Consider the following 57,671-nt stretch of genomic DNA (forward strand, 5'->3'; position numbering starts at 1 on the left):
TGGGTCACAATCAAGCGAGGAGTGGGATCGTCAGGTAACTCGACGATTCTGGTATACAACAGCACCGGAACTTTTTCCGTATTTTTAACATTAATGCTGCCCCCCTTCTGTGCCTCGTCAATAATGACCGCCGAAGATTCAGGTAATACGCCAGATGCGTGCGACTGAGTAGCGAAAATGGATAACGCGACCAGTAATAAACTGCACAACACCCAATCTGATTTTAAATTTTCACTCCCATAATAAGACCGGGCAATCACTAATAACTTATTGGAGATTATTCGCCTAACGGAAGTAAAATAAGCGAGCAGTTGACAGCGCATGACAAACACACCTTATAGAAAACAGTATTGATAAAATAACAGCGGGTAAACATTGTCTGGCAGGCAACTGCCAGACAAAACCACGAGGGTTTACAGGTACTGTAGGCTTAGGGTTGTGCTGCTGTTAAAGTTAAGGACTTCTTTCATGTCATCGATAAAACGAGCATCAATGGCAGCAGAGATATTGATAACACCAGAAATATTGGTTGCTTCCTGTGGGGTATTGTCTTTCCCCCAACTATAAAATGCAGAGCCATCCTGATACATCACATGCTCATCTGCACCAGAGACCGCTTGCCAATCATTGCCGTTATCTTGGGAAAAAATCAGCTCGGAGTTTTTGTCATCCAAATTTGCACTTACCAGCGCCGTGGTAAAATAACCAATGTCATGCCCCTCAATCACGCCCAGATTGCCCAAGTGTTCGGTTTTGGTATGGGACGTTTTTTCAGTCTCATTAACGTAGCTCACAACACCCATAGTGCTCGAGCCCGAGGGTGGAATATCCGCCTGTGTAGATAACGCCACTTTTGCTGCTGAGTTGCATTGAATATCAAAATTAACGGGCTTATAGCCTAGCTGGTAAGCATTAAGCACTTTGCTTTTCTCTTTCAGTTCATTTTCGGTCAAATTGCCGAAGTCTGCCGAGCCAGCAACAGAGATCGAACATGCGGTAGGAACGATGGACCCTTTCACCATAATTTGGGCCGTTTCCGCTGCCATCACAGGAAGGGAAACGGCAGAAGTAGCCAGAATAAGGGGCAACGTTGTCATTTTAAACAATTTCATTTAAATACCATTCTTAAGATCAACCAACCTTGACCATCCCTATCTCGGATACTTCCTCCATGAAAAACCAACAAACAGAAATCTAATTCCAATTTTTTTGAATTATTTGAAATAAAAAGCTGCAATAAAAATGAGGGGCAGAATGGTAAATCACCAACGCTGGCTTTTGGAAGACATAAATCCAAGTAAATTTCTGTCGTTTGATAGGCAATAACTATAAATAATAAAAAGTTAATAAAAAAACGTAAATAATTAACTTATAATTTTTAATTAATATTGATAATCAATAAGATAACTATATATTTACCAAAAAAAACACGCACAATAATAAAACAAAAAAGCAACAATTCATCGGGGATATATCAGCGCTATCAACCAGTTTCTCTCTGGTAATAGCGACTATTCCCCGCTAGCCGTTGCTCGGCGATAGGGGCGCCAGTGAAGATTTGCAGAAATGGAAGGGATCGCACATGTTCGACCGTAGGGGACCGCCCGCTTTACTGCATGAGGCCCCTTACGTTTTGAACCTGCTGAGGAATGTTTCTACTCGATAATTTCCACAATTTCCAGCCAGCCGTTTTTGCCGCAAACCTGGCCGCCATTCAGCCAACGGCGCAGCATATCCAGCGCCAGCATCGCGACCGACTCCTGACGTAAACGCAGACCATGACGTGATGCACGATAGCTCACCGTCTGGCCAATACCGCCTTTTGGCGTATGCAGGGCAACGCTGACACGATCCCCTGCCATGGCGCTAACCGCCAACGCCAACTGCGCACCGGTGAGCTGCGCCAAAGACTGGGCACGCGCCAGCACCGTTGCCAATGTCTCGGAGCAATGTGCCGGTAACAGTTCGCCACCGGCCAGCGGGGCCCCTTCGCTCTGCAACTGCAGGTTGATTAGCCCGGCGGTAAATTGCTCGCTCAGCGCCAACGTCAAGTTTTGCTGCAGTAAGCGTTGCGTCAGCTCTGCCGGTAGCCCAGCCGTACCTTCAAAAATCGTATTGTCACCCGCAACCTGTCGCACTCGCTGCCAGGCTTGTTCCATCGCGGCGCGCTGAGCCTGTGGACCGGTCAACTTCAATTCAATAATCGGGCTGGAAGAGCGATAGCCCAGTACGACACCCGGCGGCAAAGGCATGCCGTCCAGTTCAGCAGCCAAGTCGCTTTCCGAAGTCCCGAAGGTGGTAAGGCGAAGACACAATGGCGGCTCAGGCAGAGTAAAATCCTGGCGCAGGCGTGGCAGGATCTGCTCTTCTACCATCACTTTAAATTCGGAAGGCACACCCGGCGTAAAGAACATCCGGCACTTATTCAGCGTTAAGGCGAAGCCGCAGGCGGTACCAACGCGGTTATCCAGCATTTCCGCATTAGCCGGGATCTGCGCCTGTTTACGGTTTGAAGCCGCCATTGGGCGGCCGCGTTCCGCAAAGTAGGCTTCCATACGGGCGATCCATTCGGGATGTTCGACCAGCTCGGTATCGCAAGCCTTTGCTGCCGCTAACGCGCTGAGATCGTCGCTGGTTGGCCCCAGACCGCCGTTGACGATCAGCACGTCGGCAATATGGCTACGCTCCTGCAGGATTTCGATCAGCGAAGAAAGGCTATCCCCCACCGTTTCGCGCCCGCTCATCGGCAAGCCTTGCTGGAACAGGTAATCTGCCAGCCAGGCAGCGTTGGTATCAATAATTTGCCCATGCAGCACCTCATCACCAGTGCTGAGCATCTCCACCCTTAACATTGACCTCTCCCTTTATGTTCAGATCCCACCACTATAGAAGCCTGTAACCAACTTTTCACCAAATAGCTGCGGCTAATAGTGCTACAGGCAGGGGGAGCAGTATGAACAGGGAGTTTCGTTAACTTATGATTTGGTCAACAATCCTCGCAGCAATAGCTCCAGCGCGCCAACACTTCCCGCCAGCCGCGTATTGCCGTCATCACCGTCCGCGATCCAGAACGCAGCCTCAGCCAAGCTACCGTAGATCAGCGATGCTAGCGCCTGGGGATCGACCTTAGCGACGATACCTTGTTGGATAAGGTTGTCTATCAGCCGCCGCATCGACTCAACACAATGGCGTTGCGAGTCCGGCGAAGCTCCGCCCAGCACCGCCCTGGCGTCGCGAAGCACGATGCGCTGGAATTCCGGCTCCAGCGCCATATCCAGATAGGCACGACAACGGCTGAGGAAACCTTCCCACGCATCTTCGGCGGTGTCGGAGATGAGTTGTAGGCGCGCATCCATCTCGGCATCGATTTGTTCCACCACTGCCGTCAGCAACCCTTTCTTGTCACCAAAGTGATGATAAAGCGCGCCACGGGTCAAGCCCGCCTGCGCGGTGAGTTCATCCATCGAGGTCTCGGCGTAGCCGTGTTCTCTGAAGACCTTACGGGCAGTTGCCAACAATGTGGCACGGGTTTCTTCCATTTCTGCGCGGGTGCGGCGAGCCATTGATGTTCCCCTTTAGATACGTTACGTATGTTTATTTACATACACTCCGTATGAATATACACTCCTATTCATACGTGCCGTATGTATTATCACCGCGCTATGCCACTAAGGCAAGCGATGCCCCCTGGAGACTGAGATGGCTAACCCTTATAGAGAACTGTTCACCGCTCCCGGCACCAAGAGCTTAGCTCTGGCCGGACTGCTGGCACGGCTCCCGCTGTCGATGACTGGCATCGGCATCATCACCATGTTGTCACAGCTGCGTGGCAGCTTCGCTCTGGCCGGAGCCGTATCCGCCACCTTCGTGCTGGCCTACGCTCTGCTATCGCCACAGATATCTCGCTTGATGGATCGCCACGGACAGAGCCGAGTACTGCCAGCTGCGACGGCCATCAGCGTCATCGGGATACTGCTTCTACTCGCCAGTTCCTGGTGGCTGGCACCCGACTGGACTTTGTTCGCAGGTGCCTTACTGGCCGGTTTTATGCCCAGCATGTCGGCGGTAGCGCGGGCACGCTGGACAGCTATCTACCAGGGCCAACCGCGCTTGCAGACGGCCTATTCGCTTGAGACAGTGCTCGATGAAGTCACCTTCATCACCGGGCCGCCGCTGTCAGTTGGCCTGTCCGTAGCGCTATTTCCACAAGCTGGCCCATTAGCGGCGGCGATACTTCTCCCCATAGGAGTGCTGGCCCTGATCGCACAGCGCAGCACCGAACCGTTGGTCAAAACACATGACGCTACTTCGGGCCTGCCAGGATCTGTCATCAAATTGACGAGCGTGCGATTGCTGGCACTGCTGATGATGGCGATGGGTATCATCGTCGGCACTGTTGATATCGTCAGCGTGGCCTTCGCCGAGCAACTGGGGCAACCCGCGGCGGCCAGTCTGGTTCTATCTGCCTATGCCGTAGGATCATGCCTGTCAGGTCTGCTGTTTGGCGCACTCAAGTTACCTATCCCATTATCCCGCCTGCTGTTGCTGGGTGGGCTGGCGACAGCTGTGACAACGCTGCCCCTGCTGCTGGCAGGCAACATTGCCACATTAGCCACTGTGGTGTTCGTAGCAGGTCTGTTTTTCGCGCCAACGATGATCGTGGCAATGTCGCTTATCGAACGCCAGGTACCGAAGCGCCAATTGACGGAAGGCATGACCTGGCTGCTGGCCGCTCTAAATGTCGGGGTTGCGCTGGGAGCAGCCGTATCCGGCCAGGTTGTTAATGAAAGCGGTGCGCGTGCTGGATTTGTTATAGCCCTGTGCGCGGGCGCTTTGGTGCTGTTGGTCGCTCTTTGGGGGAGTCAGCGCCTGCGTGACTCATCCGTACCAAATGCCGCGTGATATGGGCACTACCTGTTTTCCCTACTCACAAGGAGCTTAACTATGGATAAATCTTCAAGTACTGCGCCTCAAACGTCTACCCGACACCAATGGTTGGCCGTCACCGCCATAGGTCTTGCCACCTTTTCGGTGGTCACGACGGAAATGCTACCGGTCGGCCTGCTGACACCGATTGCCGACACTCTGGAGACATCCACTGGCACTGCAGGCCAGATGATCTCGCTGCCAGCAGTGCTGGCGGCCTTGTTCGCGCCGCTGGTGGTGATTGCATCTGGTGGTATGGATCGGCGCAGGATCCTGTGCGGATTACTGGGCCTACTGGCTATAGCCAACATTGTATCGGCATTGGCACCGAACATGGCTTGGATGCTGGCTGCTCGTGTTCTCGTCGGCTTTTGTATGGGGGGAGTCTGGGCTATCGCAGGTGGCTTGGCTTCCCGGCTTGTTCCTGATAACTCCATCGGATTGGCAACCTCCATTATCTTTGGTGGTGTAGCGGCCGCTTCTGTATTTGGGGTTCCACTCGGAGCGCTGGTCGGTGACTTTGTGGGGTGGCGCTGGGCTTTTGGCAGTATGGCGTTGCTTAGCGTGTCGGTGTTGGTTTTGCATCTTGCCGTCGTTCCTGCACTCCCCGTTGCCAGTTCGGCTACCCTACGCCAGTTCGGCAAACAACTCGGTAATCGGAAGCTGCAAGTCGGGTTATTTCTGACGTTACTGCTGGTAGCCAGCCACTTCATGGTCTTTACCTTCGTGCGCCCGTTACTGCTGTCAGTACCGAGATTCGATACGCAATGGATTAGCGCACTGCTTTTCGCCTACGGCTTTGCAGGCATTGTTGGCAACTTCTTGGCAGGTATCATCGCGGCGCGGTGCACGTCCCTGATCTTGATAGCGGTCTCGATGGGCCTACTGCTCACTCCGGTGCTATTCCTGACCATTGGTGACTCCTACATCAGCGGTGGAGTGGTACTGCTAGTTTGGGGGCTGGCCTATGGCGGTGTATCAGTCGGTCTAATGACATGGACAATGAAAGTCGCACCGCGAGCCGTAGAGATTGCTACCGCACTGTATGTGGGCGTATTCAATATCGGCATTGCATTGGGGGCATGGGCAGGTGGCCAAGTTGTGGATGAACTTGGCATGACCGCCAACCTCTGGCTGGCCGGAGGCATCGCCGCCATCGCCTTACTGCTGTCTTTCGGTATCAGTCTGGCGGAACACAGAAGCGAAGCGACAAAGCAGCGGGCTGGCTCGCTAATGAACTGACTGGACAGAGAGCCCCCTTCTGATACCGCCGCGGCCTCACTCACAATCGTAAACTTAAATGTACATCAGACGTAACGTCGGTTTGACACAAAATCGGCAATCAACTATTCTGCCGCACTAAAAATAGGGTCCCGAAAACGCCCCTAAATTATCCAATAGCAGAGAAAAACGTGAAGAATCGCACGCTGGGCAGTGTTTTTATCGTGGCAGGCACCACCATTGGTGCAGGGATGCTGGCTATGCCCCTGGCGGCGGCTGGCGTGGGTTTTGGCGTAACGCTGGCACTGCTGGTCGGGCTGTGGTTATTGATGTGCTATACCGCGCTGTTGCTGGTCGAAGTTTATCAGCATGAGCAGGCGGACACCGGTCTGGGAACGCTGGCCAAACGTTATCTGGGCGGCGGTGGTCAGTGGCTTACCAGTTTCAGCATGATGTTCTTGATGTATGCGCTGACCGCGGCCTATATCAGCGGCGCTGGCGAACTGCTGGCTGTCAGCATCAGCCAGTGGACGTCTCAGGACTTCCCGACTTACCTCGGCGTGCTGCTGTTCACCCTGGTCGCAGGGGGGATCGTCTGCATCGGCACCCATTCGGTGGATCTGTTCAACCGTATTCTGTTTACCGCCAAGTCGATTTTCCTGATCGTCATGCTTGGCCTGATGATGCCGCACATCCAGCAAACCAACCTGCTGACGCTCCCGCTGGAACAAGGGCTGGCACTCTCGGCCATCCCGGTGATCTTCACTTCGTTTGGTTTCCACGGCAGCGTCCCCAGCATCGTCAACTATATGGGCGGTAACATCCGCAAGCTGCGTTGGATCTTTATCATCGGCAGTGCCATCCCGTTAGTGGCCTATATCTTCTGGCAGTTGGCGACGCTGGGCAGCATCAGTTCAACCACCTTTGTCGGCATTCTGGCACAACAGGCCGGGCTGAACGGTTTACTGCAAGCGGTGCGTGACGTGGTTGCGTCGCCTCATGTCGAGCTGGCGGTGCACCTGTTTGCCGATTTGGCGCTGGCAACCTCGTTCCTGGGGGTTTCACTCGGGTTGTTCGACTTCCTGGCCGATCTGTTCAAACGCCAGGATAACGTGCGGGGCCGATTGCAGACCGGCGCCATCACCTTCCTGCCGCCATTGGCATTCGCACTGTTCTATCCACGCGGTTTTGTGCTGGCACTCGGGTTCGCGGCAATTGCTCTGTCCGTACTCGCCCTGTTGCTGCCTTCACTGCTGGTCTGGAAAACTCGTCGGCGGCATCAGGCCAGCTATCGAGTCTGGGGCGGAACGCCAGCGTTGGCGTTGGTGTTTGTCTGTGGGGTGGCGGTGATCGCCATTCAGATCAGCATCGCCAGCGGCCTGTTACCGGCCATCGGCTAACAGAAAAAAATGGGCGCAGCATATGCGGCGCCCGTTTAATAGCAGGCAGGATTAGAAGCCCACGCCCACACCGATATAAGGGCCATCGGCTATCGCGTTGTCGCGGTTGCCGTCTTTACCTTCGATGTTGATGTAACGATAACCGACATCCACATTGAACGGACGCACGTTTAAGCGCACCCCGCCATTAGCTTCGTTGTAGGCTTTTGCCCCGCTGGTCAAAGACTCCGGCGCAAAATAGCCTTCGCCATACAGGCTGAGATAGCGGTTGAGATCCCATTGCAGACCACCGCCTAATGCCAATGCCCCACCATCTTTGCCATCTTTCGGGCTAAGATAAATGGCCTTGCCGCCCACGGTGGCCGTCAAAGGCCCAACCGGCAGGCCGAAGCTCAGCCCCAGGCTCCCGATGTCACCATCATGATCGCTACGGATCCAGTTGCCGTTGATCCCCAGGCCCGCTGTTGTGCCCCCCAAGCCGACGCCCAGGTTGGTGTAATGTTCCCCTGCCTCACCGCTCACGCTGATCGCATTGGCAGAGCCAGCCACAAACAGCAAACCTGCTGCGCACGCGACTAAAGTTTTGTTCATTATTGATCCTTTTCATTCTTCATCATCAAGGAGTGATGATGTCTGGCACCGTAAAAAATACGCGGGTAAGTGTAACTGAATTGTCATCAATTCCCGGCTAATTTAAAGCAATAAGCCGTTAATTTTTCAATAAACTGTAAACAAATGCCAATCAGTTACCCCAAAATTACAACGATAAGCGCTACCTATTTGCCGAGGACTGAGAATAAGTCTACAACTAGTAGTGCCTTTGATGGAGGTCAGCAGGGCTGGCCTTTTCATTAGTTAATATGATGAAGATCTGCAGCACCCGACACTGAGCTATCAACTTAACTGCAACACAGTAAGGAGCAATTGATGAGCAAGAAAGGATTAACTACCGCGGCTGGCGCGCCCGTTGTTGATAATAATAACGTGATCACCGCCGGTAAACGCGGCCCGATGCTACTTCAAGACGTTTGGTTCCTGGAAAAACTGGCCCACTTTGACCGCGAGGTGATCCCAGAGCGTCGTATGCATGCCAAGGGGTCCGGAGCTTACGGCACCTTTACCGTCACCCACGATATAACCAAGTACACCCGCGCAAAAATCTTCTCTGAGATTGGTAAGCAAACCGAGATGTTCGTCCGCTTCTCTACCGTTGCCGGTGAGCGTGGGGCTGCCGACGCCGAACGTGATATCCGCGGCTTTGCCATGAAGTTCTATACCGATGAAGGTAACTGGGATCTGGTAGGTAACGATACCCCGGTGTTCTATCTGCGCGATCCACTGAAATTCCCAGACCTGAACCACGTGGTAAAACGCGACCCGCACACCAACCTGCGCAATCCGGTATATAAGTGGGACTTCTTCTCCCATCTGCCTGAATCACTGCACCAGTTGACCATCGACTTCAGCGATCGTGGCCTGCCTAAGTCCTACCGTCATATGCACGGTTTCGGCAGCCACACCTTCAGCTTTATCAATGCTAATAACGAGCGTTTCTGGGTCAAATTCCACTTCCGCTGTGAGCAAGGCATCGAAAACCTGATGGACGATGAAGCAGAAGCCATCATCGCCAAAGATCGTGAAAGTTCGCAGCGCGATCTGTTCGACTCCATCAAGAACGGTGACTTCCCACGCTGGAAACTGCAAATCCAGATCATGCCAGAGCATGAAGCGTCACAAACCCCGTATAACCCGTTTGACCTGACCAAAGTCTGGCCGCACGGCGACTACCCGCTGATCGATGTCGGCTTCTTCGAGCTGAACCGCAACCCGGATAACTACTTCTCCGAAGTAGAACAAGTGGCCATGAACCCGGCTAACGTGGTGCCTGGCGTGAGCTTCTCGCCGGATAAAATGTTGCAGGGCCGTCTGTTCTCCTATGGCGATGCGCACCGCTACCGCTTGGGCGTCAACCATCACCAAATCCCGGTCAACGGTGCCAAATGCCCGTTCCATAACTACCATCGCGATGGGGCGATGCGTGTGGATGGTAACAGCGGCAATGGCGCAACCTATGAGCCAAACAGCTTTGGGGTGTTCCAGGAGCAGCCAGATTTCAGCGAACCACCATTGAGCATAGAAGGTGCCGCCGATCACTGGAATCATCGTGAAGACGACGATTACTACAGCCAACCGCGCGCGCTGTTCAATCTGCTGAGTGCCGAGGAGCACCAACGTATGTTCACCCGTATCGCCGGTGAACTGTCGCAGGTGCCAGAACAGATCCAACGCCGTCAGGTTGAGCTGTTCACCAAGGTACATCCCGATTACGGTAACGGCGTAGCCAAGGCCTTGGGCCTGAAATAATTTTTTACACCAATAGCAAGGCCGCCCTCAGGCGGCCTTTTTTCGCAACGCTACAGGTTATGCCTGCAGTTGGCTACTCGCCCACTGTTGTAGACGACGGCGCGAAATCTTGATGCCGCCGTTTTTTAGCTCGTCGGGCAACGCCAATGCGGCAATCGGCCGCTGGAAGTTCGCCAGCCGGTCCTGCGCCCAAAGCATTAACCCTTCCAGCGTCAACTCGCCTTCCAGATCGACCACCGCTACCGGCCGTTGGCCAAACTCCGCATCGTCAATCGGTACGATAAACACCTGCAACACCTGTGGATGCGCGGCAAAAACGCGTTCCACATCTTCCGGCTGAACGCCTTCCCCGCCGCTAAAGAACAGGTTATCCAGCCGGCCAATAATACGCAGTTCACCCTGCTCCATCGCGCCACGATCGCGAGTATGGAACCATCCTTGATCGTCGGTAATGGGCACTAGCCCGCCCCGCAGCCAATAACCCAGCGCCAGGCTGGTGGAGCGGATCCAGACTTCCTGATCCACCAGGCGTATTTCACGGCCTGGTAAAGGTGCCCCAACGCCGGGCAGTTCGTCGGCACGCTTGGCGCAAACCGTTGAAGCCAGCTCCGTCAAACCATAACCGCACCAGCAGTGGATCCCTACCGCCTCGGCCTGCTGGGTGAGTGACACCGGGATCATCGCCCCGCCGAGCAACACCTCTTTTAGCGCATGCTTGGCCATCGGTTCAGACAGCAGGCGCCAAAGTTGAGTGGGCACCAGCGAAGCATGGGTGCATCCCGCCAGCGCATCGGCCAAAGGTTGCATTTCACGCACCACAAGCTGTGCCCCCACCGCCAGCCAGCGCCAGATAATACCCTGACCAGACACGTGAAACAGCGGCAGCGAGAGCAGCCAGCTATCCTGTGGCTGAAACTCCAGCAGTTGCAACACGCCATCGGCACTGGCAAGGTGGCCGGCATAGCTATGGGCAGCGGCTTTTGGCAAGCCGCTGGAGCCGGAAGTCAGCGTCAACGTCGCCAGTCTTTGTTCATCCCACGGCAGCAGCTGCAAGTGGCACTCATCAACGCCCGGCGGCGACAAGACGATCGCACCAGGGGGCAACTCAGGCAAGCCGTCCGGGCTGAAAGCAAAGTCGATATCCAGATCCGGCAGCAAAGCCGCCAGCATCGGCGCAGGCAGCGTCGGATTGAGCGGCAGCAGGCGCGCACCACACTGCAAGAACGCCAGATAGGCCAACAGCAGCGGATAGCTGTTTTTCCCACACAGCAGCACGCCGCTACCGGGTAATACGCCCTGGCGCTGAAAGTCGGCAGCCAGCACTTCTACCTGCCGTTGCAACATCAGCCAACTGACCGGCTGGTGTTCAAAGATCACCGCGGTCGACTGCGGGCGCTGTTTGGCCCAATGCCGCCACGGCCAATCACTCAACTGCGCCATACACACTCCAAGGTATCAATGCCCAATAACGGCAAGGTGCTCTCTGGCCAGTTGCGTATCAACTGGGCCTGCATCAGGTTCAACGTATCCAAACCTGGCACCGTTTGCGGCGTCAGCCAATGCGCGATGCGCGCCAGCTGCGTCAACCCCAGACTGGACTCAATGCTGGAACTGATCACCGCCACCAATCCGGCCTGATGCGCCTGCATGACCAGTTCACGGCAGCGGGCCAGGCTCCCCACCAACGTCGGCTTGATCACAATCGCTGCCACCCCCGGCTCGGCCTGCACGACAAAATCGGCTTCACGCACGCTTTCATCCCAGGCGATGGCAATACCGGTTGCCTGGGCAAACTCACGTGATTCGTCACGGGTTTTGCAGGGCTCTTCCAGAAACGCGATGCGATCGCGCCACGCTGGGTTAACGTATTTGGCAAAGCCGTCCGCTTTGGCCCGGCTCCAGCTGCGGTTGGCATCCAACCTTAGCTTGAGGTCAGGCAGGGCTTCCAACAGGACATTGACGACCATGCCATCCCGCACCGCCTCATACATCCCCACCTTCACCTTGGCCACTTTCTCCCCCGGCAGCGCGGCCAACAGGTCGAACAGCTCGTCGGGATCGCCAGTGCACAGCGGCGCCTTGCGATAGTCTGCCTGCGTTGGCAACTGCCCGGCCATTTCCGCCAGCGCGCAGCTGGTACCGAAGGCCACCGATGGCCACTCGCTCTGCACAGGCAGTTCGCCCGCAACCCAAGCCTGCACCCAGGCCAAAGTAGCCTGCTGCGCCTGGTCGAGTGTCTCCTGGCTGAACTCCGGTAAGGGGGCAATTTCCCCCCATCCTTGCTGCCCATCCTGTTGCAGGTGGATCAGCAAGCCATCTCGGGTTTTCAGCCGCTGGTTGCGCAGCACCACGCCCGCCTCCATCGGCAGGCTATAGCGATAGATCGCAGCAACACGGGTTAGTGCCGTCATTACGGGTTACGCTTGAATTTGCTGAAGTCAGGCTGGCGTTTTTCGATAAATGCGTTGCGCCCTTCCTGACCTTCATCGGTCATATAGAACAACATGGTGGCGTTACCCGCCAGCTCTTGCAGCCCGGCCTGACCATCGCAGTCGGCGTTCAGTGCGGCTTTCAGGCAGCGTAGGGCCATTGGGCTGTTCTGCAACATCTCACGGCACCAGCGCACGGTCTCTTTTTCCAGATCGGCCAACGGCACCACGGTATTCACCAGGCCCATATCCAGCGCCGCAGCGGCGTCGTATTGGCGGCACAGGAACCAGATCTCACGGGCCTTCTTCTGGCCTACGATGCGCGCCATGTAGGAAGCCCCCCAGCCGCCGTCAAAGGAGCCGACTTTCGGCCCGGTCTGGCCAAAGATGGCGTTATCGGCCGCAATGGTCAGATCGCACATCATATGCAGCACGTGACCGCCGCCGATGGAGTATCCGGCCACCATCGCCACTACCGGTTTAGGGCAGGTGCGGATCTGACGTTGGAAGTCCAGCACGTTCAGGTGATGCACGCCGCTATCATCACGATAGCCGCCGTAGTCACCGCGCACTTTCTGATCGCCACCGGAACAGAAGGCTTTATCCCCGGCACCGGTAAGAATGATGGTGCCGATGCCGTCGTCATAGCGCGCGTTCGACATCGCCTCAATCATTTCCTTCACCGTATGCGGGCGGAAGGCATTACGCACCTGCGGGCGGTTGATGGTGATTTTGGCAATGCCATCGCTGGACTTGTGATACAGGATGTCTTCGAAATCACCCGAGCAGTCCTGCCAGTCGATCGCGGCGTACAGTTGTTCTTCATTGGGATACAGCATGTTTGGTTCCTTTTTTAGCAAGAAATGCATCGAGCGCGGCGGCAAAATCTGCCGGATTGGCCAGATGAGCGTTATGACCCGCCTCTGGCACGGTTTGCAATGGCAAACCGGCATCACGCGCCAACGCCTGAAACTTGTGATCGTCGGCACCGCATAACACCATCACTGGCAGTGCCAACTGTTGTAATTGCGGCACCAGCCAAGGTTGCCGCCCGAGGGAAGTCGCCTCCAGCATATCGGCAATGGCCGGACCATGATTATCTGCACGGGCGGCGATCAGCGCCTCGCGGTGTATCGGGCTGAGGTTGGCAAAGACCGGTTGGAGATACCAGTCGGCCAATACCGTTTTGATGCGTTCGGTGCGGAAACGGTTCGCCCAGGCGGCATCATGGGCACGCCGCTGGGCACGTAAATCCTCGTTCTCCAATCCAGGATTACCACCCTCGATCACAATACCTTGCAGCCCTTGCGCTTCTCCGCAGCAAGCATGGTACATGGCGATGCGCCCACCGAGTGAATAGCCCACCAGCCAGTAACGCTCAATATTATGCTGCTGCAGCGTAGCGGTGATTTGCCTGCTGACGTCGGCAAAGTCCAGGCAGGATTGATCGGCAGAATCGCCATGGCCGGGTAAATCAATCGCCAGCGAGGGCCACTGTTCACAACGCGAGGCGATCACCCGCCACTCATTGTTGTTCCCTAGCAGACCATGCAGCCAGATCAACCATGGCCGCTGGCTTTCACCTTGTTGTAGCACGCGGGAAGCCAGCATCAGTTTGCCCCCATTTTTTGTACCAGATGTTGCAAGGTTTCTGCGCCATCGCTCGGCGGCACCTGCAACTCAATCAGCGTGGCTCCGCTGTGACGCCAGGCTTTTTCCACTGCCTGCTGCAACTGCCCCCAGTTTTCCGGGCAAGCATAATCAAGCTGGAACATGGCTGCCGCCTGGCTGAACTCCACATCCTGCGGCATACAGTAAAACCGCTGGCGCTCAGGTTCCGGCGTTGGCAACAGCGAGAAAATCTGCCCGCCATTGTTGTTCACCACGATCAGCACCGTGGGCGCCGAACATTGGCGCAACAGAGCCAGGGCATTCAAATCGTATAGCGCGGAGAGATCGCCTACCACGGCCAACGTCGGCTTGGCTGTGGCGCGCTGGACCCCAGCCGCGGTGGAGATTAGGCCGTCGATACCGCTGGCCCCGCGGTTGCTGAACACCGGATAACCGGCAGGCAACTGGGTTAAGGCATCGATCAGGCGCACAATCAGGCTATTGCCGAGAAACAGCTGGCCGTTCTCTGGCAACAGCTCAGGCAGGCGATGGGCCAGTTGCGCCTCACCAAACCGGTTAACCAGGTATTGCGACGTCGCGTCGAGGGCATCATCCGCCAACGCGGACAGATCGCCAGCCCAAGGTGAGCGAGGTTGCGCCGGATGCAGATCGAGCCACTCGCCAACGGTAGAGCGAATACGGCGGCCACGATGATGCGCAGGATCGAGGCGCCCAGGCAGATCGTCGATCAGCCAGAACTCCTCCGGCTGGCAGCGCTCCTGCCACTGTAGCAGGCGTTTGCCCGTCAGGCTGCTGCCAAACTGCACCACCACCTGCGCACTGGCCAACAGATCGCGGGCCTGTGGGTTGGCCAACCATAAGTCGGCACAGGGCAGCGGTTGCCCCGTTTGCGAGAGGGCATCGCCGATCAGCGGCCAACCGAGCATGCCCGCCCATTCGGCCAGTTGCACACCCTCTTCCGCCCCCATCCTGCCAGCAATAATCACGCCGCGCTTCTGCCGCCAGAAAAACCAGTCCGGCTGCTTAATAACCCGATGGGGATCCATTTCACGCAGCCAAGGGTGCGTATCCTGCCACCAGTCCCCTAGCTCCGCCGACCACTGCTCATACTGCTGTTCATCTCCGCCATATAACGGCTCCGCAAACGGGCAGTTGATATGCAGAGCACCGTGCCGCAGACGCGCCATCGCGCTGTCCAGGGTAGACACCAGCCAGCGAGCCGGAATATCCGGGCTTGGGCGTGGCAAATCGATATTCAAGGTAGGGTGGCTCGAGTAGAGGCCGTTTTGGCGGATCGCCTGATTGGCACCGCAGTTAATCAACTCCGGCGGGCGATCGGCGGTGAGAAACACCAGCCGCTCCCCGGTTAGCCCGGCTTCGATCAGAGCAGGATAAAGATTTGCTGCCGCGGTACCCGAGGTGACGATCACCGCCACCGGCTCACGCGTGGCCTTTGCCAGACCGAGCGCTAAATGGCCCAGGCCCCGCTCATCGAAATGAGTATGACAGACAAAAGCGCGGTTCGCGGCAGCGGCCAGAGTCAGAGGCGTTGAGCGCGATCCCGGAGCGATACAGACATGCCGCACTCCATGGCGGACCAGCGTTTCCAGCAACAACGCCGCCCACCGGCGATTAAAAACACTTGTCGACATATTTCGCTCATCAGTAGTAAACAGAGGTTACGCGCCGAAGCCTACCCAAACGAGGTAGCGAACCGGGGATCATAACTCTGAATTATATAAGTAATTATCTTTACGGCTTTTGCGCTGGCGCAAAAACGCCGTATTTCCCTGTGGCAGGTGGCCTGCAATAAATCAATTTCGACCCATCAATGCCCAATAGCGCCCCGAAAGAGAACAAAAAAGAAACATATAAAACACAACAAGTTTACACACGAAGATCGGCCTGCTCAATGTACCGGCCCAGAATGTTCTGACTGCAACAGCGTGCGCAAGCCCGCCGCCTTGTTTTCGATCTCTTGCCACTCCTGCGCCGGATCGGAACCGGCCACAATCCCCGCCCCGGCATACAGCTCAACACGAGCATCCTCGATCTGGCAGGAACGCAGCGCAACGCAGAACTCCGCCTGTGACGCAGAGAGATAACCCGCAGAGCCGGCATACCAACCGCGGGAAAAAGGCTCATGCTGGCGGATAAACTCTAGCGAGGCCTGGCGCGGCAGCCCGGCGACCGCAGCCGTCGGTTGCAGCCGTTGCAGGCAATCGGCATCATCACCCTGGTTCAGTTGCCCTTCAATACGCCGCCGCAGATGCTGTACCTTGCGCAACCGCACCACCTCTGGTGGCAACACATCGACCGCTCTGGCACCGCCTTGCAAACGCTGACAGATATCATCAACCACCAGCAGGTTTTCCTGTTGGTTCTTGCCGTCTTGCCGCAACCACTGGGCCAGTGCCTGGGCTTGCCGCTCATCGGGATGGTTGGCAACCGTCCCCGCCAACGCTTCAGTCAGCAAATGTTTTCCCTCACGCAGGTACAATCTTTCCGGGCTGGAGCCAAGAAATGCGGAATGTGCATCAAAGCGCAGCATAAAGTGGTAGCATTGGTGATTCACCCTGCGGCTGGCGGCCATCATCGCAGGAGCAAACAACGGACTCTCCAGCGTCAACACCGAGCTGCGCGCCAAAACCACCTTATCCATCTGCTGCCGATTTATCGCCTTCAGCGCATCGCGCAGCATGATTTCCCACCCGGAACGTTCCGGCTGATGCTGCACCGACAGCACTTTCACCTGTAAATTCTCGATCGGTTTGGTTACCAGCAGATTTTCAAGCCAGGCAAGCGCCGCTTGGGCATCATCACTCAATGCTTGTTCAGAAAACAGGTTTAGCGTCAGTTCACACTTGCCTTGGCGGTTGAGAATTTCCAGGCGCGGCAAAAACAGCTGGGCGTCACCGTCAAAGGCAGTCAGCCCCCACAAACGGGCCGCAGGATAGGCATTCACGAATGCCTGCGCCATTGAAGGGTGTGAAAACTGCCGCAAAGCGCCGCACACCGCCGCCTCCTGCCGCCCTTCGCGATGACGCCAGTAGAATTGAGGAAACAGCACCTGCGCCGCCAGCCACTCCAGCAACATATCGCTCAGATGGCCGGGAACCACCAGAGTTAACTGCCGAAATCCGGCTTCACGGGGAAAATCGTGCCCAAGCTGCTGACGTAACCGCCGCAGCACTCCCGAAAGTTGTTCCACTGCCACCTCATTAACCAAACGCTATGTGGGGAATTATACGGTAAATCAACCCTCACGGGCGGAAAAATAGCGTCTATTAACCCATACCTTGCGTCGCTAATTATTTATTAAAATTAAAGTTTAAGATTAAAAAACAACCACACGCGCGCGGCGGAACTATACTTAGAAGTCATGTTCCTGCCGCAGTGAAATCTTGTCATATCAAATCGATAGTTAAATCAAGATGTTCACAGCCTCCCAACGGTATTAACCCGCTGTCCTTTGGGTCAGATGTAAGGAGCTTTTTGCGTGAAAGAAATGCTTATCAATTGGTTAAAGAAGCAGCGCCGACACCCCAAAGTGGCTCGGTTGCCCTTACGGCATAACCGTGCCACGGCCGAAACCCCTCCCGCCAGCAACATCAAGGCAGAGCTGTTTTCGGTCGACCAAATGGAACGCTATGGCCAGCGCCTGGCACGCTCCCATAAGCTGGCAACCCATAAAACGCCCTACTATTTGCTCAAACGTCTCGATAACAACGAGCAGGTATTAACGGACAGTTGCCGCAGGCTGAGCAACGACAAGAAAAACACCATGACCCCGGCGGGCGACTGGCTGCTGGATAACTTTTATCTTATCGAGGAGCAGATCCGCGTCGTTCGGCACCATTTGCCGAAAACCTTCGGCCGTGGGCTGCCACAGTTAACCGCCCCGCACAATTGCCCACGAATTTTCGATATCGCCACCGAAGCCATTGCTCATGGCGACGGGCGATGGGATGCCGAGAGCCTGACGCGCTATATTGCCGCCTACCAAAAAGAGGCCAATCTGACCCTGGGCGAGCTGTGGGCGCTACCGGGTATGCTGAGGCTGGCACTCATTGAAAACCTGCGCCGCGTGGCGGTAGAAGTGGCTCAGGCACAGGAAGAACGCAGCCTGGCCGATAGTTGGGTGACCAAAATGCTGGAATCGGCGGAAAACGATCCGGCCAACCTGATCATTGTGATTGCCGATATGGCGCGCTCCAACCCGCCCCGCACCAGCGCCTTCGTGGCAGAACTGGTGCGTCGTCTGCAGGGGCACGGCACCATGCTGGCGCTACCGCTGACCTGGGTTGAGCAACGCCTGGCCGAAGTCAGCCTGACCTCCGATGAGCTTATCCATCGTTTCAACCAGCAACTGGCGGTCAGCCAACTTTCCGTCAGCAACAGTATCGCCGGCCTGCGGCAACTGAGTGAAATGGATTGGGCAGAATTTGTTGAGACCATGAGCAAGGTCGATCAGACGCTGCGCGAAGACCCCACCGGGGTTTATCCTTTAATGCATTTCGATACCCGTGACAACTATCGCCATGTGATCGAGAGGCTGGCTCGCCACTGTTCTCACAACGAGGTGGAGGTCGCACAACACGCTCTGAATATGGCACGGATCGCCGCCGAAGACCCCCGCAACGATCCACGCACTCATCACATCGGCTATTACCTGATTGACCATGGCCGCACGCAGTTAGAGCAACAGCTTGACGTGCGGCTTAGCCGTATTACGCGCATCCGTCAGGCGCTCAGCCAATCCCCACTGCTTTCCTGGCTGGGCAGCATCAGCCTGCTCACGACGGCCTGCTGGGCTTTGCTGTTACGCCATGCCCATCAAACCGGACTCACCTGGGGGTTGTTGATCTTGCTGTTCCCATTAGGGATGGTGCTCGCTCAGTTCGTCATCAGCCTGCTCAGTGAGGTCACCACCCGCAGCCGTTCTCCGCAGCCGTTGCCAAGGCTGGATTTTTCCTGTGGTATCCCGGCAGAGTTCCGTACGCTGGTTGCCATTCCCACGCTGATAAGCAGCAAGTCCGGCATTGACCAGTTGATCAACACGCTGGAAGTTTGTTATCTGGGCAACGCCATTAAACACCTGCATTTTGCCCTGCTCACCGACTTCAATGACTCGCCCCGGCAACAGCAGCCCGACGATACCGAACTGCTGGCCTATGCCACCCAAAAGATGAACGAGCTCAATGCAAAGTATGCCTGCGAAGGGCCAAGCCACTTTTTCCTGTTCCATCGCGATCGCCAATGGAATGAAAAACAGCAGAGCTGGATGGGGCTGGAGCGTAAACGTGGCAAGTTGAACGCGCTGAACGACTGGCTGCGTAACCGTGGCAATGCGTTTACCACTCAGGTTGGCCAAGGGCTGGAGGTGCTGAAAAACGTCAAATACGTGATCACCCTGGACAGCGATACCGTGCTACCGCGTGAAACCGCACACCGGCTGATCGCCGCTATGGCCCATCCCCTGAATCAACCTCAGTATGATGCCAAACTGCAGCGAGTGGTGGAGGGTTATGCCATCCTGCAACCCCGCATGGCCGAAGAGATCCCTGCTTATGGTCAGAGCCGTTATGCTGCCCTGTGCAGCAGCACGCCGGGCAACGATCCTTATACCCAGATGGCTTCAGATATCTATCAGGATCTGTTTGGCGAAGGCTCGTTTATCGGCAAAGGGATTTATGATGTTGACGTCTTCTCCCACAGCCTGAAGGGCACCTGCCCGGAAAACCTGGTGTTAAGCCACGATCTGCTGGAAGGCTGCTATGCCCGTTCCGGTTTATTGAGCGATGTCTTGCTCTATGAGCAGTATCCAAGCAACTATCTGGTCGATGTTGCCCGCCGTACTCGCTGGATCCGCGGCGATTGGCAGCTGTTTAACTGGCTGTTGCCCCGGGTCATCACCGAAGACGGTTCGCGGGCCGCTAACCCATTAAGCCCCCTGTCGCGCTGGAAACTGTTCGATAACCTACGCCGCAGCCTGGTAGCCCCCTGCTTTCTGTTGCTGTTGTTCTTTGGCTTAACCTGGCTACCGGATACCCCATACTGGTTGGCGGTGTTCGCCATTATTCTGCTGCTGCCTACGCTACTGGCGCTGTTGCAGGATGTGGTGCGTAAGCCCCCGCGTCGGCCTGTTATTCAGCACTTGCAGTTGGCACTGAAGGGCTCACTGCATCGGCTGTCTCAGATTGGCCTGCGTCTGGCCGAGCTACCTCATGAAGCCTGGTTCAGCCTAAAGGCCATTGGTATCACCCTGTGGCGTCTATTGATCAGCAAACGCAATCTGCAAGAGTGGACCAGCTTCGACCAATCCAAACACCACCTGACCGTCACGCTGGCGAATTTTTATCGTAACCTGTGGATCAACCCGTTGGCAGGTGTTGCACTGTTGCTATTGGCCGCTTTTTCCAGCCCGGTAGCGCTGTTAGCCGCTATCCCGCTGGCCGCCTTGTGGATCCTGTCGCCGTACCTGCTTTATTCGCTTAGCCTGGAGCCACAGCGCAGCAAAACGGCCATCGACGATCGCCAGCGCCGTTTCCTGCGCCAGAGCAGCCGAGAAACCTGGGAGTTTTTTGCCACCTTTGTCAACCAGCAGGAAAACTGGCTGCCGCCGGATAACTACCAGGAAATTCCAGAGCCGGTGGTGGCACATCGCACGTCACCCACCAATATCGGGCTGGCGCTGTTGGCCGACCTTACCGCCTATGACTTCGGCTATATCACCCTCAGTTCGGCCTTGCAGCGTATTACCCTGACGCTGAATACGCTCGATCGCATGGAGCATTACCGTGGTCACCTGTACAACTGGTACGACACGCGCACTCTGGAACCTCTGAATCCACGGTATGTTTCCAGCGTGGACAGCGGTAATTTCGCGGGCCATCTGCTAACCCTGAGCGCGGGCCTGCCAGGGTTAGCCATGCAGCCAGTTATCGAGCCAGCCCGTATTCTGGCCGGATTAGAAGATACGTTGCTGATACTGGAGCAACACTGGGGTAACGCCGCACCGAAAGGATTAACCAAACTGCGCAAACACTGGGAACAGGCGCAGAACGCCCATCCGGCGGCACTACAGGCTGAACTCAATGAAATGCGTAACCACTGTAATGGATTGCAGGACCCCGCTCTGCAACAGGGTGACGAGGTCAAACGCTGGGCCGGCAACCTGCACCAGCAGCTCAACGAACTGTGCGCCGAATGGGCATTATGGTTTGGCTGGCTGAGCGACAGCATGCCGGAGCTGGAACAAATCCCTGGTTTGCATTGGCTGGCCAACCCACCTAAACAACTGACGTTGTCGACAGAACAGCAAACGCAGTTGGATGCCGTACAGCAATTGGCAAGGGAACGCCTGGAACAGTTGGCTCAGCTGGCCCAACGCCTGACAGCAATGGCGCAAATGGACTTCAGCTTCCTGTATGACGAAGCCACCCATTTGCTGACCGTCGGTTTCAACTGCGATCAAAACCGTGCCGACAGTGGTAAATACGATCTGCTGGCCTCGGAAATCCGCCTGACCAACTATGTCGCCATTGCCACCAACCAAATTCCACAACGGAGCTGGTTTGCCTTAGGCAGGCTGTTTACGGTGATCGACAAGGAGCCAGCGCTGATGTCCTGGAGCGGCTCGATGTTTGAGTACCTGATGCCGCAACTGGTGATGCCTGCCTATCCCGATACGTTGCTGGTACAGATGTGCCGCTCTGCAGTGGAGCGGCAAATTGCCTGGGGCAAAGAGCGCGGTGTACCGTGGGGGATTTCCGAGTCCGGTTACTTCGGCTTTGACGCTTTGCAAAACTACCAGTATCACGCCTTTGGTGTGCCGGGTTTAGGGCTGCGGCGTGGGCTGGGTGACGACATGGTGATCGCCCCTTACGCCACCATGATGGCGCTGATTGTCGATCCCGACAGTGCCTGTAGCAACCTGGTGGAACTGGAAAAAAACGGTGCCAAGGGCCGTTATGGCTTCTATGAAGCGCTGGACTACACCACTTCACGCCTCAGCCGGGGGCAGCTGTATGTCATTGTTCGCTCCTATATGGCTCACCACCAGGGTATGAGTTTCCTGGCGCTGTCACACCTGTTGCTGGATGCGCCAATGGTGAAACGCTTTGCCAGTTACCCCGCCTTCCAGTCAACCCGTTTGCTGTTGCAGGAACGGGTGCCTGATGCGGTTGAGCTGTACAGCACCCGCCGCCACTTCGAAACCCATGAAGGCGCGATTAAACCGGCTAGCTTCGCCGCACGTGAATTCACCCGTGTGGATACACCGATCCCGGAAGTTCAGTTGCTGTCGAATGCCAACTACCACCTGATGATCACCCAAACCGGCGGTAGCTACAGCCGCTGGCAGAATCTGGCGCTGACCCGCTGGCGTGAGGATGCCACCTGCGATAACTGGGGGGCGTTCTGCTACCTGCGCGATCCGCAAACCGGCGAGGTGTGGAGCAATACCTGGCACCCTACCGGCGAAACCGAGAAAGGCGGCTATCGCGCGGTCTTCAACGATGCCGGGGCGGAATTCCAACGCAAGCAGGGGCTACTGTCGGTGAAAACCCAGGTGGTGATCTCCCCTGAGGACGACATCGAACTGCGGCGCTTAACCTTGGTGAACCGGGGCAAACAGCCGCGGACCATTGAGATCACCAGCTATGCCGAAGTGGTGCTGGCCCCGGCCAGCAACGATTTGGCGCACCCGGCGTTCAGCAATCTGTTTGTCCAAACCGAACTGTTGCCGGAACAGGATGCCATTCTGTGCCATCGCCGTCCGCGTGAGCCGAAAGAGAAATCGCCGTGGTTGCTGCATATGATGTCGGTCCAGGGTGCCAGCAGTAAAACCTCCTTTGAAACCGACCGGGCCAAGTTTATCGGCCGTGGCCGCACGGCAGCCAACCCGCAGGCGCTATATCAGAATCAACCCCTGACCAATAGCGCCGGGCCGGTGATCGATCCGATCATCGCCATCCGTCAGCGGATCCGGCTGGAACCCAACGTGCCGCTGACTCTGGATATCTTCTACGGCGTGTGTGAAGACCGCGCCACCAGCCTGGCGATGTTGGAGAAGTATCGCGACCGCCATATGGCCGACCGTATTTTCGAACTCGCCTGGTCGCACAGCCAGGTGGTGTTGCGCCAGTTGAACGCTAACGAAGAAGACGCCAATCTGTTTAACCGTCTGGCCAGCGCGGTGGTGTTCCCGGCGCAGGAAATGCGTGCCGCCAGCAATGAAATCATCAATAACCGCCGCGGGCAGTCAGGCCTGTGGGGCTATTCGATTTCCGGCGATCTGCCGATCGTGCTGCTGTCCGTCACCGACAGTGAGAATATCGGGCTGGTGCAACAGCTCATTCAGGCGCACAACTACTGGCGGTTGAAAGGATTGCTGGTCGACCTGGTGATCCTCAATGAGGATTCCGGTGGTTACCGGCAAGATCTGCAAAATCGGATCATGGGGCTGATCGCCGCCGGGATGGAGTCTTCCCTGACGGACAAACCCGGAGGGATCTTCGTCCGTTCCAGTGAACATATGTCACCGGAAGATCACACTTTGCTGCTGAGCGTAGCGCGGATCTATCTGGATGACCGCCGCGGTGGCCTGACGGAGCAGCTCAACCAACGGTTGCAACTGCCGCAAACGCTGCAACAGCCATTGGGGCCGCCGACCGCCTCCTCCAAACTGGCTACCATGGCCAATCTGCCGCGTAATTTGCATTCGCCACAGTTGCCAATCATCGACAAACTCCAGTTCTACAACGGATTTGGCGGGTTCTCTGAGGATGGCAGCGAATATGTGATCGCCATGAACGAAAGCAAGGTGACGCCAGCGCCGTGGTCAAACGTTATCGCCAACCCGATGTTCGGTTCGGTGATCTCTGAAAGTGGCCAAGCCTACACCTGGTATGAGAATGCGCATGAATACCGCCTGACGCCTTGGGATAACGATCCGGTCAGCGATCGCAGCGGCGAGGCTTTCTATCTGCGCGATGAAGAGAGTGGTCACGTCTGGTCACCAACGCCGCTGCCCGCCCGTGGACGCGGTCATTACCTGACGCGTCACGGCTTTGGTTACAGCGTGTTTGAACACCGGGAAGGCGGTATCGACAGCCAGTTGACAATGCTGGTTGCCAAAGACGCTCCGGTGAAACTGTTCCTGCTGACGCTCACCAACACTTCTGGCCGGACGCGGAAGCTCTCGACTACCGGCTATGCCGAGCTAATCCTCGGTGATTTGCGCCAGAAATCGGCGATGCACGTGGTCACCCGCGTAGCCACACCACCTGGTGGCTGTGGCATCCTCGCCACCAACCATTACACCAGCAGCGGATCGCCACGTACTGCGTTCTTCGGCGTTACCGGCGTCCATTGCTCAGTCACTGGCGATCGGCGGGAATTCATTGGCCGTAACGGTTCGTTGGCCGCTCCTGCCGTACTTAAGCTGCGGCGGTTATCCGGCAAGACCGGTGCCGGGTTGGATCCTTGTGGCGCAGTTCAATCGGCCATCAGCATGATCGATGGCGATCAACGCAGCTTTGTGTTTGCGCTTGGTCTGGGACAAGATGCCGACGAAGCCGAATCTCTGCTGCGTCAGTATCTCAGCGAAGAGGCATTGCAACACGAATTGCAGCAGGTCGCTGCCCACTGGGACAAGATCCTCAACAAGGTGCAGATCGGTACGCCTCATCCAGCGGTTAACTTGCTGGCTAACGGCTGGTTACTGTATCAAACCCTCTCCTGCCGCATTCACGCGCGCAGCGGTTATTACCAGTCCGGCGGCGCATTTGGCTTCCGCGATCAGCTCCAGGATACCCTGGCCCTGACGCATGCCTTGCCTGAGCGGATGCGTGAGCAGATCCTGCTGTGTGCTTCGCGCCAGTTTGTTGAGGGCGACGTCCAGCACTGGTGGCATCCACCGCAGGGCAACGGGGTGCGCACCCGCTGCTCCGATGATTACCTGTGGTTGCCGCTGGCCATTTGCCACTACCTCGACTCGACCGAAGACTCGTCGATCCTCGAAGAACAGTTGGGTTATCTGGAGGCCCGTATACTGGCACCGGGTGAAGAGTCTTCTTATGAACAGCCTGGTGTCAGCTCGAAACAAGAAAGCCTGTATCTGCACGGGGCCAGGGCGCTGAAGCATGGCCTGACCTTTGGCGAGCATGGTTTGCCGCTAATGGGTGCCGGTGACTGGAACGACGGCATGAACATGGTGGGATTGGAAGGCCGAGGTGAGAGCGTTTGGCTGGGCTTCTTCCTGTTCTATATTCTGCAACGTTACGGCAAACTGGCCACCCGCCGCGGCGATCTGGAACTGGCAGAACTGTGCCGCGAGGAAGCAGAAAAACTGCGCGCCAACCTGCACAACAACGCCTGGGATGGCGAATGGTATCGCCGTGGTTACTTCGATAGTGGAGAACCGCTGGGTTCACAACAAGCGGCAGAATGTCGCATTGATGCCATCGCCCAGAGTTGGTCGATCCTTTCCGGTGCGGGTGACAAAGATCGCAGCGCACAAGCAATGCAATCTCTGGATAAGCACCTGGTGGACGACCAGGCCGGCATCATCAAACTGCTGACCCCACCTTTTGACGGCAACGGCCCGAATCCTGGCTACATCCGGGGTTATCTGCCCGGCGTGCGAGAAAACGGCGGTCAATACACTCACGGGGCGGTATGGGCAGTGATGGCGTTTGCCGAGATGGGTAATATCGAGCGCGCCTGGGAACTGATGGCGCTGATCAACCCCATCAACCACAGTCTGGATAGCACCGCGGCGGAGCGCTACAAGGTCGAACCTTATGTCGCCACGGCGGATATTTACGCGGTCGCCCCGCACGTTGGGCGCGGAGGATGGAGCTGGTATACCGGCTCGGCGGGCTGGATGTATCGGTTGATCATCGAGTCGCTACTGGGGCTAAAACGCCACGGCAATACGCTTTCCATCCATACCCGCTTACCGGCAGATTGGCCACCGGTCACCCTAACCTACCGTGAAGGGGAGAGTGAATATCACTTCACCCTACGCCAAGGGGAAGGAGAAACGCAGGTGATGATTGATGGTGTGTTGCAGCAGGAAGCGGTGATTACCTTGGCTGATGAGGCTAAAACCTACCAGGTGGAGGTGATACTGGGAAAGCAATAAGGTACGCAGTAGCTAAATAGCTATGTTTAATAGCGCTACACCCGAAGCTTGAGACAGGAGGGAGTCATTCCAGGTTAGCCGACCGTTGAGCGCATGGATGCGCGATTGCGAGCCCCCAGGGACGGGTTTACGGCGTGTCGGCGTTCTGCATGACTCCTTCCTGTGACACTATTCGGCAGCTATCGCGCTCATTGGTGTTACTTGCGGGCCAGCAATAGCCCAAGCACCAAACCTACCGTGGCACCAATGCCAACGCTATGCCAAGGCTTGTCACGGACATAGTCATCGGCACGACATGCCACCTCTTTCGCCCGCACGTAATAACATTCGGAGCTATTTGCCAGACGCGACTTGATGTCTTTTAGCGCCCGTTCGGCATGGGCTTTGATATCCGTATAAGCCTGATCGGCTCGATCGCCAGAGTAATCCAACACGTCTTGCAGTGTGTCACTCAGCATTCTCAGATCGTCGTCCAGCGTCGTTTGGTTCTCGTTTCGATTTATCGCCATCTTTAAGCTCTCCGTTATTAACAAATTCAACGTTGCTTAACCATCAACAATCATTGGTCGTAGTCCCATGGTAGGACACGACCTGGATACACGCCATCGGATTGTTGATTAAAAAAGAGGCGAGGCAAGATACTGACGCCCTTTCAGGCGTCGGTGGAGGCTTGTTCGGCCAGCGCTACAGAGGGCGATTTACGGCGTGCGGCCAGCCACAAGCCACTGTTTTTCATGGCGTAGCCAAACAATAGCCCGACCAGCAGTGAGGCGGTGATCAATGGCCAGTTGCCATCACCGGCGAAGGTGGCGCAGGCACCGATAAAAGTCCCGGGAACAAAACCTAACCATTGTTGTTTGGCCTGAATGCACATCAGGAAGGCGACGATGCCAGTCAGCAGGTAGCCCAGAATGCTCCAGGCAGGTTCCAACGCGCTGCCGTGAATGATGACCATCGCCCAGAACACGCCGCTCAAGCAGGTCAGCGTGCTGATCGCCAAGCCCTTGAGGCCACCTTGCGGGCAGGCAAAATAGGCCGTGCAGCCAAGAAAGCCCGCCCAACTGATTAGCCCAAGGCTGATGGCAACCCAGCCCCATACGCCGGAGAGAATACCGGTAGTTACCGCAATGGCAAAAATGACGTTCATAATCCTGATCCGCTAAAAATAATCCACACAGTTTACGCGAAATCAGTCAATGCGATGTGATAAAAATCACATCAATAGTGCAAATTGATGCATTGTAATCATTAAAATGAGATATTAATCACAAAAATAGGGCGTTTTTTCATCATGCTACGCGAAAAAACCGCTAGCCACATGATTGAATAAAGGCGGTGATCACAAGAGCGACCACCAGCCAAATAGCCAGGTTCAGCGCGGGAAGCCCACTCGCGTAACCCATAGCCCCAACACCACGCAGACGATGACAGTCACCAGGAATAATAGGTTTACCGCCAGATGCAGACTGGCATGGTCGATGATACTGCCAAGTAGAATGGGCACCCAGTTGGCAACATAAGCAATCACATAGAACAGCGAGATCAGGCGTGCATGGCTGGCTTGGGGTGAAATCAGGTTAACCAGCGTCGCACTGCCGACAAAGATGGCTCCGTAAGCATAACCGGCAATGACCATCCCCGCAGCGGCCAGCGCCAGTGAATGGATCTGAATGGCTTCGGCAAAGACCACCACCGCTAACGCCTGTGCCAGGCAGCCAAACATCAGCGAATGGCGTGCATTGATTTGACGACTCAGGATCTGGCTGGCCCCGGCAATCAGCAGGTAGACCGCAATCACATAGCCGAAACTGCTGCGGTTTTGCATACCCAGCAGCGTTTCCGCCACGTTGGGGCCGATCGCCAGGATGCTGGCAGCCAGCGCCCAACAGACAAACAGCGCGCCGGCACACACGAAAAACCGGCTCCCGGTCGCGCGCAGGCCCGCAGCCAAGGTATTTTCCCCTGCCCCAGTATCCTCAGAACGGACGCCTGCTTTGACCACCACGCGCGCAGGCCAGCTCAGTATAATCCCCAAAGCGGCAATCGTTGCCACCGCCATGATGATCACAAACGGCAGCGAGGTGGTATGAAAACCGGTCTGCAACGCTATACCACTAAAAATCGGCCCCAATGCCAACCCGGCAGTAAAGGACAAGGTAGCAATTAGCGCCGCCTGCTTGCCACCGTCCGCTGGGCCAAAACGCACCAACGCAATATTTGCCGCACCGGTCAACGCCCCCGTGCCTACACCGGCCAGCAAGCGAGCCATCAACATCAGGGAAAATGAATCAGCCAGGGCAAAAAGCAATGCTCCCAACAACACCACCAGCAGCGCCGGGACGATCATGCTGCGTAAATCTTTTACCTTGCCAGCCAGGTTGCCCACGGCGAACAGGGAAATCAGTACGCCAGCGGCATAAGCCCCGTAGATCAGGGTCAGGCTGACCGAGGTCAGTGCCAGTTGCTGTTGGTACAAGGGATAAAGCGGCGTTGGTGCACTGCTGTTGAGCAGTGCCGACATCAATGCCAGCGCTAGAAACAGTACAATGGCTCCAGGCGAGGAGGCCGTGTTGGCTCGCGCGGTTTTATCAACGGCTACACCGTCGGACATGATTTTCTCCCTAAATACGCAGGCAAATCACCTCACCCGCAAAATATCAGGCGCTCATCATAGCGTTCAGAGCAGACCGCCAAAACCACCAACAATGCAGCACTATGATGCATTGTTGCAGGTGGCCAGAGCGGCAAAATCACACCGAAGCCGTGGCTACCTTTTTAGCGGGTGCACGGCGCAAAATGGCCAACGCTCCGGAAAGGATGATCAGCACCATCCCCGCCGCGGCGATAAACGACAGGGTCTGGGCAAAAATCAGGTAGCCGAGCAGCGTGGAGAAAATGATCGTGCTGTAGGAAAGAATGCCGACGGTGACCGCATTGCCGCCGCCATAGGCGCGGGTCATGGTGATCTGCCCCAGGCTGCCGAATACGCCGATAGCGCAGACATACAGCAGGCTGGTGGCATCCAACGCCGCGAATCCGACAATCGAACTCATCACCACGCCGAACAAGGTACCCACCAGAGAGAAGTAGAACACCACACGCAGTTCAGGCTCCCCGGTACGCACCAGTTTGCCGACGTTGAAATAGGCCAGTGCCGTCAGCAATCCAGACAGCAAGCCAATCAAGGTGGCGGTATATTCCCCGTTCGGTACATCTGGACGCAACAGGATCAGGATGCCCACAAAGCCCAGCAGCACCGAGAACAGCAACCTGCCGGTCAGTTGGCCTCTTGCCGTGACGAAGGTGATCACCGATTGGAAAATCGGATTGGTATAGCCCAGCGTGGTTGCGGTAGCGATAGGCAGATGGATCAGGGCATAGAAGCCGCAATACATGGCCGCATTGCCAATCGCGGCGCGCTTCATGTGCAAGCCAAGATGGCGGGTACGAAAACCGATATTTTTGATTTTTATCAGCGCCGCCACGATGGCCACGTTGATCAATGAACGGTAAAAAATAATATCGAAGAAACCGACCTTGGCCGAAGCCAGTTTGATGCAGGCCCCCATCAGCGCGAAGAACACGCTGGCAGCGACCATCCATAAAGCAACCATGATTTCCCCAGAATGCAGCCCTGCCGGGCTGCAAATAATCTCTTACGCGGCGGTTTTCACCGTCGGAAATGTGTTAGCAGCACCAACCAAGAATACCAGCATTCTTGCGCAAAATGGATTGCCTGCTACAAATAAGCTTGCTCCATAACGTCCCGCAGATGCATTTACTTATCGCTTACCAGATAATAACTCTCTCTGCCGCCGCAGGCGGTCAAAATAGATCGGATGCCACCAAGGACACTGCACAATGAATTGGGATGATGCACGCTTCTTTCTGGCGGTGGCACGCTGCGGTACGTTACGCAAGGCTGCCCATGAACTTCACGTCGATCAAGCTACCGTGGGGCGGCGGATCACCGCTTTCGAACAGGCGTTGGGTTCAAAACTGTTTATCCGCACGCCAAAATCCTTCTCGCTCAGCCCGCTGGGTGAAGCCATGCTGGCAGAAGTGCTGGCAATGGAAAATGCGGTTCAGGCTATCGCTCGTAAAGCCAGCAGCGGCGATCAAAGCCTGACGGGTGAAGTACGCATCGCTACCACCGATACCTTGGCCGAGGCCTTTGTGATACCGGCACTGAAACGGCTGCGCGAGAAATACCCGCATATCACCATCACGCTACTGACGGCGCTCAATATCTCCGACATCTCCTATCGCGGGGCCGATCTGGCTATTCGTGGTGCTCGCCCTGAATCTGATGAGCTGGTCATCAAACGTCTGGCAACTATTGAGATGGGGTTATATGCCACGCAGGGCTACCTGGATCAACACGGAACGCCGAGTAAAGGCGACCATCTGCGCGGCCACGATTTGCTGATGTTCCCGCGCGAGCTAGTACCACGCCACTGGGACAACTTCGGTGGAGAGCTGTTGAACGAGCCAAACGTAGTGCTGCAATGCAACTCACAGCTGTTACTGCGTTCGGCAACGCGCAACGGGTTGGGCATCGGCCTGCTTTCTTGCTTCCTGGCCGATAGCGATCCCGATCTGGTGCGTATCCTCCCAGAGAATCAGGACTGGGTCGATATCTGGCTGGTGTTACATCCGGATCTGCAACACACGGCAAGAATACGCGCGGTGGTGCAAGAGCTGGAAATCTCGTTTAACGGCGGCGTACTCTAGTCCACAAAAAAACAAGGGCCGCCATTTGGCGACCCTTGTTGTCTAGCTCGAGATCAATCAGAACATCGGCTGTGCCATCTGCACCAGCGTAATCAGCGGCTGCGGGTAGATACCCAGCAACAGCACCAACGCGGCAGAGATCAGCACCACCACACCACCGGCGGTCAACGCCCAGTTGTTTGGCGTATCGCGAACCAGCGTTTCCGGCGCGCTGAGGAACAGGCTGACGGTCACACGCAGGTAGTAGTACAAACCGATCGCACTACCCAGCACCACGGCACCGGTCAACCACCACAGGTGAGCACTAACGCCCATCGCAATCACGAAGAACTTACCGATAAAGCCCAGCGTCATCGGGATACCGGCCAGGGAAAGCATCATCACTGTCATAACCGCTGACAGGATTGGCTTGTGCCAGAACAGGCCGCGATAGGAGAACAGCGAGTCCGCGTCCGGGCCACGGTACGGGCTGGACATCAGGCTAACCACACCGAAGGCACCCAGGCTGCTGAACAGGTAACCGGCCAGATACACCCCGGCGGTTTCCAGCGACAGCTGGTGGGTTTGCACCGCAACCAGCGCTACCAGCAGATAACCCAGGTGAGCGATCGAGGAGTAACCCAGCAGTCGCTTGATGTTGGTCTGGCTGATCGCCATCAGGTTACCGAACAGGATCGAGCAGACGGCGATGATCGACAACACCATCCGCAGCGCTTCGTTGTCGGCAGCCGGTGCGTACAGGAACAGACGCATCACGACGGCGAAGATCGCAATCTTGCTGGCGGTAGCCAGGAAGGTTGAGACCGGCGCTGGCGCCCCTTGATACACATCCGGCGTCCACAGCTGGAAAGGTACCAGGGAGAGTTTGAAGCCCAGACCGACGATCATCATGCCCATGCCTGCCAGGATCAGCGGCTGATGCATCATGTTCTCCTGCATGCTCTTGCCCAGGCCTGCCAGTGACAGGTCACCGGATTCGGCATACAGCAGCGCCATGCCGAACAGCAGGAAGCTGGAGGCCGCCGCAGACAGCACCATGTACTTGATGGCCGCTTCCAGCGAACGCTTCTGGCGATAGGCATACCCTATCAGACCAAACAGCGGCAGCGAGATCAGCTCAATACCCAGGAACAGTGAAGCCAGGTGGTTGGCGCTCGCCAGCAGAATGCCACCCATGGTAGCAATCAGCACCAGCAGGTAGAACTCTTCGCGGTTGTCCGGGTAACCCACCAGCCATGGATAGGCAAAGGTACAGGTTGCCAGACTCGCCAGCACCACCAGCCCGGTATAGAACATCGAGTAACCGTCAACCCGCACCAGCGGGGTGACGTCCATTGGGCCTACCTGGCCAACAAAGTAGAGTGAAAGCAGCGCCAGGTTAAGACCGATCACTGTCAGGGTGGCGTTGATAAAGTGGTCGCGTCGCCACGCAATGCACAGCATCACAACCACCACCGTCAATCCGACGATCAACAGCGGTAACAGTGCGATCAGTTGTTGAGGAGTTATTGTCATGGCGAATTACGGCCTTGTTGTTGAAATTGCTGAAACTGACGGACCAAACCAGTGTTGCACGTTGCTCATCGCCGCACTTGAGGTATCGAGGATTGGCTGAGGATAGACACCCAGCAGCACCAGCAGTACCACCAACAGCAGAATGATAAACAGTTCACGTGCGGTCATGCCCGGCAAAGGTTGATCAGATTTCGGGGTGCCGTAGTAGGCACGCTGCATCATGATCAACGAGTAAACCGAAGCAAACACCAGACCGAAGGTAGAAATCACGGTGATCACTGGTACAACCTGGAAGCTGCCGAACAGGATCATGAATTCACCGACGAAGTTACCGGTACCCGGCATCCCCAGAGTTGCCACCGCGAAGAACAGTGACAGCGCAGGAAGGTACTTGATACGTCCCCACAGGCCGCCCATCTGACGCATATCGCGAGTGTGCAGACGTTCGTACAGCTGGCCACAGATGATGAACATACCGGCCGCAGACAGGCCGTGAGCGATCATCTGGATAACCGCACCCTGGTAAGCCAGCTGGCTACCGGTGTAGATGGCGATCAGCACGAAGCCCATATGGGAAACGGAGGTGTAGGCAATCAGACGTTTGATATCGGTCTGTGCGAACGCCATCCAGGCACCGTAGAAGATACCAATCACACCCAGCCACATGGCGATAGGGGCAAACTCGGCGGACGCGTTCGGGAACAGCGGCAGGCTGAAACGCAGCAGGCCGTAGGCCGCCGTCTTCAGCAAGATCCCCGCCAGGTCGACAGAACCCGCCGTTGGTGCCTGGCTATGCGCATCCGGCAACCAGCCGTGCAATGGCACCACCGGCATTTTCACCGCGAACGCGATAAAGAAGCCCAGCATCAACAGGTATTCAACGTTGTGCGACATTGGGGTTTTCAGCAGATCTTCGTAGTTGAAGGTCCACACGCCGGTCGCATTGTAGTGCACGAATACCAAGCCCAGGATCGCAATCAGCATCACCAGACCGCTGGCCTGGGTATAGATGAAGAACTTGGTTGCTGCGGTGATACGGGTTTTACCATCCGATGCTTTATGACCCCACAAGGCGATCAGGAAGTACATCGGCACCAGCATCATTTCCCAGAAGAAGAAGAACAGGAACAGGTCGATGGCCAGGAACACGCCAATCACGCCGCCCAGGATCCACAACAGGTTCAGGTGGAAGAAGCCCTGATACTTCTGGATTTCACGCCAGGAACAGAGGATCGCCAGCACGCCCAGGAAACCGGTCAGCACCACCATCAGCAGTGACAGGCCGTCCAGCGCCAGGTGAATGCTGATGCCAAAGCGTGGGATCCACGGCAACATAAACTCAGACTGCCACTGCGGCATGCCCTGCGGTTTTATCAACGAATAGCCCCCCTGCAACCACAGTTGCAGAGAAAGCGCCAACGTCAGCCCCATTGCGATCAACGCTATCCAGCGCGGCGCCTTAGTACCGAAACGCTCGCACTGCCAGCACAGCAGACCGCCGATAAAGGGGATAAGAATTAGCCAAGGTAATAGCATGGCGTTTTGTGTCCCTTATATGAATAATCTAAAAAACTTGTATCGGGCCCTTGTTCGACAAGGGCCGAACCCAAAATGCGTCTGTTTAAATTATTCAGTTAAACCAAAATCAACAGAGCCAGTACCAGCACTGCACCCACACCCATAGACGCGATATACCAGCGGATCTGACCGTTCTCACTCACCGTCAGGCCACGGTTCCCCCAGCGGGAGAACAGCGCAGGCAGGTTCATCAGTGAGTTCAGCGGATCGCTTTGCAGCAGCTTGGCGATGCCCAGGTATGGCTTGACGAACACTTTGTCATACAGCCAGTCGAAGCCCCAGGCATGGAACCACCAGGTCGAGAAGAAACGACCCGGAGCGCTGTTCGCGATGCTGTTGACCAGGCGACGTTGGCCCAGCCACAGCGCAGCTGCCAGCAGGATCCCGACGATAGCGACCACGCCAGAGGCGATCTCCAATGTCAGAACGCTGCCGTGTGCCAATTCGGTGGTTTCCGGCAGTACACCCTGCAACGGCGGCACAATCATCGCGCCGACGAAGGTGGACAGCACCATCAGCACCAACAGTGGCAGGTGGTGAGTAATACCTTTGCCCGCATGCGCTTTGATTTTCTCTTCGCCGTGGAACACGATGAAGATCATGCGGAAGGTATACAGTGAGGTCATGAATGCACCAATCAGACCGGCAATCATCAGGTTGACGTGGCCGTTCGCCATGGCGCCCGCCAGGATTTCATCCTTACTGAAGAAGCCAGCGGTGACGATAGGCAGAGCAGACAGCGCCGCGCCCCCCACCAGGAAGCACACATACACCAGCGGAATGCTCTTGCGCAGGCCACCCATCTTGAAGATGTTCTGCTCATGATGACAGGCCAGGATGACTGAACCGGAGGACAGGAACAGCAGCGCCTTGAAGAACGCGTGAGTCATCAGGTGGAAGATAGCCGCATCCCATGCCTGCACGCCCAGCGCCAGGAACATGTAGCCAATCTGGCTCATGGTGGAATAGGCAAGTACACGTTTGATGTCGGTCTGCACCAGCGCGGCAAAGCCCGCCAGCAGCAGCGTAACGCCACCAATGATACCGACCAGATTCAGCACTTCCGGCGTCATCAGGAACAGGCCATGCATACGGGCAATCAGGTAGACACCTGCGGTAACCATGGTTGCCGCGTGGATCAATGCAGATACCGGGGTTGGCCCCGCCATCGCATCTGCCAGCCAGGTTTGCAACGGCAACTGAGCCGATTTACCTACTGCGCCACCCAGTAACATCAGGGTTGCCCAGGTCAATGCCGTATCGCCAACCGCCAGTTTCTGCGGTGCCAGCACCATCAGTTCACGGATGTTCAGCGTACCCAGCTCGTGGTACAGGATGAACAGCGCAATGGCCAGGAACACGTCGCCCACGCGGGTAACGATGAAGGCTTTCATTGCCGCCGCGCCGTTGGCCGGATCTTTGTAGTAGAAACCGATCAACAGATAGCTGCACAGGCCCACGCCTTCCCAACCCAGGTACATCAGCAGCAGGTTGTCTGCCAGTACCAATACCACCATGCTGGCAATAAACAGGTTGGTGTAAGCGAAGAAGCGGGAGTAGCCCTCTTCCCCACGCATGTACCAGGAAGCATACATGTGGATCAGGAAGCCAACGCCGGTCACTACCGACAGCATGGTCAGGGACAGGCCGTCCAGCACCAGGGTAACGCCGACGTTAAAGTCGCCAACGCTCATCCAGTTCCACAGGCTTTGCTCATACAGCTGCACGCCAGCGGCCTTTTGGCCCAGGAAATCAATCGCCACATACACCGTGACCAGTGCCGCCAGGCCAATCGACCCTACGCCAACGGTCGCCGCGGTGTTTTCAGACCAGCGACCACGGGAAAATGCCAACAGCAGGAACCCGATCAGCGGTAGCAGAATAGTTAAATATAATAGGTTCATCCGCGCATCTCACTGACAGTGTCAATATCCAGGGTATGCCGACGACGGTAGAGCTGTAGCAGCAACGCCAGGCCGATACTGGCCTCGGCTGCCGCCAGGCTGATGGCCAGGATGTACATCACCTGCCCGTCGGTTTGGCCCCAATAGCTACCCGCCACGATAAACGCCAACGCCGCAGCGTTGATCATCACTTCCAGACTGATCAGCATAAACAGCAGGTTACGGCGTAACATCAAGCCAGTCAGCCCCAGGACGAACAGGATCGCCGCCAGGATCAGCCCATGTTGAAGAGGGATCATGCTTGGTCCTCCGATTTTCTTTTCGCCATTTCGCTGCTTGCCGGGGTATTGCTGAACACTTCACCCGGTTTGTGCTCACGACCAATGTGGAAGGCAACGACCAGGCCCGCCAACAGCAGCATTGAAGCCAGCTCAACCGCCAGCACGTAAGGACCAAACAGGCTGATCCCAACCGCTTTAGCATCCACCATTTCACCGGTGATGCCCTGATCGGACACGCTGCGGATCGCCACAATCAGCACCACCAGCAAGATCAGTGACAGCAGACCAGGGCCAATCCAGACGGCAGGCTTCAGCCAGTCGCGCTCTTGCTGCTGCACCGCGTTGCCGAGGTTGAGCATCATGACCACGAACACGAACAGCACCATAATGGCACCGGCGTAGACGATGATTTCCAGAGCACCCGCAAAATAGGCACCCAGTGAGAAAAAGACTGCCGAGATCGCCAGTAAAGAGACGATCAGATACAGCAGCGCATGCACAGGATTGGTATGCGAAATGACGCGAATGGTCGCGATAATCGCAATGAACCCTGCCAGATAAAAGGCAATTTCCATGCTTGCTGGCTCCTTAAGGCAACAGACCTTTGACGTCGATCGGTTTGGCTTCGTTTTCGGCTTCGCCTTTGGCTTTGCCGTCAATCGCCATACCGGCCATCCGGTAGAAGTTATATTCCGGATATTTACCCGGCCCCGAGATCAACAGATCTTCTTTTTCGTACACCAGATCCTGGCGCTTGAACTCACCCATTTCGAAATCCGGCGTCAGCTGGATCGCGGTAGTTGGGCAAGCTTCTTCGCACAGACCGCAGAAAATGCAGCGTGAGAAGTTGATGCGGAAAAACTCCGGATACCAGCGGCCATCTTTCTGCTCTGCTTTTTGCAGGGAGATACAGCCAACCGGACAGGCAACCGCACACAGGTTACAGGCTACGCAGCGCTCTTCTCCGTCCGGATCGCGCGTCAGCACGATGCGGCCACGGTAGCGGGGCGGCAGGTAAACCGGTTCTTCCGGATACATCTGGGTTTCGCGTTTGGCGAAGGCGTGTAGGCCAATCATCCAAAGGCTGCGCACCTGGGTGCCGAAACCAACCACTAACTCTTTCAATGTCATGGTTTATTCACCCCTTATTGAGCGTTGTACAAAATGACCGCGGCGGTTGCCAGCAGGTTCAGCAGCGTCAACGGCAGGCAAATTTTCCAGCCGAAAGACATCACCTGGTCATAACGCGGACGCGGCAACGAAGCACGGATCAGAATGAACATCACCATGAAGAAGGCCGTTTTCAGTGCGAACCAGATGAATGGCGGCAGGAATGGACCCTGCCAACCGCCGAAGAACAACGTCACAATCAGGGCGGACACGGTCACGATACCGATGTATTCCCCCACGAAGAACAGACCGAATTTCATACCGGAATATTCAATGTGGTAACCGTCGGCCAGTTCCTGCTCGGCTTCCGGCTGGTCAAATGGGTGGCGGTGACATACCGCCACACCGGCAATCGCAAAGGTAATGAAACCAAAGAATTGCGGAATGACGTTCCAGATGTGCGCCTGTGATTCAACAATCGCCTGCATGTTGAACGAGTCGGCTTGCGCCACCACGCCCAGCACGGACAGGCCGAGGAACACTTCGTAGCTCAGGGTTTGTGCCGAAGCACGCATCGCCCCTAACAGCGAGTATTTGTTGTTACTGGACCAGCCGGCGAACAGCACGGCATACACCGCCAGGCCAGCCATCATCAGGAAGAACAGAATACCGATGTTGAGATCGGCCACCGACCAGGTCGGGCTGACCGGCACGATGGCAAAGGCCAACAGCAGCGAGGTAAAGGCAATCACCGGGGCCAGCGTAAAGATCATGCGGTCGGCGAAGGTCGGAACCCAGTCTTCTTTGAAGAACATTTTGATCATGTCGGCGACCAGCTGCAGCGAACCGCCCCAGCCGACACGGTTTGGCCCGTAACGGTTCTGGAACAGCCCCAGCAGACGGCGTTCGCCGAAGCTCATAAACGCCCCGCAGGTGACCACGACCAACAGGATCACCACCGCTTTCAACACGGCGATCAGGATGTCGATCACCTCAGGTGTCAACCAGCTCATAGTGCCGCCTCCCGCAGATTTTCAACCTTCGCACCCACCAGTACCGGCGGGATCCCTGGCAAGCCGAGCGGCAAACCAACCTGGCCTTGGCTCAGGGTTTCACTCAGGCGTACCGGCAAACGCAGCGTTTGACCTGCACAGCTGAACTCGACCCAGGCACCGGCATTGACACCAAGCTGTGCGGCATCGGCAACGTTGATCATCACGTAGGCCTGAGGCATACGCTGCTGGATCACTTCGGAGCGCTGTGACATTTCGTCACTGCCAAACAGGTGGTAATACGGCGCAACACGCCAGCCTTCGGCTTTGAACGCCGTAGGGATAGCGGTGAAGTAACCGAGGTTGCCCTCCCCTGCTTCGATCAGGCGGATACCCGGATCGCCATGGCGCAGTTTGCCACCCACTTCGGCCTGGAACTTGTTCCATGCCTGCGGTGAGTTCCAACCTGGTGCCCAGGCAAATGGGATCTGCTGACGGTCAGCCAGCGGGCTGTTGTTCCCTTCCATCGAGAAGGCGAACATGGTGTCTTTATCTTGCGGCTGACGCGGTTCATGCACGCTGATATCGGCACGCATCGCGGTACGGCCACTGTAGCGGTGCGGTGAACGGGCCAGTTTCTGACCACGGATACGGAAGGTCGCATCTGGGGCAGCTTCGACAATACCTTGCAACTGCGGCAATGCGCTCACGCACGCGGCAATCACGTCATCGAGCTGGGTCCAGTCAACCTGGCGGCTGGTGTAGGTGGAATGCAGCGAGTGCATCCAACGCCAGCTTTCCAACATCACGCTGTAGATATTTTTCTTGGCATCATCGTAATAAGCCGGGTCGTAGACCTGGAAGAAGCGCTGCGCGCGGCCTTCCTGGCTGACCAAGGTCCCATCGCTCTCTGCAAAACTGGCCGCAGACAGGATCAGGTTGGCTTTGTCCATGATGGCGGTGCGCTGGTGATCGGCAACGATCAGGTTACTGATCTTGGCCAATGCGGCATCCACTTTGGCCGCAGGGGCGTGACGATAGAGATCGTTTTCCATCACGATGGCGGTATCAGCGGCACCACTTTCCAACTGCACCAGCGCCTCATCCAGCGAGCCACCACCAATCATCGCCAAGCCCATGCTGTTGGCAGCGGCGGCAACGAAGGTGATGCCGACATTGGCACCGCGACCTTTCAACGCCTTGGCAATGTTGGCCGCAGCTTCAATGATCGCTGTGCTACCCGCATTGCTGCCGGTGATGATCAAGGGTTTCTGCGCACCGGCCAGGGCCTGCACGATCACGTCGATTTTCTTGTTCAGACCTTCGGCCAGATCGGTCACCGCCGGCGCGGACTCATCCAGCGCGTGGGCAATGGCGAAGCCTAAACGGGCTTGCTCATCCACCGGCGCACGGTAGTTCCAGGCGGCGATGTCGTCCAGACGGGTGTTATCAACGTTAGTGACGAACAGCGGGTGTTTGGCGTGCTGCCCGATGGTTTGCACCGCCGCGATCTGCCAATCGGCAACGCGGTGTGCCGCAGCCATCGCGCGGGCTTTCCCTTTCACCGCCTGACGTACCGACAGCGCGATACGAGCGCCGGTCTGGGTCAAATCTTCACCCAGTACCAACACCGCGTCGTAGCTTTCGATTTCACGCAGGTTAGGCGTATAAACGCCGCTGTTTTTCAACACGTTGAGCATCAGGTCCAGGCGCTGTTGTTCAGCCTGATTGATGCCGGTATAGAAGTTCTCGGCGCCGACCAGTTCACGCAACGCAAAGTTGCTTTCCAGGCTGGCACGCGGTGAACCGATACCGATGGTTTTGTTGGCCTGACGCAGAATATCTGCCGCGCCCTGCATCGCCTGTTCGGCGTTCAGGGTGATCCAGTCGTTGCCACGCAGTTGCTGCGGCTGACGAGGGCGATCTTTCTGGTTCACATAGCCATAACCAAAGCGGCCGCGGTCACACAGGAAATAGTGGTTCACGCTGCCGTTGTAACGGTTTTCGATACGGCGCAGTTCGCCATAGCGCTCACCTGGGCTGGTGTTACAGCCGATGCTGCACTGCTGGCAGATGCTCGGGGCAAACTGCATGTCCCACTTACGGTTGTAACGCTCGGAGTGGGTTTTGTCGGTGAATACGCCGGTTGGGCACACTTCTACCAGGTTACCGGAGAACTCGCTTTCCAGCGTGCCGCTTTCCGGACGACCGAAATAGACGTTGTCGTGCGCGCCGTAGACACCAAAATCGGTGCCATCCGCGTAGTCTTTGTAGTAACGCACACAACGGTAACAGGCGATGCAGCGGTTCATCTCGTGCGAGATAAATGGCCCCAGTTCCTGATTGTTGTGGGTGCGCTTACTGAAGCGATATTTACGGAAGCTGTGGCCGGTCATTACTGTCATATCTTGCAGGTGACAGTTACCGCCCTCTTCACATACCGGACAGTCGTGCGGGTGGTTGGTCATCAACCACTCGACCACGCTTTCACGGAACTGTTTGGCTTCTGCGTCATCGATGGAAATAAAGGTTCCATCGGATGCCGGTGTCATACAGGACATCACCAAACGGCCACGCGTATCGTCCGCGTTTTGGTATTGCTTTACCGCACATTGGCGGCAAGCGCCGACGCTTCCAAGCGCCGGATGCCAGCAAAAGTAAGGAATATCGAGGCCGAGGGAGAGACACGCCTGCAACAGGTTGTCGGCTCCATCTACGTCGTATTCTTTGCCGTCTACATGAATCGTAGCCATAGTCAGCATGCTTCCAAGTGGCCTGCCCATAAGGCAGGCGTTAATCAAAAATTCTGGCCGTGTTTCGGGGCGCGCTCACCGCACCCAGGCAAAGCAGGATTACCAGCGTTGCTTCAACAAGTTGTTTGGCTGAATGCCGCCAACCGCCTGGAGATTGCCCAAGTACTGTGGGGAAATCCCGGCTTCAAACTCTTCACGGAAATATTTAATCGCGCTTTGCAGTGGCTCTACGGCACCTGGCGCATGGGCGCAGAAGGTTTTACCTGGGCCAAGGGAGCGGCACAGCTGCTCGAGGGTTTCGATATCCCCCGGCTGGCCTTCGCCTCTTTCCAAAGCACGCAGGATCTTCACGCTCCACGGCAAGCCGTCACGGCACGGTGTACACCAGCCACAGGACTCACGGGCAAAGAACTCTTCCAGGTTACGCACCAGGGGAACCATGCCGATTTCGTGATCCACCGCCATCGCCAGCGCCGTACCTAAACGGCTGCCCGCTTTACCGATGCTTTCGAAGTCCATTGGCAGATCCAGGTGATCGGCGGTCAGGAAGTCGGTACCCGCCCCGCCCGGCTGCCAGGCTTTAAATTTCAGGCCATCACGCATGCCACCGGCGTAATCTTCCAGAATTTCACGCGCGGTAGTGCCAAACGGCAGCTCCCAGACGCCTGGGTTTTTCACCCGGCCAGAGAAGCCCATCAGTTTGGTACCGGCGTCGTTACTCTTACCGGCAGAGATCCCTTTGTACCAGTCCACACCATGCTCGAGGATGGCAGGCACGTTACACAAGGTCTCTACGTTGTTCACGCAGGTCGGTTTGCCCCATACGCCCACGGAAGCGGGGAATGGCGGCTTGGAGCGCGGGTTGGCACGGCGGCCTTCCAGCGAGTTGATCAGCGCCGTTTCTTCACCGCAGATGTAGCGGCCAGCGCCGGTGTGGACGAACAGCTCGAAGTCAAAGCCGCTGCCCATGATATTTTTGCCCAGCAGGCCTGCTTCGGTAGCTTCCGCAATCGCACGGCGCAGGTGCACTGCAGCCTCGACGTATTCGCCACGCAGGAAGATGTAACCCCGATAGGCTTTCAGCGCAAATGCCGAAATCAGCATGCCTTCCACCAACAGGTGTGGCAGTTGCTCCATCAGCAGACGGTCTTTATAGGTGCCCGGCTCCATTTCATCGGCGTTACACAGCAGGTAACGGATGTTCATGGATTCGTCTTTCGGCATCAGGCTCCACTTCAAACCGGTGGAGAAACCTGCACCACCACGGCCTTTCAGCCCGGCATCTTTCACCAGGGTGACGATGTCGTCGGCGGCCATGCCTTTCAGCGCTTTTTCCGCGCCCTGGTAACCGTTCTTGCTGCGATATTCATCCAGCCAGACCGGCTGTTGGTCATCGCGCAGGCGCCAGGTCAGCGGATGCATTTCGGCAGTACGTTTGATATCAATCATCATTTATACCGCTCCAACAGTTCGACCGCGTTTTCTGGCGTCAGGTGAGCATGAGTATCTTCATCGATCATCATGTTCGGGCCTTTGTCGCAGTTGCCCAGACAGCAGGTCGGCAGCAGGGTGAAGCGACCGTCGAAGGTAGTCTGGCCCGGCTTGATGTTGAGTTTCTTTTCCAGCGCGGCCTGAATGCCCTGGTAGCCGTTGATGTGACAAACCACGCTGTCACAGTAACGGATCACATGGCGTCCTACTGGCTGGCGGAAAATCTGGCTGTAGAACGTGGCCACGCCTTCTACGTCGCTGGCTGGGATGCCCAGCACTTCAGCGATGGCATAAATCGCCCCATCCGGAACCCAGCCACGCTGCTTCTGCACGATCTTCAGTGCTTCAATGGAGGCGGCGCGTGGATCCTCGTAATGGTGCTTTTCGTGCTCGATCGCATCACGTTCTTCCGCGCTCAGCACAAATGCATCAGCGCCGCTCTGGGGAGCGGCTGCATTGGTGGCCTCAAGCGCATCGTGACTCACGTGAGTGTCTTTAAGATCATGCATAGTTAGCGGTCCACATCTGACATTACAAAATCGATACTACCCAGATAGACGATCAGGTCAGAGACCAGGCTGCCACGGATCACCGCAGGGATTTGCTGCAGGTGAGCATAGCTTGGCGTACGGATCCTGGTGCGATAGCTCATGGTGCTGCCGTCGCTGGTCAGGTAGTAGCTGTTGATCCCTTTCGTGGCTTCAACCATCTGGAATGATTCGTTGGCTGGCATCACCGGGCCCCAGGAAACCTGCAGGAAGTGGGTGATCAGCGTTTCAATATGTTGCAGCGTACGCTCTTTCGGCGGCGGCGTGGTCAGCGGATGATCGGCCTTGAACGGGCCTTCCGGCATATTGTTCAGGCACTGCTCAAGAATGCGCAGGCTCTGGCGCAGCTCTTCCACTTTCAGCATCACGCGGGTATAGCAGTCGCTGTTACCGTCGCCGACCGGCACTTCAAAATCGAAGTTTTCATAGCCGGAGTATGGACGCCATTTACGCACGTCAAACTCAACGCCGGTAGCGCGCAAGCCAGCACCAGTCACACCCCATTCCAACGCTTCTTTGGCGTTGTAAGAAGCCACGCCGACAGAACGCCCTTTCAGAACGGAGTTGTGCAGTGCCGCTTTCACATAGGAATCGAGGCGCTTCGGCATCCAGTCCAGGAAGTCACGCAGCAGGCGATCCCAGCCACGCGGTAGGTCGTGCGCCACGCCACCTATGCGGAACCAGGCCGGGTGCATACGGAAGCCGGTAATCGCTTCAACGACATCATAAACTTTCTGACGGTCGGTAAAGGCAAAGAACACCGGGGTCATGGCGCCCACGTCCTGGATAAAGGTACTGATGTACAGCAGGTGGCTGTTGATGCGGAACAGCTCAGACAGCATGACGCGGATGGTGTTGACACGATCCGGCACCACGATCCCGGCCAGTTTTTCCACCGCCAGTACGTAAGGCATTTCGTTTACGCAGCCGCCGAGGTATTCGATACGGTCGGTATACGGGATAAAACTGTGCCAAGACTGGCGCTCGCCCATCTTCTCTGCGCCACGGTGGTGGTAACCCACGTCCGGCACACAGTCAACGATGTCTTCACCGTCCAACTGCAGAATGATACGGAATGCACCGTGTGAAGAAGGGTGGTTCGGGCCGAGGTTAAGGAACATGAAGTCCTCATTCTCGGTGCCGCGCTTCATGCCCCACTCTTCCGGCTTGAACTTCAGCGACTCCATCTCCAGATCTTCTTTTTGTTTGGTCAACACAAAAGGATCGAATTCGGTGGCGCGCGCCGGGTAGTCTTTACGCAGTGGATGACCTTCCCAACTCTGCGGCATCATGATGCGCGTCAGGTGCGGGTGACCGTCGAAGGTAATACCGAACATTTCCCAGGTTTCGCGCTCATACCAGTTGGCATTCGGGAAAATCTTGGTTGCTGTGGGCACGTGCAGGTCTTTTTCAGACAGCGCCACTTTCAGCATGATGTCACGGTTACGTTCGACAGAGATCAGATGGTAGAAAACAGAGAAGTCCGCGGCAGGCAAGCCTTCACGGTGGGTACGAAGACGCTCGTCCATGCCATGCAGGTCGAACAGCATGACGTACGGCTTCGGTTGTTTTCTCAAAAACGTCATAACTTCCAGCAACTGCTCAACTTTGACCCATACCACGGGCATTCCGGTACGGGTGGGCTGAACAGTAAAGGCTTCCGGCCCAAAACGGTTGCGCAGTTCGCCGATCACCGGATCATCGAGATGATCGCTGGTTTCCCATATAGGCCGTGCAGGCGGGGCTTCGTGCGTCGTTAAATCTGTCATAATTTTTTTTCACCACATTAAATGGCCATTTTTATTGCAAGCTTAACTATTCGTTGTGACCACAAAAAGGCAACGTAACTAGCTTATACCCGCAATTTTAAATCTCGTCAGGCGACCGAAGGTTGGTTACCGCAATACGCTCGGCGTGCTTACGTTCTTTTTCTGATGGCATATTGGCGCGGTACACGCCCTGATCGCCAACGACCCACGACAGCGGGCGACGTTCTTTACCAATGGATTCCTGCAGCAGCAGCAGTGCCTGCATGTAAGCTTCCGGGCGCGGTGGGCAGCCAGGAATATACACGTCGACCGGCAGGAATTTATCCACGCCCTGGACTACTGAGTAGATATCGTACATGCCGCCTGAGTTGGCGCAGGAGCCCATCGAGATCACCCATTTAGGCTCCAGCATTTGCTCGTACAAACGCTGAATGACCGGGGCCATCTTGGTAAAGCAGGTGCCGGCAACGACCATAAAGTCGGCCTGGCGTGGGGAGGCACGCAATACTTCCGCACCAAAACGCGCCACGTCGTGAACGGCGGTAAACGAGGTCACCATTTCCACATAACAGCACGAAAGGCCGAAGTTATACGGCCAAAGAGAGTTTTTACGCCCCCAGTTCACCATGTCATGCAAAGCATGTTCGAGTTTACCCATGTAAACCGTACGGTGAACCTGCTGCTCAAGGGGATCGCCTACGATCTCCTGTTTTTGCAGGGGATAACGGTCGTTCTCACCGTTCGGGTCTATGCGGGTGAGCGTATAGTCCATCTTAATGCCTCGCTGTTACTGCGGATGACTGTTGCTAGCGTTCTTGATGATAGTTGGCTTACTCAAACGCTTGGAGCGCGTTGGAGTCCAATCCAATGCGCCGATACGCACCAGATAAACCAAACCAGCCAATAACACCAAAATGAAAATGGCGGCTTCGATAAAGCCTACCCAACCGCTCTCACGAATCGAGACCGACCAGGCGTACAGATATAAGGCTTCAACATCGAAAATGACGAAGAACATGGCCACCAGGTAGAACTTGGCGGACAGACGCAAACGCGCCGTACCGACCGAGTCGACCCCGGATTCATAAGGGGTGTTTTTGGCGCGAGCCTGGGCTCTCCCACCCAAGAAGAACGCACCCAGCAGCATGAAGCCGCAGAGCCCGATAGCCATGATAAGAAATACGGCGAACGCCCAGTGATGAGCGATGACTTCAATGGTTGTTGACATACTCTATGCTTACTCATCAAAAGTGGCGTCGATCGTTCTGCTCTTGTAACTGGCAGTTAGTGCACCACATCGATTTAAGGGAAGGATAAATAACCACACAAACAAGCTGCTTTTACAGAGAGTTAGGCAGTGTTTTACTGTGGGCTTTTTACTCCTTTCTATAACCTTCTGTCAACTTTGACAAAAGTATCTACACACTAATTTACATACGAAGCATTTAATTAACATATGATGCGCTTGGCTTAGGCTAAATCGTGTCAGTTGATTGCTCAACGGAAACAGATAGATATAACCCCACAGGCACATTTCACTTTTACTATACCATTCTCTCAGGAATTCCCTGTTGTTCCACTCACTACCTAGGGGTATTTTTTTGATCCAGGACACGTTTCGGGCAGAAATCCTCAAAAAAAGTGTGGCGGTTTAACAATTTTTGTCAATTTCAGGTAAAAAAACGTCAGCGTAAAATAGCAAAATAACCCCATCAACTCCAGGTATTTACTCATTGTTATCACTGCATAAAAAACGAGCAATGTGAAAAAATGCGGGTTTCACCTGCTAGAAACCATGAATAAATACCCATTTGGCATCGCATTTACCTTCAACACGCCAAAATTCTTGATTTCATTTTTTTGAGCTAAAAAAACCTCCGCCGTGGCAGAGGTTTGTAACTTTCACTATGGCTAGCTTAGGGTAAAACGCTACTCTTCGCTATCCGCCACGCTGGAACCTTCATCGATCACCGAAGATTCGCCGCCGCCGAAGTGGTAAATCTCACTGCCGTTTTGCACGGCACTGAAGATCGCCATGGCCAGTTCATTTTCGCACTTCATGTCTTTGCATAGCGCATACTGCGTATCAGGAAGATGCGGTAAACCTTCCGCCGCGCCCAGAACTCGCAGATCTGGGCTCATCATTTCGATTGGCCGCACGGTGATCCCCAAACCTGCCCGGCACGCCGCGCGCACCGCAGAAAGCGTAGAGGCCACGTAGGCAATACGCCAAGGAATATCGGCAGCTTCGAGGTGCTTGATCGCCATCGCTCGGAACGGGCTTGGCTCATCCATCACCACCAGAGGGATCGGTTCCCCCGCCTGGTAATGGTAATCCGCCGAGCAGTACCACAACGTTGGAGATGTACGCAGAATGATGTGCGGATGCCCTTCGGTATCCACGGTGGTGATGGCCAGATCCACTTCACCATTCTTCAGCATGTCGATCATGAACGGACTACGCTTCACCCGCACATCAATCGCCAGCTTGGGATAGACCGACGTCACGCGGTTTAGCAAGAAAGGCAAAATGGTATCGGCGGTATCATCAGAAGCACCGATAGTCAGAACGCCGTTGATATTGTTGTACATCAAGGAGGCACAAGCTTCGTCGTTGAAGCGCAGGATTTTCCTGGCGTAGCCGAGAAGCTGGATACCATGTTCGGTTAACAATTTATTGCGCCCATGACGGGCGAACAACTCTTTGCCAACCAATTGCTCTAACCGCTGCATTTGTTGACTGACTGCGGACTGAGTACGACACACGGCAACGGCAGCAGCCGCAAACGTATTCAAATCAGCAACAGCAACAAAAGTTCTTAGCAGATCGAGGTCGAGATTAAGTATCGGACGATTTGCACTTGTCATAGTGTTTTCTTCACTTTTTAAATTCTAATTTACAAACTACCCTGGTGTATTTCTAAGACGCAGCTTAAAAGGGCATGCGCCACTTATGACAGTACCCCACTCATTAGAAGAGGGCAAAAAAATTACTTATATTTCGTTATCTGCATCGCTTTTTATCCGTGATCTATCGCAACGGCTTATTGATAGTGGTGAAAGTTACGACGAAAAGTGCTTACCCTTATAAGCATTGATAATCCTATGCGGGCAAAATCCCCCCTTTCCTCCCGGTTACCTCGATCTCTGGCCGCCAGAGACCATGACAGCATTGTTGTTTTCTGTACAAAATATTAACAACCCCCCCGTATATCGAACGACGCATCGATTAGGGAATTTAATAAATTCAAGCAGTAAGTCTTTTGATTATTAAAAGACCCTGACTATTACTTAAATAAAATTTAAGTTAATTACTGAAGTGAACCTAATGTAATTCTACTTCAACTCAGTGTGGTATTGTCAGTACAGACAAGAAACCAGATTAATCCCATATTACTATCTTTAAGCGGCTTTGGCGTTTTTCTGGCGCTTGGCATACACATTTATGCGGTTAACTGATAAAAACCCTTTACGTGACAAGCCCTTCCGTCGACATATAAACCTTAAAATAGTGACGCCATCAGATTTAAACACTGAAAAAACGATCAATACAGACGGTTATTGTCTTAAAAAACGATTTTTGCCGATCGTTTTCACCAAAGCAATGCATAACCCTTCAAAAGCCCGGCCTCCAGGAGTACATTGGACGGATTGCGGTGTTCCACGGTAGGAACGACCCTATCTTAGCAAAAGGCTCAACTTTCTATGTCCCCCATTGAGAAATCCAGCAAACTGGACAACGTCTGTTATGACATTCGTGGCCCGGTACTCAAAGAAGCTAAACGTCTTGAAGAAGAAGGCAATAAAGTCCTCAAGCTGAACATTGGCAACCCCGCCCCGTTCGGCTTTGATGCCCCCGATGAAATTCTGGTCGACGTGATCCGCAATCTGCCAACGGCACAAGGCTACTGCGACTCCAAAGGGCTCTACTCGGCGCGCAAGGCAATCATGCAGCACTATCAGGCACGTAACATGCGTGACGTGACCGTTGAGGATATCTACATCGGCAATGGCGTTTCTGAGCTGATCGTGCAATCCATGCAAGCGCTGCTGAACATCGGTGATGAAATGCTGGTACCTGCGCCAGACTACCCGTTGTGGACCGCCGCCGTGTCGCTTTCCAGCGGCAAGGCCGTGCACTATATGTGCGACGAAGAATCTGGCTGGTTCCCGGATCTGGACGATATTCGCAGCAAAATCACCCCACGCACCCGTGGCATCGTGATCATCAACCCTAATAACCCAACCGGTGCGGTCTACAGCAAAGAACTGCTGGAACAGATCGTCGAGATCGCCCGCCAGCATGACCTGATCATCTTTGCCGACGAAATCTACGACAAGATCCTCTACGACGAGGCAGAGCATCACTCGATCGCCGCATTGGCCCCAGATCTGCTGACCGTCACCTTTAACGGCTTGTCCAAAACCTATCGCGTTGCCGGTTTCCGTCAGGGCTGGATGGTGCTCAACGGGCCGAAGAAACATGCCAAAGGCTATATTGAAGGGTTGGAGATGCTGGCTTCCATGCGTCTGTGCGCTAACGTGCCAATGCAGCATGCGATCCAGACGGCACTGGGGGGTTACCAGAGCATCAGCGAATTTATTCAGCCTGGTGGCCGCCTGTATGAACAACGCGACCGCACCTGGGAACTGCTAAACGAGATCCCTGGCGTTTCCTGCGTGAAACCTCAGGGGGCCCTCTATATGTTCCCACGCATTGACGCCAAGCGCTTTAACATCCGCGACGACCAGAAGCTGGTGCTGGATCTGCTGTTGCAAGAGAAGGTGTTACTGGTACAGGGCAGCGCGTTCAACTGGCCTTACCCAGACCACGTCCGTATCGTTACGCTACCCCGCGTGGATGAATTGGAAATGGCGGTGGGCAAACTGGGCCGCTTCCTGGAAACCTATCACCAGTAATTTTGCCGGGCGCGGTTCGCTGCGCCCTACAATTCCGAGGGATGTACTTAGCTCCATAGCGTATAATGCTCTCACATGCCGTTGTAGAGAGAGCACCATGAGCCAGAGCCACTTCTTTGCCCACCTGTCCCGTTTGAAACTGATTAGCCGCTGGCCGCTGATGCGCAATGTGCGTACCGAAAACGTTTCCGAACACAGCCTGCAGGTCGCCTTTGTCGCCCATGCGCTGGCCGCGATCAAAAACCGCAAGTTTAACGGCAACCTGAATGCCGAACGCGTGGCGTTGTTGGCGATGTATCACGATGCCAGCGAAGTGCTGACCGGCGATATGCCCACTCCCATCAAGTATTACAACCCGCAGATAGCCCACGAATACAAAAAAATCGAGAAGATTGCCCAACAAAAGCTGTTGGAGATGCTGCCGGAAGAGTTACAAAACGATTTCCGCTCGATCCTGGATGAGCACCATCACAGCGAGGATGAAAAGCTGATCGTGAAGCAGGCCGATGCGCTATGCGCTTACCTGAAGTGTCTTGAGGAGCTGTCTGCGGGGAATAATGAGTTCAAGCAGGCCAAGGCTCGTCTGGAGAAAACGCTGCAAATGCGCCACAGCCCGGAAATGGAGTATTTCATGACGGTGTTCATCCCAAGCTTCAGCCTTTCGCTGGATGAAATCAGCAGCGATTCACCACTGTGAGTCTAAAGCCAGGTGCTTTGCACCTGGCAGTCTGAGACACCTTAGCCGCAGGTCGTACCTTCCGGCATTTCTACCGTGAACTCCTGCTCCACCACCGAGCGTAAATCGATACGCTGGAAAGTTTGTGTGACCAGGAAGCGGTAAATTTTATCCTGTGGGCATTGGTTGCCAAAGTAAGAAGCCTGGGCCTCCAGCACCGGTTTTTTATCGCTGTTAAACATACTCAGCAGGAAACGGCGCTCGGTGTAGTAGTCCCTTTTCTTCGAATAGCCAATGATCTCTCTGGTCATAATGGCCTTGGTGGTGCAGGTCGCCTTTTCCCCTTTCTTGGTATTTTCAGTGGTGCATTCGGTGGTCTCACCGGTGGCCACATCCCCGTAATCCGCGCTGGTATATTCATGTACCCGGGTGTTTTTATCTACGTCCAACACCACAAACAGCTTGGGCACCACACCGCCATTTGGCAGGTTATCCTCGGTATAAACGCGCTGAAACCCCTTTGCGCGCAAAAACGTCAGCGTATTACCGAAGAAGTGTTTCGCCAGCATCGGTTCATCAGAATCTGAGGCGACAAGCACCAACACTGGCGCATTCTTATCAAAGGCATAACCCGGATCGGGCACCGAATTGAGAGAGCCACTCATGTATCTCGCACAGCCGGACAGCAACAACAGAGAAGCTAAAGTAAGGGTTATAAATCCATGTTTCATTTTCATGGCAACTCCAGAAGGATCGCTAAACTAAGCCTGGGCGACACCGGTCGCCGTAAAGCCTCAACGAGCTGCAGCATGAGCCGATAAAATGCCAAAACTCTTTATGGTTTCGGTCGTTAGCTACTTAAGCGCATTCTCAAGAGTCAATAAAGTGCCTTTACTCATTCCTGACATAAAACGCAAACTGTGTGCTTAAAACGCATACAACCAAGGCACCAATATCACGCTGACAATCATCACCAGCACGGTGAACGGCACCCCAATTTTCAGAAAATCGCCAAACTTGTAGTTTCCCGGTCCCAACACCAGCGTATTGACCGGCGATGACACCGGCGTCATAAAAGCGGCGGAGGCGGCAATCGCGATAATCATGGCAAACGGATAAGGCGAAACACCCATTTCACGGGCCGCAGCAATGGCAATCGGTGCCATCAATACCGCCGTGGCGGTGTTGGAGATAAACAGCCCTATGGTGGCGCACAGGACAAACAGACAGGCCAGCATGACGTGCGGCCCGGCATCACCGGCAACATCCATCAACCCACGGACGATCAGATCGACCCCGCCCGTTTTCTGCAACGCTTGGGCAAAGGGCATCATACCGACGATTAAAATGATGCTCGGCCAATGGATCGCCTTATAAGCACTTTCCATATCGATGCAACGAAAGCGCCCCATCAACAGGCAAGCGATCAGTGCGGCGATCGGATTCGGGATCTCGTCGGTCAGCATCATTGCCACCATCAGCGCCAGACAGAACAGCGCATGAGGAGCCTGGGTGATCGCCGGTGCCACTTCGTCCACTTCGGCGGGCAGGTTCAAGACGATAAAGTCATGGGTTTTGGCCTGCAGTTGGCGGATTGCTTTCCAGTCGCCGATCACCAACAGAATGTCCCCCAGGCCCAGCGGTTCATCCACCAGCTTGCCTTGCAGGGTTTCACCATTGCGGCGGATACCGACCACGTTGAGATCGTAACGGCTACGGAAAGCGGCATCGCGCACGCTTTTTCCCAGCAGGGCCGATTCAGGGATTAGCGAAACTTCGGCCATGCCCACGTTGCGCGACTGTTCGGAGAAATATTCCCCCCGCAGCACCATGGGCTCAAGCTGTTGCTCACTACAGAACTGACGCAGATCGATATCACAATCCGTCATATCGATCAGCAGTACGTCCCCTTCGCGCAGTTCCGTGCTGCCAAAGGCGCTGATCATCACCCGGCGGAAACGCTTCCAGCGCTCAATGCCGATAACGTTGGCGCTGTAACGCGCGCGCAAATGCAGTTCATCCAGCGAACGGCCAATCAGTGGCGAACCGCTACGTACCGCCAAACGACGCGCCCGCCCGGTGAGCTTATAATCGCGGATTAAATCGCGGAAAGTCCGGCGCTCCCACGCCGACTTGGTCTTGGTGCCGCCGCTGTCGCCGAGCCAGCGTCTTGCAACCAGCATGTACCCCACGCCCAACAGCAACACCACCAGGCCAATTGGCGTAACGCCAAAGAAGCCGAAACCGTCGATGCCTTCACGTACCAGTTCACTGTTGACCACCATATTCGGCGGCGTGGCAACCAGCGTCATCATGCCGCTGATCAAACCGGCAAAGCTCAGCGGCATCATCAACCGCCCTGGCGAGATTTTCATGCGCACCGCGACGCTGAGCACCACGGGAATAAAGATGGCTACCACCCCGGTCGAGCTCATAAAGGCCCCCAGCCCGGCGACGGTAAACATCAGCAGCATCATCATCTTGGTTTCACTGCTGCCCGCCACTCTCACCAGCCAGTCGCCAACCTGATAGGCCACCCCGGTGCGTACCAGCCCTTCGCCAATGACGAACAGAGCGGCGATCAAAATGACGTTAGGATCGCTGAAGCCAGCCGTTGCCTCTTGCAGACTCAAGGTTCCACTGAGCACAAACGCGATGATCACCAATAGTGCCACCACATCCATGCGCAGCTTGTTGGTGGTAAACAGCACAATGGCTATTAACAGTAAACTCAAAACCCAAAGTAATTCGCTGTTCAAAACGGCCTCATTCTGCAGTGATCCCGGCATAAGAAATTAGCATAAAAAAACCCCGACGATGCGGGGTCTAATCAAATTGAGGTAAGAATGTGCAGATTAAGCAATAAGTTCGATGACAGCGCCCTGTTCGGACTTGGCGATCTTGAGCTGTTCCAAAGAGGAAAGGATCAGATCCACCTGGTTCAGCTTCGGTGCGTCTGCCGGTGCATTAACCGCAATCACCTGGCAACCTGCGGCCAAACCGGAAAGGATCCCCGCAGGAGCATCTTCCACCACCACACAATCCTGTGGTGCCAACCCAAGACCTTGTGCCCCTAACAGGTAGGCGTCTGGATGCGGTTTACCCTGTTTGACCCGCTCACTGGTGATAAACACCTCAGGAAGCGGCACCCCACCGGCAAGGCGGCGTGCGTTGGCCACTGGCACGGACCCCGAGGTGACGATTGCCCAAGGTATCCCCAACGCCTTGATCCGCTCCAGCAGAACCAATGCCCCTGGCAGGGCACGGACGCCGTCGGTATCCTCTGCTTCTACCTGCTCAAGCAATGTGAACTCATGCTGTAGCTCAGCCTCGGTGGCATTCGGCATAAAGTGACGCAGCGAGGTGATCGCCTGTTTTCCGTGGATAAAGTCCAGCACCTGTTGCGGGCTGATGCCATGGCGCTCTGCCCATTGCGTCCAGGCTCGCTCTACCGCCGGTAATGAATCTACTAACGTTCCATCAAGATCGAACAGAAAACCCTTACACTCCACGGGAAACCCCTCTACGTTTAATCAGGCATTGATGATTTGCGCAATCTCGACGGCGCTCAAATGATACTGGCGTGGGCAGGATAGCCAGATACTCAGCATGCGCTGGTATTTTTCCCACATTTTGGTTTGGGCGTTAAACCCGTGGCTACCAGAATCGAAATGAGTATACCGCCCTTCCGTATTCACCAGGAAACGCACATAGCTCAGGTAGCGTGCTTCGGTTGCGGCATCAAAACCCAGGAATGCCAGGCGACGCGCGTCCAACCCCTGGCGATCCTTGAGGTTCTCCCAGGAAACCTGGAGCGCATGGTGCATTTCCATGATGTTGATGATGGTGCGGCACACTTCTTCGCTCATCTCACCAAAATCACGATCCAGCTCGCGCATTTGCAAACCAAAACCGCGCTCGATGATCGTCTGCAAGCGGCGGTAGCGCTCTGCATTGTCCGGATCGAGCATGGTCATCATCTTGTATTGATTCGACAAAATCAGCCGTTGGGCGTGAGTCATTTCCATTTCATTGTCCTCAGTTCTGCAAATTAACCAGAGCATCGCATGACTTCAGTATGGCGTGGAATCACAACTAAACCTTTCTTTGATTTGAACCGGGATATTGGTCAAATGTGGGGCGTGGCCAGACATGATCAGGGCACAAATTTGCGGCATAAAGCAAGCAAGGCCGGTGAGTCCCCGGCCCAGTAGCGCTTAAAGATCGTCGAGGAAGGTTTTGTCCAACTGCTTGAAGGCACGTTTCAGCACGTCCGCCAGCGCCTGGTAGGTTGGCGTCCCTTCTACGGGGGCAATCGCCTGCCCAGCTTCCGCCAGCTTGTTACGGACCTCATGGAACCATTGCAGCAAGGTTGGCGGCAATGGTGTCACGGAACGTCGGCCCAACCACCACAGCCCCTGCATCGGCAAGCTACAGGCAAACAGTGCGGTGGCAATCGCCGGGCCAAGCTGACCGCCGAGCGCAATCTGCCAGGTCAGGGTAAAAATCGCCAACGGGGGCATAAAGCGAACGGCAAAGCGGGTAGCGCGTGACACGCGGTTCTCAGGGAAAAGCGGTGCCAGCCGTTTGTCTGCTGGCCAGGTTTTCATGTAATGCTGCCCGCGCTGGAATATCTGAAACCAGCTTACGGAACCGGATGGTCTGCTCGTCATTGCGCACCTCAACTTCACGTATAAAAAATAAAATATTCTTGCAAACACACTAACAAAAAAGTTGAAGCTTTAAATTTATTTTGTGTTTGTGGCGGGCTATCGGTATCCTAAGCCGGCCATGTGCCGGTAGAAGATGACAGAAGATTTGTCAACTTTTAGCCCTATCTCCCTAATCCTGCCGTTGGCGGCCATGTGGGGCTAGGAAGCGGTAAAAATCAGGATCGCTTAAACCGCAGAGAAATCATCGGTTTTTTCATCATTATGTCCTTTGTATCACTGACATGATGTTAATCATAAATGTCAACGGCATTATGCGCTACGCTTGTTGTCTGATTGACGTTTTATTCACCACGTGTTTTTGGGTCTTCCTTAATACCAACACGAACTATAAGTAGGTACTTCCATGTCGAGTAAGCTAGTACTGGTCCTTAACTGCGGCAGTTCTTCCCTGAAATTCGCTATCATCGATGCAGCCAACGGTGAAGAATACCTCTCTGGCCTGGCCGAGTGCTTCCATCTTCCTGAAGCCCGTATCAAATGGAAAATGGATGGCGGTAAACAAGAAGCGGCACTGGGTGCCGGCGCAGCGCACAGCGAAGCGCTGAACTTCATTGTTAATACTATTCTGGCACAAAAACCAGAGCTTTCCGCCCAGTTGACCGCTATCGGCCACCGCATCGTGCACGGCGGCGAGAAGTTCACGGCTTCTGCCGTCATCAACGACGAAGTCCTGCAGGGTATCAAAGATTCGGTACCTTTTGCACCACTGCATAACCCAGCACATCTGATCGGTATTGCTGAAGCGTTGAAATCCTTCCCTAATCTGGCTGATAAAAACGTTGCCGTGTTTGACACCGCGTTCCATCAGACCATGCCGGAAGAGTCCTACCTGTATGCCCTGCCGTACAGCCTGTACCGCGACCATGGCGTTCGTCGCTACGGCGCACACGGCACCAGCCACTTCTACGTGACTCAAGAAGCCGCGAAGGCGCTGAACAAGCCGGTTGAAGAAGTTAACATCATCACCTGCCATCTGGGCAACGGCGGTTCCGTAACCGCAGTACGCAACGGTAAGTGTGTTGATACTTCCATGGGTCTGACCCCGCTGGAAGGCCTGGTAATGGGTACCCGCAGTGGTGACATCGATCCAGCCATCATCTTCCACCTGCACGACGCCATGGGCATGAGCGTTGACCAGATCAACAAGATGCTGACCAAAGAGTCTGGCCTGCTGGGTCTGACCGAAGTCACCAGCGACTGCCGTTACGTTGAAGACAACTATGACACCAAGGCCGATGCCAAGCGCGCCATGGACGTCTTCTGCCACCGTCTGGCCAAGTATATCGGTGCCTATAGCGCCCTGATGGAAGGCCGTCTGGATGCTGTGATCTTCACCGGCGGTATCGGTGAGAACGCTGCGATGGTACGTGAGCTGACCCTGGATAAACTGGGCCTGCTGGGCTTTGAAATCGACCACGAACGCAACCTGGCTGCCCGCTTCGGCAAATCAGGCAACATCACCAAAGACGGCAGCCGTCCGGCACTGGTGATCCCGACCAACGAAGAATTGGTCATCGCGCAAGACGCTTCCCGTCTGACCGCTTAATGCTCTCCACACCGTCAGCCCAGGCTGGCGGTGTTGTTTTGAGCCTGTCATCTTTGTCTGCGCCCCCGTTGCAGGCAGAAAACCGTGAAGAGGACTATTCTGTGTCACGTACAATTATGTTGATCCCCACAGGCACCAGCGTCGGTCTGACCAGCGTCAGCCTGGGTGTCATCCGCTCCATGGAGCAAAAAGGCGTTCGCCTGAGCGTATTCAAACCTATTGCCCAACCGCGTACCGGCGGCGATTCTCTCGACCAGACCACCACCATCATCCGCAGCAACTCGACCATCCCGGCGGCCGAACCCCTGCGCATGAGCTACGTTGAGAGCCTGCTGAGCTCCAACAAGCAGGACGTGCTGATGGAAGAGATCGTGGCCCGTTACCACGAAAACACCAAAGACGCAGAAGTTGTGCTGATTGAGGGCCTGGTGCCTACCCGTAAGCATCAGTTCGCCAACGCGCTGAACTACGAGATCGCCAAAACGCTGAATGCAGAGATCGTCTTTGTGCTGGCACTGGGTAACGATTCTCCAGCCCAGTTAACCGAGCGCATCGAACTGGCTCGCTCCAGCTTCGGCGGCAGCAAGAACAAAAACATTACCGGCGTGATCATCAACAAGCTGAACGCTCCGGTGGACGATCAGGGCCGTACTCGCCCAGACCTGTCCGAAATCTTTGACGATTCCACCAAGGCCAGCGTAGCCAACGTCGATCCTGCACAGCTGTTCGCCAACAGCCCGCTGCCGGTATTGGGTTGCGTGCCGTGGAGCTTCGAACTGATCGCTACCCGTGCCATTGATATGGCCCGCCACCTGAAGGCGCGAGTGATCAACGAAGGCGACATCATGACCCGCCGGGTGAAATCTGTGACCTTCTGTGCGCGTAGCATTCCGCACATGCTTGAACACTTCCGCCCAGGTTCCCTGTTAGTTACCTCTGCCGACCGTCCAGACGTGCTGGTTTCAGCCTGCCTGGCCGCGATGAACGGCGTGGAAATT

44 protein-coding genes (2 of these 44 cut by a window edge) are annotated in these 57,671 nt (G+C 55.5%); 10 read left to right on the top strand and 34 right to left on the bottom strand.

Annotated features, from left to right (window positions below; all coding sequences use genetic code 11):
* From KGP21_RS19285 to KGP21_RS19300, 4 genes are all read right to left on the bottom strand, one after another.
* Positions 1–209, bottom strand: the 5' end (the start) of a protein-coding gene (locus tag KGP21_RS19285) for a fimbria/pilus chaperone family protein (RefSeq protein ID WP_245208508.1). Its footprint begins 478 nt before the window's first position; only the first 209 of its 687 coding nucleotides appear in the window; the start codon lies at positions 207–209; the stop codon falls past the left edge of the window.
* A 204-nt stretch (positions 210–413) separates the two neighbouring features.
* The gene (locus tag KGP21_RS19290; protein ID WP_223536047.1) at positions 414–1,112 is read right to left on the bottom strand and encodes a DUF1120 domain-containing protein; all 699 of its coding nucleotides are present in this window, start codon (positions 1,110–1,112) and stop codon (positions 414–416) included.
* 543 nt (positions 1,113–1,655) lie between these two features.
* Positions 1,656–2,852, bottom strand: coding sequence for a nicotinamide mononucleotide deamidase-related protein YfaY (locus KGP21_RS19295; RefSeq protein WP_223536048.1), 1,197 nt, complete (start codon positions 2,850–2,852; stop codon positions 1,656–1,658).
* Positions 2,853–2,975: 123 nt separating this feature from the next.
* Positions 2,976–3,563: a TetR/AcrR family transcriptional regulator gene (locus tag KGP21_RS19300; protein ID WP_094981973.1), complete on the bottom strand. Its 588-nt coding sequence runs from the start codon at positions 3,561–3,563 to the stop codon at positions 2,976–2,978.
* A 136-nt stretch (positions 3,564–3,699) separates the two neighbouring features.
* On the opposite strand from KGP21_RS19300, the gene KGP21_RS19305 reads away from it, so the two are divergent.
* The 3 genes from KGP21_RS19305 to tyrP all read left to right on the top strand — a co-directional run bounded on the left by KGP21_RS19305 (position 3,700) and on the right by tyrP (position 7,547).
* The gene (locus tag KGP21_RS19305) at positions 3,700–4,902 is read left to right on the top strand and encodes an MFS transporter (protein WP_094981974.1); all 1,203 of its coding nucleotides are present in this window, start codon (positions 3,700–3,702) and stop codon (positions 4,900–4,902) included.
* Between the two features lie 42 nt (positions 4,903–4,944).
* The gene (locus KGP21_RS19310; protein ID WP_223536050.1) at positions 4,945–6,168 is read left to right on the top strand and encodes an MFS transporter; all 1,224 of its coding nucleotides are present in this window, start codon (positions 4,945–4,947) and stop codon (positions 6,166–6,168) included.
* Between the two features lie 170 nt (positions 6,169–6,338).
* Positions 6,339–7,547 (top strand): tyrosine transporter TyrP, encoded by a 1,209-nt coding sequence (gene tyrP / locus KGP21_RS19315; protein WP_021805972.1) that lies wholly within the window; start codon positions 6,339–6,341, stop codon positions 7,545–7,547.
* A 51-nt stretch (positions 7,548–7,598) separates the two neighbouring features.
* Here tyrP and KGP21_RS19320 read toward each other — a convergent pair whose 3' ends face one another.
* A complete protein-coding gene (locus KGP21_RS19320; protein WP_021178499.1) occupies positions 7,599–8,138 on the bottom strand; it encodes a YfaZ family outer membrane protein in 540 nt (179 codons plus the stop codon).
* A 336-nt stretch (positions 8,139–8,474) separates the two neighbouring features.
* Here KGP21_RS19320 and katA point away from each other — a divergent pair, with 336 nt between their 5' ends.
* Entirely contained in the window at positions 8,475–9,911 is a 1,437-nt protein-coding gene (gene katA, locus KGP21_RS19325; protein WP_218519125.1) for a catalase KatA, read from the top strand.
* Between the two features lie 57 nt (positions 9,912–9,968).
* On the opposite strand, the gene menE is transcribed toward katA, so the two are convergent.
* The 6 genes from menE to menF all read right to left on the bottom strand — a co-directional run bounded on the left by menE (position 9,969) and on the right by menF (position 17,183).
* Positions 9,969–11,351 carry an o-succinylbenzoate--CoA ligase gene (menE, locus tag KGP21_RS19330; protein ID WP_223536052.1) on the bottom strand — a complete coding sequence of 461 codons (1,383 nt, stop codon included), beginning with the start codon at positions 11,349–11,351 and terminating at the stop codon, positions 9,969–9,971.
* Positions 11,339–12,322 (bottom strand): o-succinylbenzoate synthase, encoded by a 984-nt coding sequence (gene menC, locus KGP21_RS19335; protein WP_094981977.1) that lies wholly within the window; start codon positions 12,320–12,322, stop codon positions 11,339–11,341. Before menC ends, menE begins: the two co-directional genes overlap by 13 nt.
* Complete coding sequence (gene menB, locus KGP21_RS19340; RefSeq protein ID WP_021805976.1) at positions 12,322–13,179, bottom strand: 1,4-dihydroxy-2-naphthoyl-CoA synthase; 858 nt, start codon at positions 13,177–13,179, stop codon at positions 12,322–12,324. Before menB ends, menC begins: the two co-directional genes overlap by 1 nt.
* Positions 13,163–13,951, bottom strand: a complete 789-nt coding sequence (gene menH / locus KGP21_RS19345) for a 2-succinyl-6-hydroxy-2,4-cyclohexadiene-1-carboxylate synthase (protein ID WP_021805977.1) — start codon at positions 13,949–13,951, stop codon at positions 13,163–13,165. Before menH ends, menB begins: the two co-directional genes overlap by 17 nt.
* Positions 13,951–15,624, bottom strand: a complete 1,674-nt coding sequence (gene menD, locus KGP21_RS19350) for a 2-succinyl-5-enolpyruvyl-6-hydroxy-3-cyclohexene-1-carboxylic-acid synthase (protein WP_021805978.1) — start codon at positions 15,622–15,624, stop codon at positions 13,951–13,953. The genes menH and menD overlap by 1 nt, the downstream gene beginning before the upstream one ends.
* Positions 15,625–15,881: 257 nt before the next feature.
* Complete coding sequence (menF, locus tag KGP21_RS19355) at positions 15,882–17,183, bottom strand: isochorismate synthase MenF (RefSeq protein ID WP_209522587.1); 1,302 nt, start codon at positions 17,181–17,183, stop codon at positions 15,882–15,884.
* 288 nt (positions 17,184–17,471) lie between these two features.
* On the opposite strand from menF, the gene KGP21_RS19360 reads away from it, so the two are divergent.
* Entirely contained in the window at positions 17,472–26,123 is an 8,652-nt protein-coding gene (locus KGP21_RS19360) for a glycoside hydrolase family 94 protein (RefSeq protein ID WP_223536054.1), read from the top strand.
* Positions 26,124–26,320: 197 nt separating this feature from the next.
* Here the strand turns inward: KGP21_RS19360 and elaB are convergent, their stop codons facing one another.
* The 4 genes from elaB to KGP21_RS19380 form a co-directional block, all read right to left on the bottom strand.
* Positions 26,321–26,632, bottom strand: coding sequence for a stress response protein ElaB (elaB, locus tag KGP21_RS19365; RefSeq protein WP_166732998.1), 312 nt, complete (start codon positions 26,630–26,632; stop codon positions 26,321–26,323).
* A 143-nt stretch (positions 26,633–26,775) separates the two neighbouring features.
* The gene (locus KGP21_RS19370) at positions 26,776–27,270 is read right to left on the bottom strand and encodes a DUF1097 domain-containing protein (protein WP_021805982.1); all 495 of its coding nucleotides are present in this window, start codon (positions 27,268–27,270) and stop codon (positions 26,776–26,778) included.
* Positions 27,271–27,495: 225 nt separating this feature from the next.
* Positions 27,496–28,734, bottom strand: a complete 1,239-nt coding sequence (locus KGP21_RS19375; RefSeq protein WP_223536056.1) for an MFS transporter — start codon at positions 28,732–28,734, stop codon at positions 27,496–27,498.
* A 139-nt stretch (positions 28,735–28,873) separates the two neighbouring features.
* Positions 28,874–29,737 carry a DMT family transporter gene (locus KGP21_RS19380; RefSeq protein ID WP_021805984.1) on the bottom strand — a complete coding sequence of 288 codons (864 nt, stop codon included), beginning with the start codon at positions 29,735–29,737 and terminating at the stop codon, positions 28,874–28,876.
* A 247-nt stretch (positions 29,738–29,984) separates the two neighbouring features.
* Between KGP21_RS19380 and KGP21_RS19385 the strand changes: the two genes are divergently transcribed.
* Positions 29,985–30,857, top strand: a complete 873-nt coding sequence (locus KGP21_RS19385; protein ID WP_021805985.1) for a LysR family transcriptional regulator — start codon at positions 29,985–29,987, stop codon at positions 30,855–30,857.
* Between the two features lie 57 nt (positions 30,858–30,914).
* On the opposite strand, the gene nuoN is transcribed toward KGP21_RS19385, so the two are convergent.
* From nuoN to lrhA, 14 genes are all read right to left on the bottom strand, one after another.
* On the bottom strand, positions 30,915–32,372 hold the full coding sequence (nuoN, locus tag KGP21_RS19390; protein WP_021805986.1) for an NADH-quinone oxidoreductase subunit NuoN: 1,458 nt from the start codon (positions 32,370–32,372) through the stop codon (positions 30,915–30,917).
* Between the two features lie 6 nt (positions 32,373–32,378).
* Entirely contained in the window at positions 32,379–33,908 is a 1,530-nt protein-coding gene (gene nuoM / locus KGP21_RS19395) for an NADH-quinone oxidoreductase subunit M (RefSeq protein WP_021805987.1), read from the bottom strand.
* A 98-nt stretch (positions 33,909–34,006) separates the two neighbouring features.
* Entirely contained in the window at positions 34,007–35,854 is a 1,848-nt protein-coding gene (nuoL, locus tag KGP21_RS19400) for an NADH-quinone oxidoreductase subunit L (RefSeq protein WP_021805988.1), read from the bottom strand.
* Positions 35,851–36,153, bottom strand: coding sequence for an NADH-quinone oxidoreductase subunit NuoK (gene nuoK / locus KGP21_RS19405; RefSeq protein WP_021178516.1), 303 nt, complete (start codon positions 36,151–36,153; stop codon positions 35,851–35,853). The genes nuoL and nuoK overlap by 4 nt, the downstream gene beginning before the upstream one ends.
* Complete coding sequence (gene nuoJ / locus KGP21_RS19410; protein ID WP_021805989.1) at positions 36,150–36,710, bottom strand: NADH-quinone oxidoreductase subunit J; 561 nt, start codon at positions 36,708–36,710, stop codon at positions 36,150–36,152. The genes nuoK and nuoJ overlap by 4 nt, the downstream gene beginning before the upstream one ends.
* Before the next feature lie 13 nt (positions 36,711–36,723).
* The gene (nuoI, locus tag KGP21_RS19415; protein ID WP_021178518.1) at positions 36,724–37,266 is read right to left on the bottom strand and encodes an NADH-quinone oxidoreductase subunit NuoI; all 543 of its coding nucleotides are present in this window, start codon (positions 37,264–37,266) and stop codon (positions 36,724–36,726) included.
* A 14-nt stretch (positions 37,267–37,280) separates the two neighbouring features.
* Positions 37,281–38,258 carry an NADH-quinone oxidoreductase subunit NuoH gene (gene nuoH, locus KGP21_RS19420; RefSeq protein ID WP_021805990.1) on the bottom strand — a complete coding sequence of 326 codons (978 nt, stop codon included), beginning with the start codon at positions 38,256–38,258 and terminating at the stop codon, positions 37,281–37,283.
* Positions 38,255–40,990, bottom strand: coding sequence for an NADH-quinone oxidoreductase subunit NuoG (gene nuoG, locus KGP21_RS19425; RefSeq protein ID WP_218519118.1), 2,736 nt, complete (start codon positions 40,988–40,990; stop codon positions 38,255–38,257). Before nuoG ends, nuoH begins: the two co-directional genes overlap by 4 nt.
* A 99-nt stretch (positions 40,991–41,089) precedes the next feature.
* Positions 41,090–42,442: an NADH-quinone oxidoreductase subunit NuoF gene (nuoF, locus tag KGP21_RS19430; RefSeq protein ID WP_021805992.1), complete on the bottom strand. Its 1,353-nt coding sequence runs from the start codon at positions 42,440–42,442 to the stop codon at positions 41,090–41,092.
* Positions 42,439–42,990, bottom strand: a complete 552-nt coding sequence (nuoE, locus tag KGP21_RS19435) for an NADH-quinone oxidoreductase subunit NuoE (RefSeq protein WP_021178523.1) — start codon at positions 42,988–42,990, stop codon at positions 42,439–42,441. Before nuoE ends, nuoF begins: the two co-directional genes overlap by 4 nt.
* 2 nt (positions 42,991–42,992) lie before the next feature.
* Positions 42,993–44,798, bottom strand: a complete 1,806-nt coding sequence (gene nuoC / locus KGP21_RS19440) for an NADH-quinone oxidoreductase subunit C/D (protein WP_059201290.1) — start codon at positions 44,796–44,798, stop codon at positions 42,993–42,995.
* Positions 44,799–44,895: 97 nt separating this feature from the next.
* Positions 44,896–45,570 (bottom strand): NADH-quinone oxidoreductase subunit B family protein, encoded by a 675-nt coding sequence (locus KGP21_RS19445; protein ID WP_021178525.1) that lies wholly within the window; start codon positions 45,568–45,570, stop codon positions 44,896–44,898.
* A 15-nt stretch (positions 45,571–45,585) separates the two neighbouring features.
* On the bottom strand, positions 45,586–46,026 hold the full coding sequence (locus KGP21_RS19450; RefSeq protein ID WP_021178526.1) for an NADH-quinone oxidoreductase subunit A: 441 nt from the start codon (positions 46,024–46,026) through the stop codon (positions 45,586–45,588).
* 701 nt (positions 46,027–46,727) lie between these two features.
* Complete coding sequence (lrhA, locus tag KGP21_RS19455) at positions 46,728–47,666, bottom strand: transcriptional regulator LrhA (RefSeq protein WP_037375525.1); 939 nt, start codon at positions 47,664–47,666, stop codon at positions 46,728–46,730.
* Positions 47,667–48,503: 837 nt separating this feature from the next.
* Here lrhA and KGP21_RS19460 point away from each other — a divergent pair.
* Complete coding sequence (locus KGP21_RS19460) at positions 48,504–49,718, top strand: pyridoxal phosphate-dependent aminotransferase (RefSeq protein ID WP_021805995.1); 1,215 nt, start codon at positions 48,504–48,506, stop codon at positions 49,716–49,718.
* A gap of 97 nt (positions 49,719–49,815) precedes the next feature.
* The gene (gene yfbR, locus KGP21_RS19465) at positions 49,816–50,415 is read left to right on the top strand and encodes a 5'-deoxynucleotidase (protein WP_021805996.1); all 600 of its coding nucleotides are present in this window, start codon (positions 49,816–49,818) and stop codon (positions 50,413–50,415) included.
* A 41-nt stretch (positions 50,416–50,456) separates the two neighbouring features.
* Here the strand turns inward: yfbR and KGP21_RS19470 are convergent, their stop codons facing one another.
* The 5 genes from KGP21_RS19470 to yfbV form a co-directional block, all read right to left on the bottom strand.
* Entirely contained in the window at positions 50,457–51,131 is a 675-nt protein-coding gene (locus tag KGP21_RS19470) for a hypothetical protein (RefSeq protein WP_037375528.1), read from the bottom strand.
* Between the two features lie 189 nt (positions 51,132–51,320).
* Positions 51,321–53,153 (bottom strand): SLC13 family permease, encoded by a 1,833-nt coding sequence (locus KGP21_RS19475; RefSeq protein WP_021178530.1) that lies wholly within the window; start codon positions 53,151–53,153, stop codon positions 51,321–51,323.
* A gap of 96 nt (positions 53,154–53,249) precedes the next feature.
* Entirely contained in the window at positions 53,250–53,906 is a 657-nt protein-coding gene (locus KGP21_RS19480) for a sugar phosphatase (protein ID WP_021805998.1), read from the bottom strand.
* Between the two features lie 21 nt (positions 53,907–53,927).
* Complete coding sequence (locus KGP21_RS19485; protein WP_021178532.1) at positions 53,928–54,422, bottom strand: YfbU family protein; 495 nt, start codon at positions 54,420–54,422, stop codon at positions 53,928–53,930.
* A 189-nt stretch (positions 54,423–54,611) separates the two neighbouring features.
* Positions 54,612–55,067 (bottom strand): terminus macrodomain insulation protein YfbV, encoded by a 456-nt coding sequence (yfbV, locus tag KGP21_RS19490; protein ID WP_025122796.1) that lies wholly within the window; start codon positions 55,065–55,067, stop codon positions 54,612–54,614.
* Positions 55,068–55,470: 403 nt separating this feature from the next.
* Here yfbV and ackA point away from each other — a divergent pair, with 403 nt between their 5' ends.
* Both ackA and pta read left to right on the top strand, forming a co-directional pair.
* Positions 55,471–56,673 carry an acetate kinase gene (gene ackA, locus KGP21_RS19495; RefSeq protein WP_021806000.1) on the top strand — a complete coding sequence of 401 codons (1,203 nt, stop codon included), beginning with the start codon at positions 55,471–55,473 and terminating at the stop codon, positions 56,671–56,673.
* Between the two features lie 101 nt (positions 56,674–56,774).
* Positions 56,775–57,671: the 5' end (the start) of a phosphate acetyltransferase gene (gene pta, locus KGP21_RS19500; RefSeq protein WP_037375617.1), read on the top strand. The gene runs 1,263 nt beyond the window's last position; 897 of the gene's 2,160 nt are visible here — the first part of the coding sequence; it begins with the start codon at positions 56,775–56,777; its stop codon lies beyond the right edge, outside the window.

Origin of the sequence: Serratia sp. JSRIV004, assembly GCF_019968705.1 — a bacterium.
GTDB lineage: Bacteria > Pseudomonadota > Gammaproteobacteria > Enterobacterales > Enterobacteriaceae > Chania > Chania fonticola_B.

Excerpts from the sequence above, each read along its gene's own strand:
- yfbR (WP_021805996.1), top strand. The coding sequence starts at position 49,816 with ATGAGCCAGAGCCACTTCTTTGCCCACCTGTCCCGTTTGAAACTGATT.
- elaB (WP_166732998.1), bottom strand. The coding sequence starts at position 26,632 with ATGGCGATAAATCGAAACGAGAACCAAACGACGCTGGACGACGATCTG.
- ackA (WP_021806000.1), top strand. The coding sequence starts at position 55,471 with ATGTCGAGTAAGCTAGTACTGGTCCTTAACTGCGGCAGTTCTTCCCTG.
- KGP21_RS19375 (WP_223536056.1), bottom strand. The coding sequence starts at position 28,734 with ATGTCCGACGGTGTAGCCGTTGATAAAACCGCGCGAGCCAACACGGCC.
- nuoE (WP_021178523.1), bottom strand. The coding sequence starts at position 42,990 with ATGCATGATCTTAAAGACACTCACGTGAGTCACGATGCGCTTGAGGCC.
- KGP21_RS19305 (WP_094981974.1), top strand. The coding sequence starts at position 3,700 with ATGGCTAACCCTTATAGAGAACTGTTCACCGCTCCCGGCACCAAGAGC.
- yfbV (WP_025122796.1), bottom strand. The coding sequence starts at position 55,067 with ATGACGAGCAGACCATCCGGTTCCGTAAGCTGGTTTCAGATATTCCAG.
- nuoJ (WP_021805989.1), bottom strand. The coding sequence starts at position 36,710 with ATGGAAATTGCCTTTTATCTGGCAGGGTTCATTGCGATTATCGCGACC.
- menH (WP_021805977.1), bottom strand. The coding sequence starts at position 13,951 with ATGCTGGCTTCCCGCGTGCTACAACAAGGTGAAAGCCAGCGGCCATGG.
- nuoK (WP_021178516.1), bottom strand. The coding sequence starts at position 36,153 with ATGATCCCTCTTCAACATGGGCTGATCCTGGCGGCGATCCTGTTCGTC.
- nuoL (WP_021805988.1), bottom strand. The coding sequence starts at position 35,854 with ATGAACCTATTATATTTAACTATTCTGCTACCGCTGATCGGGTTCCTG.
- KGP21_RS19290 (WP_223536047.1), bottom strand. The coding sequence starts at position 1,112 with ATGAAATTGTTTAAAATGACAACGTTGCCCCTTATTCTGGCTACTTCT.
- KGP21_RS19300 (WP_094981973.1), bottom strand. The coding sequence starts at position 3,563 with ATGGCTCGCCGCACCCGCGCAGAAATGGAAGAAACCCGTGCCACATTG.
- KGP21_RS19370 (WP_021805982.1), bottom strand. The coding sequence starts at position 27,270 with ATGAACGTCATTTTTGCCATTGCGGTAACTACCGGTATTCTCTCCGGC.
- KGP21_RS19485 (WP_021178532.1), bottom strand. The coding sequence starts at position 54,422 with ATGGAAATGACTCACGCCCAACGGCTGATTTTGTCGAATCAATACAAG.
- KGP21_RS19450 (WP_021178526.1), bottom strand. The coding sequence starts at position 46,026 with ATGTCAACAACCATTGAAGTCATCGCTCATCACTGGGCGTTCGCCGTA.
- KGP21_RS19380 (WP_021805984.1), bottom strand. The coding sequence starts at position 29,737 with ATGGTTGCTTTATGGATGGTCGCTGCCAGCGTGTTCTTCGCGCTGATG.
- menD (WP_021805978.1), bottom strand. The coding sequence starts at position 15,624 with ATGTCGACAAGTGTTTTTAATCGCCGGTGGGCGGCGTTGTTGCTGGAA.
- nuoF (WP_021805992.1), bottom strand. The coding sequence starts at position 42,442 with ATGATGATTGATATCAAACGTACTGCCGAAATGCATCCGCTGACCTGG.
- nuoC (WP_059201290.1), bottom strand. The coding sequence starts at position 44,798 with ATGACAGATTTAACGACGCACGAAGCCCCGCCTGCACGGCCTATATGG.
- KGP21_RS19320 (WP_021178499.1), bottom strand. The coding sequence starts at position 8,138 with ATGAACAAAACTTTAGTCGCGTGCGCAGCAGGTTTGCTGTTTGTGGCT.
- katA (WP_218519125.1), top strand. The coding sequence starts at position 8,475 with ATGAGCAAGAAAGGATTAACTACCGCGGCTGGCGCGCCCGTTGTTGAT.
- menB (WP_021805976.1), bottom strand. The coding sequence starts at position 13,179 with ATGCTGTATCCCAATGAAGAACAACTGTACGCCGCGATCGACTGGCAG.
- nuoG (WP_218519118.1), bottom strand. The coding sequence starts at position 40,990 with ATGGCTACGATTCATGTAGACGGCAAAGAATACGACGTAGATGGAGCC.
- lrhA (WP_037375525.1), bottom strand. The coding sequence starts at position 47,666 with ATGACAAGTGCAAATCGTCCGATACTTAATCTCGACCTCGATCTGCTA.
- KGP21_RS19310 (WP_223536050.1), top strand. The coding sequence starts at position 4,945 with ATGGATAAATCTTCAAGTACTGCGCCTCAAACGTCTACCCGACACCAA.
- menE (WP_223536052.1), bottom strand. The coding sequence starts at position 11,351 with ATGGCGCAGTTGAGTGATTGGCCGTGGCGGCATTGGGCCAAACAGCGC.
- nuoM (WP_021805987.1), bottom strand. The coding sequence starts at position 33,908 with ATGCTATTACCTTGGCTAATTCTTATCCCCTTTATCGGCGGTCTGCTG.
- KGP21_RS19460 (WP_021805995.1), top strand. The coding sequence starts at position 48,504 with ATGTCCCCCATTGAGAAATCCAGCAAACTGGACAACGTCTGTTATGAC.
- KGP21_RS19470 (WP_037375528.1), bottom strand. The coding sequence starts at position 51,131 with ATGAAAATGAAACATGGATTTATAACCCTTACTTTAGCTTCTCTGTTG.
- nuoI (WP_021178518.1), bottom strand. The coding sequence starts at position 37,266 with ATGACATTGAAAGAGTTAGTGGTTGGTTTCGGCACCCAGGTGCGCAGC.
- KGP21_RS19385 (WP_021805985.1), top strand. The coding sequence starts at position 29,985 with ATGAATTGGGATGATGCACGCTTCTTTCTGGCGGTGGCACGCTGCGGT.
- KGP21_RS19295 (WP_223536048.1), bottom strand. The coding sequence starts at position 2,852 with ATGTTAAGGGTGGAGATGCTCAGCACTGGTGATGAGGTGCTGCATGGG.
- nuoN (WP_021805986.1), bottom strand. The coding sequence starts at position 32,372 with ATGACAATAACTCCTCAACAACTGATCGCACTGTTACCGCTGTTGATC.
- KGP21_RS19445 (WP_021178525.1), bottom strand. The coding sequence starts at position 45,570 with ATGGACTATACGCTCACCCGCATAGACCCGAACGGTGAGAACGACCGT.
- menC (WP_094981977.1), bottom strand. The coding sequence starts at position 12,322 with ATGACGGCACTAACCCGTGTTGCTGCGATCTATCGCTATAGCCTGCCG.
- nuoH (WP_021805990.1), bottom strand. The coding sequence starts at position 38,258 with ATGAGCTGGTTGACACCTGAGGTGATCGACATCCTGATCGCCGTGTTG.